Annotated in this window: 53 protein-coding genes and 5 pseudogenes (1 of these 58 running past the window's edge); 36 read left to right on the top strand and 22 right to left on the bottom strand. The window is 53.5% G+C overall.

Annotated elements, in window-relative coordinates; genetic code table 11:
- Positions 1 to 336 precede the first annotated feature (336 nt).
- Positions 337 to 1,374, bottom strand: a complete 1,038-nt coding sequence (iap, locus tag CRI63_RS14810; protein WP_130214491.1) for an alkaline phosphatase isozyme conversion aminopeptidase — start codon at positions 1,372 to 1,374, stop codon at positions 337 to 339.
- Between the two features lie 250 nt (positions 1,375 to 1,624).
- Here iap and cysD point away from each other — a divergent pair, with 250 nt between their 5' ends.
- The 12 genes from cysD to rpoS all read left to right on the top strand — a co-directional run bounded on the left by cysD (position 1,625) and on the right by rpoS (position 11,398).
- Complete coding sequence (cysD, locus tag CRI63_RS14815) at positions 1,625 to 2,539, top strand: sulfate adenylyltransferase subunit CysD (protein WP_135519961.1); 915 nt, start codon at positions 1,625 to 1,627, stop codon at positions 2,537 to 2,539.
- Positions 2,536 to 3,963, top strand: a complete 1,428-nt coding sequence (gene cysN, locus CRI63_RS14820) for a sulfate adenylyltransferase subunit CysN (protein ID WP_135519963.1) — start codon at positions 2,536 to 2,538, stop codon at positions 3,961 to 3,963. The genes cysD and cysN overlap by 4 nt, the downstream gene beginning before the upstream one ends.
- Positions 3,963 to 4,568, top strand: coding sequence for an adenylyl-sulfate kinase (gene cysC / locus CRI63_RS14825; RefSeq protein ID WP_135519999.1), 606 nt, complete (start codon positions 3,963 to 3,965; stop codon positions 4,566 to 4,568). The genes cysN and cysC overlap by 1 nt, the downstream gene beginning before the upstream one ends.
- A 49-nt stretch (positions 4,569 to 4,617) precedes the next feature.
- The gene (locus CRI63_RS14830) at positions 4,618 to 4,941 is read left to right on the top strand and encodes a DUF3561 family protein (RefSeq protein WP_130221529.1); all 324 of its coding nucleotides are present in this window, start codon (positions 4,618 to 4,620) and stop codon (positions 4,939 to 4,941) included.
- Between the two features lie 193 nt (positions 4,942 to 5,134).
- Complete coding sequence (gene ftsB, locus CRI63_RS14835) at positions 5,135 to 5,446, top strand: cell division protein FtsB (RefSeq protein ID WP_000517476.1); 312 nt, start codon at positions 5,135 to 5,137, stop codon at positions 5,444 to 5,446.
- An 18-nt stretch (positions 5,447 to 5,464) separates the two neighbouring features.
- Positions 5,465 to 6,175: a 2-C-methyl-D-erythritol 4-phosphate cytidylyltransferase gene (gene ispD / locus CRI63_RS14840; RefSeq protein WP_135488867.1), complete on the top strand. Its 711-nt coding sequence runs from the start codon at positions 5,465 to 5,467 to the stop codon at positions 6,173 to 6,175.
- Positions 6,175 to 6,654, top strand: a complete 480-nt coding sequence (gene ispF / locus CRI63_RS14845) for a 2-C-methyl-D-erythritol 2,4-cyclodiphosphate synthase (RefSeq protein WP_001219242.1) — start codon at positions 6,175 to 6,177, stop codon at positions 6,652 to 6,654. The genes ispD and ispF overlap by 1 nt, the downstream gene beginning before the upstream one ends.
- Complete coding sequence (gene truD, locus CRI63_RS14850; RefSeq protein ID WP_135519965.1) at positions 6,651 to 7,700, top strand: tRNA pseudouridine(13) synthase TruD; 1,050 nt, start codon at positions 6,651 to 6,653, stop codon at positions 7,698 to 7,700. Before ispF ends, truD begins: the two co-directional genes overlap by 4 nt.
- The gene (gene surE, locus CRI63_RS14855; RefSeq protein ID WP_135519967.1) at positions 7,681 to 8,442 is read left to right on the top strand and encodes a 5'/3'-nucleotidase SurE; all 762 of its coding nucleotides are present in this window, start codon (positions 7,681 to 7,683) and stop codon (positions 8,440 to 8,442) included. Before truD ends, surE begins: the two co-directional genes overlap by 20 nt.
- On the top strand, positions 8,436 to 9,062 hold the full coding sequence (pcm, locus tag CRI63_RS14860) for a protein-L-isoaspartate O-methyltransferase (protein WP_000254703.1): 627 nt from the start codon (positions 8,436 to 8,438) through the stop codon (positions 9,060 to 9,062). Before surE ends, pcm begins: the two co-directional genes overlap by 7 nt.
- A 141-nt stretch (positions 9,063 to 9,203) precedes the next feature.
- Positions 9,204 to 10,343, top strand: a complete 1,140-nt coding sequence (nlpD, locus tag CRI63_RS14865) for a murein hydrolase activator NlpD (protein ID WP_130214482.1) — start codon at positions 9,204 to 9,206, stop codon at positions 10,341 to 10,343.
- 62 nt (positions 10,344 to 10,405) lie between these two features.
- Positions 10,406 to 11,398: an RNA polymerase sigma factor RpoS gene (gene rpoS / locus CRI63_RS14870; protein WP_000081550.1), complete on the top strand. Its 993-nt coding sequence runs from the start codon at positions 10,406 to 10,408 to the stop codon at positions 11,396 to 11,398.
- Positions 11,399 to 11,517: 119 nt separating this feature from the next.
- On the opposite strand, the gene CRI63_RS14875 is transcribed toward rpoS, so the two are convergent.
- A complete protein-coding gene (locus tag CRI63_RS14875; protein ID WP_135519969.1) occupies positions 11,518 to 11,925 on the bottom strand; it encodes a MarR family transcriptional regulator in 408 nt (135 codons plus the stop codon).
- 146 nt (positions 11,926 to 12,071) lie between these two features.
- Here CRI63_RS14875 and CRI63_RS14880 point away from each other — a divergent pair, with 146 nt between their 5' ends.
- The 3 genes and pseudogenes from CRI63_RS14880 to CRI63_RS14890 all read left to right on the top strand — a co-directional run bounded on the left by CRI63_RS14880 (position 12,072) and on the right by CRI63_RS14890 (position 14,340).
- Positions 12,072 to 12,665 carry a non-oxidative hydroxyarylic acid decarboxylases subunit B gene (locus tag CRI63_RS14880; RefSeq protein WP_135519971.1) on the top strand — a complete coding sequence of 198 codons (594 nt, stop codon included), beginning with the start codon at positions 12,072 to 12,074 and terminating at the stop codon, positions 12,663 to 12,665.
- Positions 12,665 to 14,093: pseudogene (locus CRI63_RS14885) on the top strand (non-oxidative hydroxyarylic acid decarboxylases subunit C). Before CRI63_RS14880 ends, CRI63_RS14885 begins: the two are co-directional and overlap by 1 nt.
- A gap of 10 nt (positions 14,094 to 14,103) precedes the next feature.
- On the top strand, positions 14,104 to 14,340 hold the full coding sequence (locus CRI63_RS14890; protein WP_000562980.1) for a non-oxidative hydroxyarylic acid decarboxylases subunit D: 237 nt from the start codon (positions 14,104 to 14,106) through the stop codon (positions 14,338 to 14,340).
- A gap of 39 nt (positions 14,341 to 14,379) precedes the next feature.
- Here CRI63_RS14890 and CRI63_RS14895 read toward each other — a convergent pair whose 3' ends face one another.
- From CRI63_RS14895 to ltnD, 5 genes and pseudogenes are all read right to left on the bottom strand, one after another.
- Positions 14,380 to 15,744, bottom strand: a complete 1,365-nt coding sequence (locus tag CRI63_RS14895) for a GntP family transporter (protein ID WP_130221535.1) — start codon at positions 15,742 to 15,744, stop codon at positions 14,380 to 14,382.
- 89 nt (positions 15,745 to 15,833) lie between these two features.
- Positions 15,834 to 16,610, bottom strand: a complete 777-nt coding sequence (locus CRI63_RS14900; protein WP_135519973.1) for an HPr family phosphocarrier protein — start codon at positions 16,608 to 16,610, stop codon at positions 15,834 to 15,836.
- 4 nt (positions 16,611 to 16,614) lie between these two features.
- Positions 16,615 to 17,254 (bottom strand): annotated as a pseudogene (locus tag CRI63_RS14905) (aldolase).
- Positions 17,251 to 18,513 (bottom strand): 3-oxo-tetronate kinase, encoded by a 1,263-nt coding sequence (gene otnK / locus CRI63_RS14910; protein WP_135519975.1) that lies wholly within the window; start codon positions 18,511 to 18,513, stop codon positions 17,251 to 17,253. The pseudogene CRI63_RS14905 and the gene otnK overlap by 4 nt, the downstream one beginning before the upstream one ends.
- On the bottom strand, positions 18,510 to 19,418 hold the full coding sequence (gene ltnD / locus CRI63_RS14915) for an L-threonate dehydrogenase (protein WP_130214469.1): 909 nt from the start codon (positions 19,416 to 19,418) through the stop codon (positions 18,510 to 18,512). Before ltnD ends, otnK begins: the two co-directional genes overlap by 4 nt.
- Before the next feature lie 195 nt (positions 19,419 to 19,613).
- Here ltnD and ygbI point away from each other — a divergent pair, with 195 nt between their 5' ends.
- On the top strand, positions 19,614 to 20,381 hold the full coding sequence (gene ygbI, locus CRI63_RS14920) for a DNA-binding transcriptional repressor YgbI (protein ID WP_130214467.1): 768 nt from the start codon (positions 19,614 to 19,616) through the stop codon (positions 20,379 to 20,381).
- 50 nt (positions 20,382 to 20,431) lie between these two features.
- Here the strand turns inward: ygbI and pphB are convergent, their stop codons facing one another.
- Together pphB and mutS are read right to left on the bottom strand one after the other, a co-directional pair.
- Positions 20,432 to 21,088 (bottom strand): protein-serine/threonine phosphatase, encoded by a 657-nt coding sequence (pphB, locus tag CRI63_RS14925; RefSeq protein WP_135519977.1) that lies wholly within the window; start codon positions 21,086 to 21,088, stop codon positions 20,432 to 20,434.
- Positions 21,089 to 21,193: 105 nt separating this feature from the next.
- The gene (gene mutS / locus CRI63_RS14930; RefSeq protein WP_135403789.1) at positions 21,194 to 23,755 is read right to left on the bottom strand and encodes a DNA mismatch repair protein MutS; all 2,562 of its coding nucleotides are present in this window, start codon (positions 23,753 to 23,755) and stop codon (positions 21,194 to 21,196) included.
- A gap of 286 nt (positions 23,756 to 24,041) precedes the next feature.
- On the opposite strand from mutS, the gene CRI63_RS14940 reads away from it, so the two are divergent.
- A complete protein-coding gene (locus CRI63_RS14940) occupies positions 24,042 to 24,386 on the top strand; it encodes a nitrous oxide-stimulated promoter family protein (protein ID WP_021560470.1) in 345 nt (114 codons plus the stop codon).
- A gap of 40 nt (positions 24,387 to 24,426) precedes the next feature.
- On the opposite strand, the gene CRI63_RS14945 is transcribed toward CRI63_RS14940, so the two are convergent.
- From CRI63_RS14945 to hypA, 7 genes are all read right to left on the bottom strand, one after another.
- The gene (locus tag CRI63_RS14945) at positions 24,427 to 24,855 is read right to left on the bottom strand and encodes a TOBE domain-containing protein (RefSeq protein WP_131162378.1); all 429 of its coding nucleotides are present in this window, start codon (positions 24,853 to 24,855) and stop codon (positions 24,427 to 24,429) included.
- Between the two features lie 44 nt (positions 24,856 to 24,899).
- On the bottom strand, positions 24,900 to 26,978 hold the full coding sequence (gene flhA / locus CRI63_RS14950; protein ID WP_135487379.1) for a formate hydrogenlyase transcriptional activator FlhA: 2,079 nt from the start codon (positions 26,976 to 26,978) through the stop codon (positions 24,900 to 24,902).
- 71 nt (positions 26,979 to 27,049) lie between these two features.
- Entirely contained in the window at positions 27,050 to 28,060 is a 1,011-nt protein-coding gene (gene hypE / locus CRI63_RS14955) for a hydrogenase maturation carbamoyl dehydratase HypE (protein WP_135519979.1), read from the bottom strand.
- Positions 28,057 to 29,178, bottom strand: coding sequence for a hydrogenase formation protein HypD (gene hypD / locus CRI63_RS14960; protein ID WP_130214459.1), 1,122 nt, complete (start codon positions 29,176 to 29,178; stop codon positions 28,057 to 28,059). Before hypD ends, hypE begins: the two co-directional genes overlap by 4 nt.
- Complete coding sequence (gene hypC / locus CRI63_RS14965) at positions 29,178 to 29,450, bottom strand: hydrogenase 3 maturation protein HypC (RefSeq protein ID WP_000334874.1); 273 nt, start codon at positions 29,448 to 29,450, stop codon at positions 29,178 to 29,180. Before hypC ends, hypD begins: the two co-directional genes overlap by 1 nt.
- Positions 29,441 to 30,313: a hydrogenase nickel incorporation protein HypB gene (gene hypB / locus CRI63_RS14970; RefSeq protein WP_064528082.1), complete on the bottom strand. Its 873-nt coding sequence runs from the start codon at positions 30,311 to 30,313 to the stop codon at positions 29,441 to 29,443. The genes hypC and hypB overlap by 10 nt, the downstream gene beginning before the upstream one ends.
- A gap of 3 nt (positions 30,314 to 30,316) precedes the next feature.
- A complete protein-coding gene (hypA, locus tag CRI63_RS14975; RefSeq protein ID WP_130207634.1) occupies positions 30,317 to 30,667 on the bottom strand; it encodes a hydrogenase maturation nickel metallochaperone HypA in 351 nt (116 codons plus the stop codon).
- Between the two features lie 213 nt (positions 30,668 to 30,880).
- On the opposite strand from hypA, the gene hycA reads away from it, so the two are divergent.
- The 11 genes and pseudogenes from hycA to CRI63_RS15030 all read left to right on the top strand — a co-directional run bounded on the left by hycA (position 30,881) and on the right by CRI63_RS15030 (position 40,032).
- Positions 30,881 to 31,342, top strand: coding sequence for a formate hydrogenlyase regulator HycA (hycA, locus tag CRI63_RS14980; RefSeq protein ID WP_130207632.1), 462 nt, complete (start codon positions 30,881 to 30,883; stop codon positions 31,340 to 31,342).
- A 124-nt stretch (positions 31,343 to 31,466) separates the two neighbouring features.
- The gene (gene hycB / locus CRI63_RS14985) at positions 31,467 to 32,078 is read left to right on the top strand and encodes a formate hydrogenlyase subunit HycB (RefSeq protein WP_001079186.1); all 612 of its coding nucleotides are present in this window, start codon (positions 31,467 to 31,469) and stop codon (positions 32,076 to 32,078) included.
- Positions 32,075 to 33,901 carry a formate hydrogenlyase subunit 3 gene (gene hycC, locus CRI63_RS14990; RefSeq protein WP_135519981.1) on the top strand — a complete coding sequence of 609 codons (1,827 nt, stop codon included), beginning with the start codon at positions 32,075 to 32,077 and terminating at the stop codon, positions 33,899 to 33,901. Before hycB ends, hycC begins: the two co-directional genes overlap by 4 nt.
- A 2-nt stretch (positions 33,902 to 33,903) precedes the next feature.
- Positions 33,904 to 34,827, top strand: coding sequence for a formate hydrogenlyase subunit HycD (gene hycD / locus CRI63_RS14995; protein ID WP_000115226.1), 924 nt, complete (start codon positions 33,904 to 33,906; stop codon positions 34,825 to 34,827).
- A gap of 17 nt (positions 34,828 to 34,844) precedes the next feature.
- Positions 34,845 to 36,554 carry a formate hydrogenlyase subunit HycE gene (gene hycE / locus CRI63_RS15000; RefSeq protein WP_001288122.1) on the top strand — a complete coding sequence of 570 codons (1,710 nt, stop codon included), beginning with the start codon at positions 34,845 to 34,847 and terminating at the stop codon, positions 36,552 to 36,554.
- Between the two features lie 9 nt (positions 36,555 to 36,563).
- Positions 36,564 to 37,106, top strand: a complete 543-nt coding sequence (gene hycF / locus CRI63_RS15005; RefSeq protein ID WP_000493785.1) for a formate hydrogenlyase subunit HycF — start codon at positions 36,564 to 36,566, stop codon at positions 37,104 to 37,106.
- A pseudogene (gene hycG / locus CRI63_RS15010) lies at positions 37,106 to 37,874 on the top strand (formate hydrogenlyase subunit HycG). The gene hycF and the pseudogene hycG overlap by 1 nt, the downstream one beginning before the upstream one ends.
- Complete coding sequence (gene hycH / locus CRI63_RS15015; RefSeq protein ID WP_001291921.1) at positions 37,871 to 38,281, top strand: formate hydrogenlyase assembly protein HycH; 411 nt, start codon at positions 37,871 to 37,873, stop codon at positions 38,279 to 38,281. Before hycG ends, hycH begins: the two are co-directional and overlap by 4 nt.
- Positions 38,274 to 38,744, top strand: coding sequence for a hydrogenase maturation peptidase HycI (gene hycI / locus CRI63_RS15020; RefSeq protein ID WP_000132961.1), 471 nt, complete (start codon positions 38,274 to 38,276; stop codon positions 38,742 to 38,744). Before hycH ends, hycI begins: the two co-directional genes overlap by 8 nt.
- 42 nt (positions 38,745 to 38,786) lie before the next feature.
- Positions 38,787 to 39,542 (top strand): hypothetical protein, encoded by a 756-nt coding sequence (locus tag CRI63_RS15025; protein ID WP_135520001.1) that lies wholly within the window; start codon positions 38,787 to 38,789, stop codon positions 39,540 to 39,542.
- A gap of 70 nt (positions 39,543 to 39,612) precedes the next feature.
- Positions 39,613 to 40,032: a helix-turn-helix domain-containing protein gene (locus tag CRI63_RS15030; protein ID WP_135520003.1), complete on the top strand. Its 420-nt coding sequence runs from the start codon at positions 39,613 to 39,615 to the stop codon at positions 40,030 to 40,032.
- A 113-nt stretch (positions 40,033 to 40,145) separates the two neighbouring features.
- Here the strand turns inward: CRI63_RS15030 and ascB are convergent, their stop codons facing one another.
- Positions 40,146 to 41,570 (bottom strand): 6-phospho-beta-glucosidase AscB, encoded by a 1,425-nt coding sequence (gene ascB, locus CRI63_RS15035; RefSeq protein ID WP_135519983.1) that lies wholly within the window; start codon positions 41,568 to 41,570, stop codon positions 40,146 to 40,148.
- 8 nt (positions 41,571 to 41,578) lie between these two features.
- Positions 41,579 to 43,036: a PTS cellobiose/arbutin/salicin transporter subunit IIBC gene (gene ascF / locus CRI63_RS15040; RefSeq protein WP_135519985.1), complete on the bottom strand. Its 1,458-nt coding sequence runs from the start codon at positions 43,034 to 43,036 to the stop codon at positions 41,579 to 41,581.
- Positions 43,037 to 43,295: 259 nt separating this feature from the next.
- Between ascF and ascG the strand changes: the two genes are divergently transcribed.
- The 3 genes and pseudogenes from ascG (at position 43,296) to hypF (ending at position 47,388) form a co-directional block, all read left to right on the top strand.
- Positions 43,296 to 44,306, top strand: a complete 1,011-nt coding sequence (gene ascG, locus CRI63_RS15045) for a DNA-binding transcriptional regulator AscG (RefSeq protein WP_167852315.1) — start codon at positions 43,296 to 43,298, stop codon at positions 44,304 to 44,306.
- 148 nt (positions 44,307 to 44,454) lie between these two features.
- A pseudogene (gene hydN, locus CRI63_RS15050) lies at positions 44,455 to 44,983 on the top strand (electron transport protein HydN).
- 152 nt (positions 44,984 to 45,135) lie between these two features.
- The gene (gene hypF / locus CRI63_RS15055; RefSeq protein WP_135519989.1) at positions 45,136 to 47,388 is read left to right on the top strand and encodes a carbamoyltransferase HypF; all 2,253 of its coding nucleotides are present in this window, start codon (positions 45,136 to 45,138) and stop codon (positions 47,386 to 47,388) included.
- Positions 47,389 to 47,614: 226 nt separating this feature from the next.
- On the opposite strand, the gene norW is transcribed toward hypF, so the two are convergent.
- On the bottom strand, positions 47,615 to 48,748 hold the full coding sequence (gene norW / locus CRI63_RS15060; RefSeq protein WP_135519991.1) for an NADH:flavorubredoxin reductase NorW: 1,134 nt from the start codon (positions 48,746 to 48,748) through the stop codon (positions 47,615 to 47,617).
- Positions 48,745 to 50,186, bottom strand: a pseudogene (gene norV, locus CRI63_RS15065) (anaerobic nitric oxide reductase flavorubredoxin). Before norV ends, norW begins: the two are co-directional and overlap by 4 nt.
- 186 nt (positions 50,187 to 50,372) lie before the next feature.
- On the opposite strand from norV, the gene norR reads away from it, so the two are divergent.
- Positions 50,373 to 51,887 (top strand): nitric oxide reductase transcriptional regulator NorR, encoded by a 1,515-nt coding sequence (gene norR, locus CRI63_RS15070; RefSeq protein WP_135519993.1) that lies wholly within the window; start codon positions 50,373 to 50,375, stop codon positions 51,885 to 51,887.
- Here norR and gutQ read toward each other — a convergent pair.
- Positions 51,884 to 52,849 (bottom strand): arabinose-5-phosphate isomerase GutQ, encoded by a 966-nt coding sequence (gene gutQ / locus CRI63_RS15075; protein ID WP_135519995.1) that lies wholly within the window; start codon positions 52,847 to 52,849, stop codon positions 51,884 to 51,886. The genes norR and gutQ overlap by 4 nt on opposite strands.
- Positions 52,850 to 53,102: 253 nt before the next feature.
- Between gutQ and mltB the strand changes: the two genes are divergently transcribed.
- Positions 53,103 to 54,182, top strand: coding sequence for a lytic murein transglycosylase B (gene mltB / locus CRI63_RS15080; protein WP_130214443.1), 1,080 nt, complete (start codon positions 53,103 to 53,105; stop codon positions 54,180 to 54,182).
- Positions 54,183 to 54,220: 38 nt separating this feature from the next.
- Here the strand turns inward: mltB and CRI63_RS15085 are convergent, their stop codons facing one another.
- Positions 54,221 to 54,460 (bottom strand): hypothetical protein, encoded by a 240-nt coding sequence (locus tag CRI63_RS15085; RefSeq protein WP_135520005.1) that lies wholly within the window; start codon positions 54,458 to 54,460, stop codon positions 54,221 to 54,223.
- 181 nt (positions 54,461 to 54,641) lie between these two features.
- Between CRI63_RS15085 and pncC the strand changes: the two genes are divergently transcribed.
- The 3 genes from pncC to recX form a co-directional block, all read left to right on the top strand.
- Positions 54,642 to 55,139, top strand: a complete 498-nt coding sequence (gene pncC / locus CRI63_RS15090) for a nicotinamide-nucleotide amidase (RefSeq protein ID WP_130214441.1) — start codon at positions 54,642 to 54,644, stop codon at positions 55,137 to 55,139.
- A gap of 79 nt (positions 55,140 to 55,218) precedes the next feature.
- The gene (gene recA / locus CRI63_RS15095) at positions 55,219 to 56,280 is read left to right on the top strand and encodes a recombinase RecA (RefSeq protein WP_000963153.1); all 1,062 of its coding nucleotides are present in this window, start codon (positions 55,219 to 55,221) and stop codon (positions 56,278 to 56,280) included.
- Between the two features lie 237 nt (positions 56,281 to 56,517).
- Positions 56,518 to 56,819: the 5' portion of a recombination regulator RecX gene (gene recX, locus CRI63_RS15100; protein WP_130221556.1), read on the top strand. 199 nt of this gene lie beyond the right edge of the window; only the first 302 of its 501 coding nucleotides appear in the window; the start codon lies at positions 56,518 to 56,520; its stop codon lies beyond the right edge, outside the window.

Raw genomic sequence — 56,819 nt, forward strand, 5'->3', positions numbered from 1 at the left:
GGATAAACAGACTCAGCGCCCGTAGCCGTACTGTTGTNCCCAGAGTTCCCCGCGCGAGCGGGGATAAACCGTGCTGGCTACGATGGCATACCAGGACTACTCCGTGTTCCCCGCGTCAGCGGGGATAAACCGCACGCCATATATTCAGAAACTGGTCCGGGAAGGTGTTCCCCGCGTCAGCGGGGATAAACCGCTTTAAACATCAGAAATATATCAGCGTCGTTCGTGTTCCCCGCGTCAGCGGGGATAAACCGCACTCCGCGCATAGTTTGCGCACCGCGCTGAAGAGTTCCCCCGCCCCTGCGGTAGAACTCCCAACCCCCATTTTCAACCCCATCAAGACGCCTTCGCCAGCTCCTTCACCAACGGTAACATTATCCGCATAACATCACGGCAGCGGCGTTCTATTCTTCCAGGAAGTGCCTTATCTATATGCTGTTGATTATCCAGTCTTACGTCATGCCAGCTATTTCCTGCAGGGAATGCGGCTGTTTTTGCTCGTTGCTGATAACCATCCTTATTCCCAAGATTCCAGTTTGTCGCTTCCACCGAAAGTACAGCAATGCCCGCTTTGTCGAATATTTCTGCGTCATTACAACACCCAGTGCCTTTCGGATAGTTTTTATTCAAACCTGGATTTGTGGTGGCGGCAATTCCATGACTGCGGGCAATTGCCAGCGCCCGGTCGCGCGTTAATTTCCTTACTGCTTCAGGTGTTTTTACGCCACTGTTGAAATACAGCTTATCGCCAACAATCAGATTATCGAGGTTAATCACCAATAAAGTATTTTTCTTTTCGGTATCACTCATGCGCTTGAGTAAATTCTCAGCGCCTAATTTCCCTTCCTCTTCACCACTGGTGGCAATAAAACGAATCCCATACTCAGTCGGAATATCTTTCAGGCGTTCAGCCAGCTCCAGCATGACACCTAAACCTGCGGCATTATCATCCATTCCTTGTAACGTCAGCCCGCCGAGATTGGCATCTGCATCTGCGTCGCTCTGCGGGGCATAGGTATCCAGATGCGCCATAATGATGATCTGCTGCGGCGCTTTGCCCTCATGAGCGGCAATCACCGTACTTCCCGTCACGTTGTGCCAGTTTTTACGGTTATCGCGTGCGGTATAAATATATCGGCTATTAAATGTTCGAATATCACTGCGGTAACCCATTTGCTGAAACTGTTGCCGAATATAATCGGCAGATAACATTTCTGCGGGTGTTCCGGTCATTCGTCCCGGAAAGAAAGTGGCAATATGTCGCGCCTGTGTATTGGCAAAATCACCAGGTTTAGGTGATGAGGCGTGAACGGGGAGAATAAAGCATACGCCGAGCGCCAGGGCAGCGGTACGGTGGCGCAATGCGGAAAACATAGTGAGTCCTTAAATACCATGCAAAATTTTTACCGCCATAGTATGAAACTGCCGCTGCGCTAAAACAATTTCAAATCTTCCTAAACGCCCGAAATCCGGTAGCTTAAGCACTTTTTGATATTTGCTTTGCCAAAGCGTTATTCCGTTAAGGAACTACTCATTCCAATTGGTAATTTCATTCGTTCTCCTGCGCTCCCTATAGTCGAAACATCTGATGGCAAGAAAATAGCGGTATTGCAAAGGAACGGTTATGGATCAAAAACGACTTACCCACCTGCGGCAACTGGAGGCGGAAAGCATCCACATCATTCGCGAGGTGGCGGCAGAATTCTCAAATCCGGTGATGCTCTACTCTATCGGTAAAGATTCCAGCGTCATGCTGCATCTGGCGCGCAAGGCGTTTTATCCAGGTACGCTGCCGTTCCCACTGCTGCATGTCGATACCGGCTGGAAATTCCGCGAGATGTATGAGTTCCGCGATCGTACGGCGAAAGCTTACGGCTGCGAGTTGCTGGTACATAAAAATCCGGAAGGCGTGGCGATGGGGATTAACCCGTTCGTGCACGGCAGCGCCAAACATACCGACATTATGAAAACCGAAGGTTTGAAACAGGCACTGAATAAATACGGTTTTGATGCCGCTTTCGGTGGCGCACGTCGCGATGAAGAGAAGTCCCGCGCCAAAGAACGAATCTACTCTTTCCGTGACCGATTTCATCGCTGGGATCCGAAAAACCAGCGTCCGGAGTTGTGGCACAACTATAACGGGCAGATCAACAAAGGCGAAAGCATCCGCGTCTTCCCGCTCTCTAACTGGACCGAGCAGGATATCTGGCAATACATCTGGCTGGAAAATATCGACATTGTTCCGCTGTATCTCGCTGCGGAACGTCCGGTTCTGGAACGCGACGGTATGTTGATGATGATTGATGACGACCGTATCGACCTGCAACCGGGTGAAGTGATTAAAAAACGGATGGTTCGCTTCCGCACGCTGGGCTGCTGGCCGCTGACCGGTGCGGTGGAGTCAAATGCACAAACGCTGCCGGAGATCATCGAAGAGATGCTGGTCTCCACCACCAGTGAGCGTCAGGGGCGCGTGATTGACCGCGACCAGGCAGGCTCTATGGAGCTGAAAAAAACGTCAGGGGTATTTTTAAGATGAACACCGCACTTGCACAACAAATCGCCAATGAAGGCGGCGTCGAAGCCTGGATGATTGCGCAACAACATAAAAGCCTGCTGCGTTTTCTGACCTGCGGCAGTGTCGATGACGGCAAAAGTACCCTGATTGGTCGCCTGCTGCACGATACCCGTCAGATCTACGAAGATCAGCTCTCATCGCTGCATAACGACAGCAAACGACACGGCACCCAGGGCGAAAAACTGGATTTGGCGTTGCTGGTGGATGGCCTGCAAGCGGAACGCGAACAGGGCATCACTATCGATGTGGCTTACCGTTATTTCTCTACCGAGAAGCGTAAATTTATTATCGCCGACACCCCCGGGCATGAGCAGTACACCCGCAATATGGCGACCGGCGCGTCAACGTGTGAGCTGGCGATCTTATTGATCGACGCCCGTAAAGGCGTGCTCGATCAAACCCGTCGTCACAGTTTTATCTCCACGCTGTTGGGGATCAAACATCTGGTCGTAGCGATCAACAAAATGGATCTGGTGGATTACAGTGAAGAGACATTCACCCGCATTCGTGAAGACTACCTGACTTTTGCCGAACAATTGCCGGGCAATCTGGATATTCGTTTTGTGCCGCTCTCTGCGCTGGAAGGCGACAATGTGGCTTCGCAAAGCGAAAGTATGCCGTGGTACAGCGGACCGACACTACTCGAAGTGCTGGAAACCGTGGAGATTCAGCGAGTGGTTGATGCCCAGCCGATGCGCTTCCCGGTTCAGTACGTTAACCGCCCGAATCTCGATTTTCGTGGCTACGCCGGAACGCTGGCTTCCGGCAGCGTGCAAGTCGGGCAACGTGTCAAAGTGCTGCCCTCTGGTGTGGAGTCAAGCATCGCGCGGATCGTCACTTTTGATGGCGATCGCGAAGAAGCTTTTGCTGGAGAAGCGATCACCCTGGTGCTGACGGACGAGATCGATATCAGCCGTGGCGATCTGCTGCTGACAGCAGATGAAGCGTTACCGGCAGTGCAGAGCGCGTCAGTTGATGTGGTATGGATGGCGGAGCAACCGCTTTCCCCTGGGCAGAGTTACGACATCAAAATCGCCGGTAAGAAGACGCGCGCCCGCGTTGATGGTATTCACTATCAGGTTGATATTAATAACCTTACCCAACGCGAAGTTGAAAACCTGCCACTGAATGGGATCGGCCTCGTGGATCTCACCTTTGACGAGCCGCTGGTGTTAGATCGTTATCAACAAAATCCGGTGACGGGTGGGCTGATTTTTATCGATCGCCTGAGCAACGTGACTGTTGGTGCCGGTATGGTGCATGAGCCGAAAAACGAGGCCGCCGTTGCGCCGTCGGAATTTAGCGCGTTCGAGCTGGAACTGAATGCGTTAGTACGCCGCCACTTCCCGCACTGGGGCGCGCGCGATTTACTGGGAGGTAAATGATGGCGCGGCATGACGAAAACGTCGTCTGGCATAGCCACCCGGTAACTCCGCAACAGCGTGAACAACACCACGGCCATCGTGGTGTTGTACTGTGGTTTACCGGCCTCTCCGGGTCCGGTAAATCAACCGTCGCGGGCGCGCTGGAAGAAACATTGCATAAACTCGGCGTCAGTACGTATTTGCTGGATGGTGACAACGTCCGCCACGGGCTATGTAGCGATCTCGGTTTTAGCGATGCCGATCGCAAAGAAAATATCCGTCGGGTAGGTGAAGTGGCGAATTTAATGGTTGAAGCCGGACTGGTGGTGCTAACTGCATTTATTTCCCCACACCGTGGCGAACGTCAGATGGTTCGTGAGCGTGTAGGGGAAGGGCGGTTTATCGAAGTATTTGTCGATACGCCACTGGCGATTTGTGAAGCCCGCGATCCAAAAGGCTTGTATAAGAAAGCGCGTGCCGGTGAACTGCGCAACTTTACGGGAATAGACTCCGTTTACGAAGCGCCTGAATCGGCAGAAATTCATCTCAATGGTGAACAATTAGTAACAAATTTGGTTCAGCAATTATTAGATCTACTGAGACAGAACGATATTATCAGATCCTGAGACACCATCGGGTTTTCATGCCCGGTTCGTCAAAGTAACAGGATCAGATATGCGTAATAGCCATAACATTACACTAACAAATAGTGCTAGCCTTACCGAGGACGAAGAAACCACATGGTCGCTACCTGGGGCCGTGGTCGGTTTTGTGTCCTGGCTGTGTGCACTGGCGATTCCGATGTTGATTTATGGCTCTAACACGCTGTTTTTCTTTATCTACACCTGGCCTTTCTTTCTGGCGCTAATGCCTGTTGCGGTGGTGGTAGGTATTGCGCTGCATTCCTTGATGGACGGGAAATTACGCTACAGTATTGTTTTCACTTTTATCACCGTTGGCATTATGTTTGGTGCACTGTTTATGTGGTTGTTGGGCTAATCTGTTCTTTCCTGTTCATTCTGTCCATAATTCAAACCGTAACCAATAATGAGATTATGTTCTGCGCGCCCTGGGTATACGTAACAGTGGACAAATGTGGTACATTTGCCCGCGTTGTCGCGGTATCCCCAACAGAGGATGTAGAGTCGTCTTCGGATGCATGGGATGAGGATGCCGTTTTTCAGGGGGCAGGATGGGTAAACTAACGCTGCTGTTGCTGGCTATTCTGGTCTGGCTACAGTATTCGCTGTGGTTCGGTAAGAACGGTATACATGACTATACCCGCGTCAATGATGATGTGGCGGCACAGCAAGCTACAAACGCGAAACTTAAAGCGCGAAACGATCAGCTTTTTGCCGAAATTGACGATCTCAATGGCGGCCAGGAGGCGCTCGAAGAGCGTGCGCGTAATGAACTCAGCATGACCAGGCCGGGCGAAACTTTTTATCGTCTGGTGCCTGACGCGTCGAAGCGCGCGCAGTCTGCGGGGCAAAACAATCGATAAATCAGCCCAGGAATTAACATGGCAACCACTCATTTGGATGTTTGCGCCGTGGTTCCGGCGGCCGGATTTGGCCGCCGAATGCAAACGGAATGTCCTAAGCAATATCTCTCAATCGGTAATCAAACCATTCTTGAACACTCGGTGCATGCGCTGCTGGCGCATCCCCGGGTGACGCGTGTCGTCATTGCAATAAGCCCTGGCGATAACCGCTTTGCTCAACTTCCTCTGGCGAATCATCCGCAAATCACCGTTGTTGATGGTGGTGAAGAGCGTGCTAATTCCGTGCTGGCAGGTCTGAAAGCCGCTGGCGATGTGCAGTGGGTACTGGTGCATGACGCCGCTCGCCCTTGTCTGCATCAGGATGACCTCGCGCGTCTGTTGGCGTTGAGCGAAACCAGCCGCACGGGAGGGATCCTCGCCGCGCCGGTGCGCGATACGATGAAACGCGCCGAGCCAGGCAAAAATGCCATCGCTCATACCGTTGATCGCAACGGCTTATGGCACGCGCTTACGCCGCAATTTTTCCCTCGTGAGCTGTTACATGACTGCCTGACACGCGCTTTAAATGAAGGCGCTACCATTACTGACGAAGCCTCAGCGCTGGAATACTGCGGTTTTCATCCGCAGCTTGTCGAAGGCCGAGCGGATAACATTAAAGTCACGCGCCCGGAAGATTTGGCGCTTGCCGAATTTTACCTCACCCGAACCATCCATCAGGAGAATACATAATGCGAATTGGACACGGTTTTGATGTTCACGCCTTTGGCGGCGAAGGCCCAATTATCATTGGTGGCGTGCGCATCCCTTATGAAAAAGGGCTGCTGGCACATTCTGATGGCGACGTGGCGCTGCACGCGCTGACCGATGCATTACTTGGTGCAGCGGCGCTGGGGGATATTGGCAAGCTATTCCCGGATACAGATCCCGCATTTAAAGGCGCTGACAGCCGCGAGCTGCTACGCGAAGCCTGGCGACGCATTCAGGCGAAGGGCTATACCCTCGGCAACGTCGATGTCACTATCATCGCTCAGGCACCGAAGATGCTGCCACATATTCCACAAATGCGCGTGTTTATTGCCGAAGATCTCGGCTGCCATATGGATGATGTTAACGTGAAAGCCACTACTACGGAAAAACTCGGATTTACCGGACGTGGGGAAGGGATTGCCTGTGAAGCGGTGGCGCTACTCATTAAGGCAACAAAATGATTGAATTTGATAATCTCACTTACCTCCACGGCAAACCGCAAGGAACCGGGCTGCTGAAAGCCAACCCGGAAGACTTTGTGGTGGTGGAAGATTTAGGCTTTGAGCCTGATGGTGAAGGTGAGCATATCCTGGTGCGAATCCTCAAAAACGGTTGCAATACCCGTTTTGTGGCCGACGCACTGGCGAAATTCCTGAAAATTCATGCCCGTGAAGTCAGCTTCGCTGGGCAAAAAGACAAACATGCCGTTACGGAACAATGGTTATGCGCTCGGGTACCGGGCAAAGAGATGCCTGATCTGAGCGCGTTTCAACTGGAAGGCTGCCAGGTACTGGAGTATGCGCGCCACAAACGTAAACTGCGTTTAGGGGCGCTGAAAGGCAATGCCTTTACCCTGGTGCTGCGAGAAGTGAGCAATCGTGATGACGTTGAACAGCGATTGATCGATATTTGCGTGAAAGGTGTACCGAATTACTTTGGCGCGCAACGTTTTGGTATTGGTGGTAGTAATTTGCAGGGCGCGTTGCGCTGGGCGCAAACCAATACTCCGGTGCGCGATCGCAATAAGCGTAGTTTTTGGTTGTCGGCAGCTCGTAGTGCGTTGTTTAATCAGATTGTTGCTGAGCGTCTCAAAAAAGCAGAAGTTAATCAGGTTGTTGACGGTGATGCGCTACAATTAGCCGGGCGCGGCAGCTGGTTTGTTGCAACCACCGAAGAACTGGCGGAATTACAGCGTCGCGTGAACGATAAAGAGCTGTTAATTACAGCTGCAATGCCGGGTTGCGGCGAATGGGGAACCCAGCGTGAGGCGCTGGCATTCGAACAAGCAGCTGTCGCCGAAGAAACTGAATTACAAGCCTTACTGCTGCGCGAAAAAGTTGAGGCGGCGCGCAGAGCGATGCTGTTATATCCGCAACAATTAAGCTGGAACTGGTGGGATGACGTCACCGTCGAAATCCGTTTCTGGCTTCCGGCAGGAAGCTTTGCAACCAGCGTTGTCAGGGAACTTATCAACACAACAGGTGATTATGCGCATATTGCTGAGTAATGATGACGGGGTACATGCGCCCGGTATACAAACGCTGGCGAAAGCTCTGCGTGAGTTTGCTGACGTTCAGGTGGTCGCCCCCGATCGTAATCGCAGCGGCGCTTCAAATTCCCTGACGCTGGAATCCTCCCTGCGCACGTTTACCTTTGAAAATGGTGATATCGCCGTGCAAATGGGAACCCCGACCGATTGTGTCTATCTTGGCGTGAATGCTCTGATGCGTCCGCGCCCGGATATTGTGGTTTCGGGTATTAACGCCGGGCCGAATCTGGGTGATGATGTTATTTATTCCGGCACGGTAGCCGCCGCGATGGAAGGCCGTCATTTAGGCTTTCCGGCGCTGGCCGTTTCACTTGACGGGCATAAATATTACGACACTGCTGCAGCAGTCACCTGCTCCATTTTGCGCGCACTGTGTAAAGAGCCGCTGCGTACCGGACGTATTCTCAATATCAACGTACCTGATTTACCGCTGGATCAGATTAAAGGTATCCGCGTGACTCGCTGCGGTACACGGCATCCGGCAGATCAAGTGATTCCGCAGCAGGATCCGCGCGGTAATACGCTGTACTGGATTGGCCCGCCGGGCGGTAAGTGTGATGCCGGTCCGGGGACCGATTTTGCTGCGGTAGATGAAGGCTACGTCTCCATCACGCCGCTGCATGTAGATTTAACCGCGCACAACGCGCAAGATGTGGTTTCAGACTGGTTAAACAGCGTGGGAGTTGGCACGCAATGGTAAGCAGACGCGTACAAGCACTTCTGGATCAATTACGTGCGCAAGGTATTCAGGATGAGCAGGTGCTTAATGCACTTGCTGCCGTGCCGCGTGAAAAATTCATCGATGAAGCGTTTGAACAAAAAGCCTGGGACAATATCGCGTTGCCGATAGGTCAGGGGCAGACAATTTCGCAGCCGTATATGGTGGCGCGAATGACTGAATTACTCGAACTGACGCCGCAGTCGCGAGTGCTGGAGATCGGCACTGGTTCAGGATATCAAACAGCAATTCTGGCACATCTTGTCCAGCATGTATGCTCGGTCGAGCGGATTAAAGGATTGCAGTGGCAGGCGCGCAGACGTCTGAAAAATCTTGATTTACACAATGTTTCAACCCGTCACGGCGATGGATGGCAAGGTTGGCAAGCACGTGCGCCGTTTGACGCTATCATTGTAACGGCTGCACCGCCCGAAATTCCGACAGCGTTAATGACGCAACTGGATGAAGGCGGCATTCTCGTCTTACCCGTAGGGGAAGAGCACCAGTATTTAAAGCGGGTGCGTCGTCGGGGAGGCGAATTTATTATCGACACCGTGGAGGCTGTGCGCTTTGTTCCCTTAGTAAAGGGGGAGCTGGCTTAGCGCGTGAGGAAAATACCTGGAATTTTCCTGGTTATTTTGCAGCAGGTCAGCGTATCGTGAACATCTTTTCCAGTGTTCAGTAGGGTGCCTTGCACGGTAATTATGTCACTGGTTATTAACCAATTTTTTCCTGGGGGATAAATGAGCGCGGGAAGCCCAAAATTCACCGTTCGCCGTATTGCGGCTTTGTCACTGGTTTCACTATGGTTGGCTGGCTGTTCTGACACTTCAAATCCACCGGCACCGGTCAGCTCTGTCAATGGCAATGCGCCTGCAAATACCAATTCTGGTATGTTGATTACGCCGCCACCGAAAATGGGGACGACGTCTACAACGCAGCAACCGCAAATTCAGCCGGTACAACAGCCACAAATTCAATCGGCTCAACAGCCGCAAATCCAACCGGTACAGCCTGTTGCCCAACAACCTGTGCAAATGGAAAACGGACGCATCGTCTATAACCGTCAGTACGGGAATATTCCGAAAGGCAGTTATAGCGGCAGTACTTACACCGTGAAAAAAGGCGACACACTTTTCTATATCGCCTGGATTACTGGCAACGATTTCCGTGACCTTGCCCAACGCAACAATATTCAGGCGCCTTACGCTCTGAACGTAGGTCAGACCTTACAGGTGGGGAATGCTTCCGGTACGCCAATCACTGGCGGAAATGCCATTACCCAGGCCGACGCAGCAGAGCAAGGAGTTGTGATCAAGCCTGCACAAAATTCCACCGTTGCTGTTGCGTCGCAACCGACAATTACGTATTCTGAATCTTCGGGTGAACAGAGTGCTAACAAAATGTTGCCGAACAACAAGCCAACTGCGACCACGGTCACAGCGCCTGTAACGGTACCAACAGCAAGCACAACCGAGCCAACTGTCAGCAGTACAACAACCAGTACGCCGATCTCCACCTGGCGCTGGCCGACTGAGGGCAAAGTGATTGAAACCTTTGGTGCTTCTGAGGGAGGCAACAAGGGGATTGACATCGCAGGTAGCAAAGGACAGGCAATTATCGCGACCGCAGATGGCCGCGTTGTTTATGCCGGTAATGCGCTGCGCGGCTACGGTAATCTGATTATCATCAAACATAATGATGATTACCTGAGTGCCTACGCCCATAACGACACAATGCTGGTCCGGGAACAACAAGAAGTTAAGGCGGGGCAAAAAATAGCGACCATGGGTAGCACCGGAACCAGTTCAACACGCTTGCATTTTGAAATTCGTTACAAGGGGAAATCCGTAAACCCGCTGCGTTATTTGCCGCAGCGATAAATCGGCGGAACCAGGCTTTTGCTTGAATGTTCCGTCAAGGGATCACGGGTAGGAGCCACCTTATGAGTCAGAATACGCTGAAAGTTCATGATTTAAATGAAGACGCGGAATTTGATGAGAATGGAGTTGAGGTTTTTGACGAAAAGGCCTTAGTTGAAGAGGAACCCAGTGATAACGATTTGGCCGAAGAGGAGCTGTTATCGCAGGGCGCAACACAGCGTGTGCTGGACGCGACTCAGCTTTATCTTGGTGAGATTGGTTATTCGCCACTGTTAACGGCCGAAGAAGAAGTTTATTTTGCGCGTCGCGCACTGCGTGGTGATGTCGCCTCTCGCCGCCGGATGATCGAGAGTAACTTGCGTCTGGTGGTAAAAATTGCCCGCCGTTATGGCAATCGTGGTCTGGCGCTGCTGGACCTTATCGAAGAGGGTAACCTGGGGCTGATCCGCGCGGTTGAGAAGTTTGACCCGGAACGTGGTTTCCGCTTCTCAACTTACGCAACCTGGTGGATTCGCCAGACGATCGAACGGGCCATTATGAACCAAACCCGTACTATTCGTTTGCCGATTCACATCGTAAAGGAGCTGAACGTTTACCTGCGAACCGCACGTGAGTTGTCCCATAAGCTGGACCACGAACCGAGCGCGGAAGAGATCGCAGAGCAACTGGATAAGCCAGTTGATGACGTCAGCCGTATGCTTCGTCTTAACGAGCGCATTACCTCGGTAGACACCCCATTGGGTGGTGATTCCGAAAAAGCGTTGCTGGATATCCTGGCCGATGAAAAAGAGAACGGTCCGGAAGACACCACGCAAGATGACGATATGAAACAAAGCATCGTCAAATGGCTGTTCGAACTGAACGCCAAGCAGCGTGAAGTGCTGGCTCGTCGATTCGGTTTGCTGGGGTACGAAGCGGCAACACTGGAAGATGTAGGTCGTGAAATTGGCCTCACCCGTGAACGTGTTCGCCAGATTCAGGTTGAAGGCCTGCGCCGTCTGCGTGAGATTTTGCAGACTCAGGGGCTGAATATCGAAGCGCTGTTCCGCGAATAAGCAAGCATCTGTCAGAAAGGCCAGTCTCATATGAGGCTGGCCTTTTTCTTTTGGTTGGTGAGTCGGTGTGTTTGCAGGCTGGATAAGACGCGATAGCGTCGCATCCGGCAATTTGCACCCTATGTGTTCATCATCTTGCGCACCAGCTGCATAAACAGCTCCTGCTCTTCTGCACTCAAACGCCCCAAAAATTCTTCATCCACGCCGTCACCAATCGGTATCGCCGCAGCAAGTACCTTTTCTCCTTCGGCAGTCAGCCAGACAAAGCGCCGTCGCTTATCGACGGTGTCATGCTCTCGTCTGACCAGGCCACGATTTTCCATTCTTGCCAGAATTTCCGCCAGCGTAGCCTTAGTGCTGACAGCTGCTTCTATCAGCGCAACCTGCTCTATACCGGGTTGTCCAGCAATAGCGCGCATCACCGCGTACTGCGGTTTAGTCAGGTCAGGTAACTCATGCTGCCAGCGAGACGTGTGCTGCTGAAAAAGCTGTCGTAACTGATGGAACGCTTTATTTCGTAACGCCATGTAAACTCCGGGCTAACTTTCTGCCGCTATCATAGCTGTTTTTCAGTGACGAAGGGGATGTTGTTACTTTTCCGCACTTGCCGCTACGTGAATAGAAGGGTATGTTAATAATAACGTTCGTGTACGAACAATTAAGGAAATAAAAAATGAGACTGATTGTCGGGATGACTGGGGCTACAGGTGCGCCTCTTGGTGTGGCATTACTGCAAGCACTAAAGAAGATGCCCGGTGTTGAAACACATCTCGTGATGTCGAAGTGGGCGAAAACTACCATTGAACTGGAAACGCCCTACAGCGTCCACGATGTCGCGGCCCTGGCAGACTATTGCCATAACCCGGCGGATCAGGCGGCGACTATCTCCTCAGGTTCCTTTCGTACCGATGGCATGATCGTTATTCCGTGCAGCATGAAGACGCTGGCTGGTATCCGTGCTGGCTATGCCGATGGGCTGGTGGGGCGCGCTGCTGATGTTGTTCTCAAAGAAGGGCGCAAGCTGGTGCTGGTGCCGCGTGAAATGCCGCTCAGTACTATCCACCTTGAAAATATGCTCGCGCTTTCCCGTATGGGCGTGGCGATGATACCGCCCATGCCTGCCTTCTATAACCATCCCGAAACGGTAGATGACATTGTCCACCACGTGGTTGCCCGCGTGATGGATCAGTTTGGCCTCGAACATCCTCAAGCCAGGCGCTGGCAAGGATTGCCGCAGTCCGGGAGTTTTTCTCAGGAGAATGAATAATGGCTTTTGATGATTTACGCAGCTTTTTACAGGCGCTCGACGACCAGGGACAATTGCTGAAAATCAGTGAAGAGGTTAACGCCGAGCCAGATCTGGCTGCTGCTGCCAATGCCACCGGGCGTATCGGCGACGGCGCACCCGCGCTGTGGTTTGATAATATTCGCGGCTTTACCGATGCGCGAGTGGCGATGAACACCATCGGTTCCTGGCAGAACCACGCGATTTCCCTCGGCCTGCCGCCGAACACGCCGGTTAAAAAACAGATTGATGAGTTTATCCGCCGCTGGGATAACTTCCCGATTGCCCCGGAGCGCCGCGCAAATCCAGCCTGGGCGCAGAACACTGTCGATGGCGAAGAGATTAACCTGTTCGATATTCTGCCGCTGTTTCGCCTGAACGATGGTGATGGCGGTTTCTATCTCGATAAAGCCTGCGTGGTTTCCCGCGATCCGCTCGACCCGGATAACTTCGGCAAGCAGAATGTCGGCATCTACCGTATGGAAGTGAAAGGCAAGCGTAAGCTCGGCCTGCAACCGGTGCCAATGCACGATATCGCCCTGCATCTGCATAAAGCGGAAGAGCGTGGCGAAGATTTGCCGATAGCCATCACCCTTGGTAACGATCCGATCATCACGCTGATGGGCGCTACACCGCTGAAATACGATCAGTCTGAGTACGAAATGGCGGGCGCATTGCGCGAAAGCCCATCACCCGATCGCTACCGCCCCGCTGACCGGTTTTGATGTGCCGTGGGGCTCGGAAGTAATCCTCGAAGGGGTTATCGAAAGCCGCAAACGCGAGATTGAAGGACCGTTCGGTGAGTTTACCGGCCACTACTCCGGCGGGCGCAACATGACCGTGGTGCGCATCGATAAAGTCTCTTACCGCACGAAACCGATTTTCGAATCGCTCTATCTCGGTATGCCGTGGACCGAAATCGACTACCTGATGGGGCCAGCCACCTGTGTGCCGCTGTATCAGCAACTGAAAGCTGAGTTCCCGGAAGTACAGGCGGTAAACGCCATGTACACCCACGGCCTGCTGGCGATTATCTCCACCAAAAAACGCTACGGCGGCTTTGCCCGCGCGGTGGGCCTGCGTGCGATGACCACGCCGCACGGTCTGGGCTATGTGAAGATGGTGATTATGGTCGATGAAGACGTTGATCCGTTCAACCTGCCGCAGGTGATGTGGGCGCTCTCCTCGAAAGTGAACCCGGCAGGGGATTTGGTGCAGTTGCCGAATATGTCCGTGCTGGAACTCGACCCAGGCTCAAGCCCGGCGGGGATCACCGACAAGCTGATTATCGACGCAACCACGCCTGTCGCCCCGGACAACCGTGGTCACTATAGCCAGCCGGTGGTGGATTTACCGGAGACCAAAGCCTGGGCTGAAAAACTGACCGCTATGCTGGCCGCACGTAAATAAGGAGAACAAGATGATTTGTCCACGTTGTGCCGATGAACAGATTGAAGTGATGGCGAAATCGCCGGTGAAAGATGTCTGGACGGTCTACCAGTGCCAGCATTGCCTTTATACCTGGCGCGATACCGAACCGCTACGCCGCACCAGCCGCGAACATTATCCGGAGGCGTTTCGTATGACGCAGAAAGATATTGATGACGCGCCAATGGTGCCGAGCATTCCGCCACTGCTGGCGGCAGATAAGCGCTAAATAAAAAGGTCCGATGCCCATCGGACCTTTTTATTAAGGTCAAATTACCGCCCATACGCACCAGGTAATTAAGAATCCGGTAAAACCGAGAATGGTCGTTAACACTGTCCAGGTTTTCAGACCGTCTGCTACCGACAAGCCAAGATATTTGGTCACAATCCAGAACCCTGAGTCATTAATATGTGACGCGCCAAGCCCACCAAAGCAGGCCGCCAGTGTCACCAGTACGCACTGAATCGGATTCAATCCCATCACCGCTTCCGAGAGTAATCCACCGGTTGTCAGGATTGCTACGGTGGCTGAACCCTGCGATGCGCGCAGCGCCAGAGAAATAATAAATGCCGCAGGCAACAGAGGCAGGTCAATCATTTGTAACATATTGGCAAGGGCTTTACCGACGCCAGACTCCACCAGCACTTTGCCAAATACCCCACCGGCACCAGTAACCAGAATCACTACCGCCGCAGTGGGAAGGGCTGAGCCCATAATGTCGCTGGTGTGTTGTAAGCTCCAGCCGCGACGTAAGGCCAGTAACCAGAATGCCAGCACCAGCGCAATCATCAGAGCCACCATCGGTGAGCCGAGCAGTTGCAGCGTACCAAGCAGGGGATGCGAGGCTGGCATTAGCGTTGCGGAAACCGTACCCGCCATAATAATCGCGATAGGAATAACAATTAATGAGGTGACCAGCGCGACGCCCGGCGGATTTATTTTATCGCTTAATTTTGTCTCGCCTTCCTCACTGGCTGGTGCCAGCTGCATCTGTTCCAGTACTTCCACCGACATCGCATATTGGCGCTTATTGATTATTTTCGCTGCAAAATAGCCGACAATGCCTACAGGAATAGAAATTGCGATACCGATTATGGTCAGCCAGCCGATGTCTGCGTGGAGTAGCCCGGCAGCGGCAACGGGGCCTGGATGCGGCGGTACTGCCACGTGAACAGTAAGCATTATCCCGGCGACCGGCAGGCCAAATTTAAGCGGCGATATTTTGGCAACCTTGGCAAAACCGTAAATGATTGGCGCAAGAATAATAAAGCCGACATCAAAGAAAACAGGAATACCGAGGAAGAACGCTGCCAGAGTCAGTGCGGCAATAGTCCGTTTGTCTCCTAACTTGCGGCTGAAATAATTAGCCAGCGACTCTGCACCGCCAGAGTGTTCAATCATGCGACCCAGCATGGCACCAAGGCCGATAATGATGGTGACGGAGCCAAGCACACCGCCCATCCCGGCGATCATCACTTTACCCACTTCGCCCGCCGGGATACCCGCCGCAAGTGCGACTAACAGGCTGACGAGAAGCAGAGCAACGAATGGTTGTACCTTTGCCTTGATGACCAGCAGCAACAGCATGATTACGCCAGCTAACGCAATGCATAACAATGTAATTGTGGACATGGAAAACCCTGTCTGAAAGTTATAGTTAACCTACCCCATCCGTAGATGGGGGGGATGTATGGGTACGTTGTAATTATGGATTGAGCGAATTAGCGCCAGGCGTCAAACCAGCCAAGCCCTTCTTCGGTGAGGCCACGAGGTTTGTATTCACAACCGATCCAGCCCTGATATCCCACCTCATCGAACTGGCGGAACAGCCACGGATAGTTGATCTCACCATCGTCCGGTTCATGTCGATCGGGCAGTCCGGCAATTTGTACGTGGGCATATTTCCCGGCGTAATCACGGATTAAATGCGTCAGGTCGCCATCCACTTTTTGCGCATGGAAAGTATCTAGTTGAATAAACACGTTATCTCGCGCAACCTCTTCAACAATAGCCAGTGCCTGATACTGGCTGGAGAAGAGATAATGAGGTTTAACGCCGGGGCTGAGTGCTTCAACCAAAACTCGCTTGCCGTGCGGCGCAAAGCGGTCGGCAGCGTAGCGGAGATTATCGATAAAAACAGCCCGATACCGTTCAGCGTCTTCGCCTGCGGGCACGACGCCTGCCATCACATGGACTTGTTCACAATTGAGCGCCAATGCATATTCCAGTGCCAGGTCGATGTCTGCGCGTGCTTCGTGCTCACGTCCGGGAAGGGCGGATAATCCCCATTCCCCCGCATTAACATCTCCGGGAGCGGTATTGAACAGCGCCAGCGTCAGATGATTTTGCGCCAGTTGCTGCCGGATTTGCTGGGTGGAGTAGTCATAGGGAAACAGAAATTCCACAGCATCAAACCCGGCTTTTCGCGCTGCGGCGAAGCGTTCAATAAAAGGCACTTCGGTGAACATCATGGATAAATTAGCTGCAAAACGAGGCATTGCATTAACTCCTTAATTCCGCAATTTCACCTGCGGTCAGATAGCGGATCGGGCGGTCACCGAGAATAAAAATCAGCTTTGCCGTTTCCTCCAGTTCTTCCATATTGTTGGCGGCTTCTTGCAGGCTTTCACCGCAAACGACTGGGCCATGATTTGCCAGTAAAAAAGCCTGATTATCTGCTGCTAGTTCCGCCAGATCCTGCGCGATGCGTTTATCGCCCGGGCGGTAATAGGGCACCAGGCGGGACATTTCCCATCCGCATCACCACGTATGGTGTGAACGGACGAATAACGTTGCTGCTGTCCAGCCCTTGCAGGCAGGAAAGCGCCGTCGACCATGTGCTGTGCAAATGCACCACCGCTTTACAGCGCGGATTGTTGCGATACAGCGCCAGATGAAAGAGCACTTCTTTCGAGGGTTTGTCACCACTTAGCCATTCACCATCAGCGGTAACTTTGGAAAGTCGCTGCGGATCGAGATTGCCCAGGCAAGAGCCTGTCGGCGTCGCCAGTAAATTCCCGTCAGGTAAAAGCAGAGACAGATTGCCAGCCGAACCGGTGGCATAGCCGCGCTGAAAGAATGAACTGGCAATCCGCGTCATCTCCTCTCGCAAAGACTGCTCTGCTTTTGCGAAATCGCTCATGGTAAAAACTCTCTTTGGGCTCGTGAAAAAAAGACCTCATCGCCGAAGTTGCCGGATTTAAGGGCGAGTGAGACAGGCTTATCCAGTGCGTTTACCCACGGCACGCCGGGGGAAATGGTTGGGCCAATATGAAACCCTTTTATGCCCAGGCTCTGTGTGACTACGCCGGAGGTCTCACCGCCTGCGACAATAAAACGTGTCACGCCTTCCGCTGCTAACCGCGTCGCTAGTTGAGAAAACAGCGCCTCCACTGCCTGACTGGCTTTTTGTGCACCGTATTGCTGTTGAATTGCTGCCAGTGCGTCAGTGCTGGCGGTGGCAAAAACCAGAGGAGCAAGTTCACTTTCCTGGCTCAGAACCCATTCCGCCAGTTCGTGTGCATAAGCGGCCAGAGTTTCAGTTGAGAGGCAGCGTGCCACATCAACTTCACGGGCTGGTGCAATTTGACGGTAATGTGCCACCTGGCGGTTGGTCATTTGAGAGCATGACCCGGAGAGCACTACGCCGCGCCCAGCGAGCGGATGCCCCGCTTCGCGCGCCTGGCTACCGTTTTCTTGCGCCCACTGCCGGGCAAGGCCAATCGCCAGGCCAGAACCGCCCGTTACCAGTGCGGCATCGCGTAAGGCTTCTCCCTGTATTTCCAGATGGTGTTCGGTCAGCGCATCAAGCACCGCGTAGCGATAGCCCTCTTGCTGTAAGCGAGCCAGTTCCTGACGCACGGCTTCCACACCTTGTTCGAAAACATGCGCCGAAACGACGCCGCAGCGCCCTGTGGATTGCGCTTCAACCAGACGGGGAAGGTAGCTGTCGGTCATGGGATTTACCGGATGATGGCGCATCCCGGATTCGGCCAGTAGTTGATTCATAACGAACAAATAACCCTGATAAACCGTGCGTCCGTTGACCGGCAGAGCCGGAGAGAAGACCGTAAACGGCGTGTCGAGAGCATCCATTAATGCATCGGTAACCGGGCCGATATTACCTTTCGCCGTACTGTCGAAAGTGGAGCAGTATTTGAAATAAATCTGGCGGCAACCGTGTAGTTGCAACCAGCGAAGAGCCGCCAGCGATTGCTGTGTGGCTTCAGCCACCGGGCAGGAGCGCGTTTTCAGACTGATTACCAGCGCGTCGATTGCCTCCGGCATTTCACCTGTTGGAACACCGTTGATTTGTACCGTTGGTAGACCGTTTTCCACCAGAAAACTGGCGATATCCGTTGCGCCGGTAAAATCATCGGCGATAACGCCAATTTTGATCATGATTTCGCTCCCGGTAGGGTGATGCCAGAGAAAATCTTGATGACTGCGCTATCGTCTTCTTTCCCGTAACCCGCGTTGCTGGCGCTGGTGAACATATTCAATGCTGTTGAGGCCAATGGCAGCGGGAAGTGCAGGGCTTTGGCGGTATCGGCAACCAGACCAAGATCCTTAACAAAAATATCGACGGCTGAATGCGGGGTGTAATCGCCATCCACCACATGACGCATCCGGTTTTCGAACATCCAGGAATTTCCGGCGGCATTGGTCACGACGTCATACATTACATCCAGTGGGATTCCCGCACGGGCAGCAAGCGCCATCGCTTCGGCTCCGGCCGCAATATGCACGCCCGCTAACAGCTGGTGGATAATTTTTACGGTCGAACCTAGTCCCGGTTCTGCGCCAATGCGATAAACTTTTCCGGCAACGGCTTCCAGCACGGGAGCCAGGCGTTCAAAGGCAACATCGCTACCGGAGGCCATGACGGTCATTTCACCGTTAGCAGCTTTTACCGCACCACCAGAAACCGGCGCATCCAGCATTTCCAGATTGAACCCAGCTAAAGCGGTAGCAATTTCTTGCGCATCAGCACTGGCGATAGTGGAAGAAACCATTACTGCCGTACCGGGTTTCAGATGTTGTGCAACACCTTTTTCACCAAACAGCACCTGTTTAACCTGGGCCGCATTGACCACCAGCACCAGAAGAGCGTCCAGTTTTTCGGCAAACGTCGCGGCGTTATCAGAAACCCCGCAAGCACCAGCCTCTTTCAACGTAGCGCAGGCATTGCTGTTCAGGTCTGCGCCCCAGGTAGAAAGACCTGCGCGGACACATGACAGCGCCGCTCCCATTCCCATTGATCCCAAACCAACGATTCCGACATGAAACTCAGATCCCGTCTTCATCTGCTCTCCTTGTTAATTTAAGTGATATTTTGTTTGATGTTGTGAATATAAGCGCCAGGAGATAACGATATGGTGAGCTGATTCACAAAAATTAACAATGCGTGTTATTTTATGTGAACTAAGCGATAGTTGCGCTGCGCATGTTTCGCAGGCAAATAGCGTAGAATGTCCGCAGGACAAAGGAAGGAGCAAAAGTTGATACCCGTAGAGCGTCGCCAAATCATCCTTGAGATGGTAGCTGAAAAAGGCATTGTCAGTATTGCTGAACTGACGGACAGAATGAATGTGTCACATATGACCATTCGTCGGGATTTACAAAAACTGGAGCAGCAGGGCGCCGTTGTGCTGGTGTCCGGAGGCGTTCAGTCTCCGGGACGCGTGGCGCATGAACCTTCTCATCAGGTAAAAACTGCGCTGGCAATGACGCAAAAAGCGGCGATTGGCAAGCTGGCGGCAAGTCTTGTTCAGCCGGGAAGTTGTATCTATCTGGATGCGGGAACGACCACGTTAGCGATAGCACAGCATCTGATTCACATGGAGCCACTCACAGTGGTTACTAACGACTTCGTTATTGCGGACTACTTGCTCGACAACAGTAATTGCACAATTATTCACACTGGCGGTGCAGTGTGTCGGGAAAACCGTTCCTGTGTCGGGGAAGCCGCTGCGACCATGCTGCGCAGCCTGATGATTGATCAGGCTTTTATTTCTGCATCGTCATGGAGTGTGCGGGGGATCTCTACGCCAGCAGAAGATAAAGTCACGGTGAAACGGGCGATTGCCAGTGCCAGCCGCCAGCGAGTTTTGGTCTGTGATGCGACGAAATATGGTCAGGTGGCGACATGGCTGGCGTTACCATTAAGCGAGTTTGATCAGATCATTACTGACGACGGTCTGCCGGAGAGTGCCAGTCGCGCGCTGGCGAAGCAGGATCTCTCTTTGCTGGTAGCGAAAAATGAATAATGGCCTGCAATAACACCGGGTTACTCATGCTTCACAGAAGAAGCATGAGACTACTTTATTTTATAAAATGACAGGTGTCCGCTTTTCGGCGATCCGGTATCAATGTAAATCTGGTTAGCGAACGTCTGAATGTTATCAAACATCATATGTCCAAATATAAAATAGTCAGCGCCGTTTATTTTTTGTAACTCGCCATTAAGCGATTTCTGCACACGATCAACAGGCCAGAGTAATTCGCTTTCCGCTATTTCTTTGCCAAAGAGATATTCATTCCCCGGATAATCTGCATGTGCGATGACATATTTTATTATGTCGTTAGTGATTTCAATAATATGCGGGAGCTGATGGAATTTCAGTAACAGATTTATTGCCTCTTGTTGTTCCGTATCATTTAAATCGAAAAACCAGTCACCGCCGCTGGCTAACCACATATTACCATCACCAGTAGCGAACGCATCAAGCGCCATCGCTTCGTGGTTGCCTTTTACGGTGTTAAACCAGGGCTGGTTTAACAGGCGCAGCACATTAAGACTCTCCGGCCCACGATCAATATTATCGCCTGTGGAAATAAGCAAGTCAGTTTCGGGACAAAAAGAGAGTTGATGTAAACGGGATTGTAACAATTGATAATCCCCATGAATATCACCAACGGCCCATATATGGCGATAGTGATGGGCATTGATTTTTTGATAGCGTGTAGATGGCATGGTTTTACCCTGTAAAATAAGCTTTCCTATTATACAGGGTATTTTTATTTGATTCGTCAGTTGTCGTTAATATTCCCGATAGCAAAAGACTATCGGGAATTATTTTTACACCAGACTCTTCAACCGATAAATCCACTCTAACGCCTGACGCGGGGTGAGTGAATCCGGGTCGAGGTTTTCCAGAGCTTCGACCGCAGGCGAAGTTTCTTCTGGTACTGATAGCAAAGACATCTGCGTACCATCCACCTGCGTCGCGGCGGCGTTCGGCGAAATGCTTTCCAGCTCACGCAGTTTTTGCCGTGCGCGCTTAATAACTTCTTTTGGCACGCCCGCCAGAGCAGCAACCGCCAGACCGTAGCTTTTGCTCGCCGCGCCATCCTGCACGCTGTGCATGAAGGCGATGGTGTCGCCGTGCTCCAGCGCATCGAGATGTACGTTGGCTACGCCTTCCATTTTCTCCGGTAGCTGGGTCAGCTCGAAATAGTGGGTGGCAAACAGCGTCAATGCCTTAATCTTATTCGCCAGATTTTCCGCGCACGCCCATGCCAGTGACAGACCATCGTAAGTGGACGTCCCGCGCCCGATCTCATCCATCAACACCAGACTGTACTCGGTGGCGTTATGCAGAATATTAGCGGTTTCGGTCATCTCCACCATAAAGGTTGAACGCCCGGATGCCAGATCGTCTGCCGCGCCCACACGGGTAAAGATACGGTCAATCGGGCCAATCTCGACTTTTTGTGCCGGTACATAGCTGCCGATATAGGCCATCAGCGCAATCAGTGCGGTCTGGCGCATATAGGTACTTTTACCGCCCATGTTCGGACCGGTAATAATCAACATCCGACGCTGTGGCGACAGGTTCAGCGGGTTAGCGATAAACGGCTCATTCAGTACCTGTTCAACCACCGGATGGCGGCCTTCGGTAATGCGAATGCCAGGTTTATCAATAAAGGTCGGGCAGGTGTAGTTCAGGGTATAGGCCCGTTCCGCCAGGTTCACCAGCACGTCGAGTTCCGCCAGCGCGCTCGCGCTCTGTTGCAGCGCTTCCAGATGCGGCAACAGAAGGTCGAACAACTCTTCATAAAGCTGTTTTTCCAGTGCCAGTGCTTTGCCTTTTGAAGTGAGGACTTTGTCTTCGTACTCTTTCAGCTCTGGAATAATGTAACGTTCAGCGTTTTTCAGCGTCTGGCGACGCATGTAGTTGATTGGTGCCAGATGGCTTTGTCCACGGCTGATCTGAATGTAATAACCATGAACCGCGTTAAAGCCAACTTTTAGCGTGTCCAGGCCGGTACGTTCACGCTCGCGGACTTCCAGACGCTCCAGATAATCGGTCGCGCCGTCAGCCAGCGCCCGCCACTCATCCAGCTCTTCGTTATAGCCCGGTGCGATAACACCACCGTCGCGTACCAGCACTGGCGGTGTGTCGATGATTGCCCGCTCCAGCAGCTCGCGCAGCTCGGCAAACTCGCCCATCTTCTCACGCAGCGCCTGTACCGGTGCACTATCGACAGTTTCTAACTGCGCGCGCAGTTCCGGCAGTTGTTGGAAAGCGTGACGCATACGGGCGAGATCGCGCGGGCGAGCAGTTCGTAAAGCCAGACGCGCCAGAATACGCTCCAGATCGCCCACCTGCCGCAGTACCGGCTGTAACTCAGCGGTGAAATCCTGCAATGCGCCAATAGTTTGCTGGCGCTCAAGCAACACGCGGGTGTCGCGCACTGGCATATGCAGCCAGCGTTTCAGCATACGGCTGCCCATCGGCGTGACGGTGCAATCGAGCACTGAAGCCAGCGTATTCTCCGCACCGCCCGCCAGATTCTGGGTGATTTCCAAGTTACGACGCGTCGCGGCATCCATAATGATGCTGTCCTGCTCACGTTCCATGGTGATAGAACGAATATGTGGCAGGGTCGTGCGTTGGGTATCTTTCGCATACTGCAACAGGCAACCGGCAGCACAAAGCCCGCGTGGCGCGTTCTCGACGCCGAAACCAATCAGATCACGAGTGCCAAATTGCAGGTTCAACTGCTGGCGCGCGGTGTCGATTTCAAACTCCCACAGCGGGCGACGACGCAGGCCGCGACGACCTTCAATCAGCGACATCTCGGCGAAATCTTCTGCATACAGCAGTTCCGCCGGATTGGTGCGTTGCAGCTCTGCCGCCATCGTTTCGCGGTCAGCCGGTTCGCTCAGACGAAAACGACCGGAACTGATATCCAGCGTCGCGTAGCCGAAACCTTTGCTGTCCTGCCAGATAGCCGCCAGCAGGTTATCCTGACGCTCCTGCAACAGGGCTTCATCGCTGATGGTGCCTGGCGTAACGATACGGACAACTTTGCGCTCAACCGGACCTTTGCTGGTCGCCGGGTCGCCAATCTGTTCGCATATAGCGACGGACTCGCCCTGATTCACCAGTTTGGCGAGATAGTTTTCCACTGCATGGTAGGGAATACCCGCCATCGGGATCGGCTCGCCCGCAGACGCGCCGCGTTTGGTCAGCGAAATATCCAGCAGCTGCGACGCCCGTTTTGCGTCGTCATAAAACAGCTCGTAAAAGTCACCCATCCGGTAGAACAGCAGGATCTCCGGATGCTGGGCTTTCAGCTTGAGATACTGCTGCATCATTGGTGTATGGGCATCGAAATTTTCTATTACACTCATGGAATTAGAGCCGGTTCCCTGATGTTAAATGTAGTGTGATGGTTTTTATTTTCGTTGTAATCACATAAGGCGCACATGATACCGGAGTTAATCATTTCAGGGGAAGACGCGAAAGGTCAGTTCTTGATGCCGGTTCCGCGAAAAATGCTGCTTTGCAGCTTTTGCGTGATGACGATGAAACAAGATCGCAAAATTACATCGGTTGAAGAAACCTCCTCCTTCAGAGCCATAGTCCCCTTTAAAATTAAGTTGTAATATAAATGCATCTTAAGAGTATGGAGGCAGCATGTCCGGCAAGCGTATCTCTCGTGAAAAACTGACGATTAAAAAAATGATCGATCTTTATCAAGCGAAATGCCCGCAGGCGTCAGCGGAGCCGGAGCATTACGAGGCGTTGTTTGCTTACGCGCAAAAACGGCTGGATAAATGTGTGTTTGGCGAAGAGAAACCCGCCTGTAAGCAGTGTCCGGTGCACTGTTACCAGCCTGCGAAGCGTGAAGAGATGAAGCAGATTATGCGGTGGGCGGGGCCGAGAATGCTGTGGCGTCATCCGATCTTAACCGTGCGTCATCTGATTGATGATAAACGTCCAGTGCCAGAACTGCCGGAAAAATATCGCCGGAAGAAATAAATTTGCCGGAGGAATTTATTCTCTCCGGCAAGTACGGCGCTTACGCTTTGGTCGCAATCAGGATTGCTGATGCCTTGATCAATGCAATAACGCGCGATCCTGTGGTGAGTTTCATTTCATCCTGGCTTTCATTGGTTACCACTGCCACAACTTCAAAACCCGCATCTGTTTTGATATGGACAGTGGCATTCACTGCGCCTTCGGTGATTTTCGACACGCTGCCAGCAAACTGGTTGCGAGCAGAGAATTTCAGTCCACAGTCTTCCGTTGCCAGCGTTACCCACGGGGCTTTAATCAGGGCAATCGCTTCTTTCCCTTTTGCCAGCCCCAGGGCTTGCTGGCTACTGTGGGTAACAACCGCTACCAGCTTTGCGCCACCTGCCAGCGTCAGTTCTACTTCATCATTCACCGCGCCCATTGCGACTGCGCTAACTGTTCCGGTTAATTGATTTCTTGCTGAAACTGCCATACTGCCTCCTTTCATTGAATGTTGATCGAGTATAACCACATCTGTTAAACCAATGCCGCTTTATCTATCCCCAGCCGCTTCATCCGTGACAGCAGAGTGGTGCGTTTTAACCCCAGACGTTGTGCAGCGCCTTTTGGCCCGGCAACCACGCCATTAGTCTCTTTTAATACGCGGACAATCAGTTGATATTCATCTTCGCCTTCCTGGGCGACGACCGTCGCGGCCGGTGGTGTTTCAGGTTCTGACAGAGGGATATCGGGTAAAGAGAGTTGTAGAACGTTACCGCGAGTCAGCAACACCGCGCGCTCAATGACGTTTTCCAGTTCGCGCACGTTACCTGGCCATTCCATATTGCTCAATGCGCGCAGAGTCTCGGCAGGAATGCTGTCAATATTACGACCCAGGCGGCGGGCAATTTTAAATGTAAAGGCTTTAGCCAGCAGCGGAATATCTTCCGGGCGCTCGCGCAGCGGCGGCAGATGAATCGGGAAGACGTTCAGGCGGTAGTAGAGATCGCTACGGAACTCGCGGTCGGCGACCATTTTTTTCAGATCGCGGTTAGTCGCGGCGATTAAACGCACGTCCGTCTGAATGATTTTGTTGCTGCCGAGGCGTTCGAATTCCTGTTCCTGCAATACGCGCAGCAACTTCGGCTGTAACTCCAGCGGCATATCGCCCACTTCATCGAGGAACAGCGAGCTTTTATCCGCCAGTTCAAAACGACCAATGCGCTGAGCGCTGGCACCAGTAAAGGCACCACGCTCATGACCAAACAGGTCACTTTCCAGTAATCCGGCAGGCATGGCGGCGCAGTTCATCTTCACCATTCGCCGACCATTGCGGTTGCTGAGATTGTGGATCGCGCGGGCAATCAGTTCCTTACCCGTCCCCGTTTCACCGAGAATGAGTACGGTACTGTCGCTTTGCGCTACCATCTCAACCTGCTTGAGCACGCTATACATGGCTTCGCTGCGACCAATAATCTCGCCAAATTCGCTATCCACATTATTGAGCTGTTCGGTCAGAGCAAGGTTTTCATCAACCAGGCGCTCCTTCAGACGGTGGATTTCCTGATAGGCGAGGGCGTTATCCACGGCAATCGCCACACGTTCAGCAATCTGGCGCAGCAAACTCAGGTTAGTGGTGGTAAAGGTTTTCTCTTCGCACTGCGCCAGTTTCAGCACGCCCAGCATGGTGTTGCCAGACATCAACGGTAGCAGGCACAGCGTCTGGATCTGGTTGCCCCAGGTGTCGAACAACATGCGTTCGTAGGGGGCTAAATCGTCTCGCTCGTGGAGATTAAGCAGCAGCATCTCTTTGCTTTTAAATACGCGCTCGGTGAGGGTTCCGGCCTCATCAACTTCACTTTGTTCGTGAGTGGGATGCTGTTTATCGAGATAGTGAGTGGAGTAAACGTTGAGTTTGTTTTTGCGGTGGCTGCGTAAAACGATGCTGATATCGTCGATATCGAAGTAGTAGTGGATTTCTTTCGCCACTTCGCTGACCAGCTCGTCCATGTCCAGGCGAGAAAGTACCGCGTTGGTGATGGCAACCAGGATGCGGAAGTTATCCCGTTCCCGGCATAGCAGTTCGTAGTCGACATTGTTGATGACGCGGCTCTGAATTTGCTCGCTGACAACAGAAACAATCTGCGTAAATGTTTGCAGTCGATTGAACTCTTTTTCGCTCCACGGGCGATCGTCATAACGAATAAATTCACAGGCGCCAAAAATATGTCCTTCCGCGGCCTGCGGCATCAGGCAATAGTGACCAAATTTGGGGTATAGCCCACTCGTAGCCAGTTGCGGCCAGGTGTCACAAAATTCTTCGTAGCTGCAGTGCAGTGTGTCAGGGCGCGATAAAATGCTGCGCACCGGACCATGTGCCAGAATGGTTTCGTCTTCGTATTTAATGGGATTGTCTTTGTCACGCGACGCGTAATAAGTCGCACGTTGAGTCTGCGCTTGCCACAACACAATAGCTGCGTTGTCGGCGAGCGCAGAACGCTTTACCAGTTGCGAAAGAGCCTCACACAGCGAGGCCAGATCGGGCTGCTGCAATAGTGTCCGAGTGATGTCGAACAACCCTTGTTGCCCGAGATCACTCATCGGTGTATACGACATGTTGTTCTTCCAGGAAAGCACCGCTAAGCGGTGCAAAAGGTAAATGACAAATTCCAGGGGCTAGATTTTTATTAGCATATACGAGGTAGCGGTTCGGCGTGTGGTAGATCGAGAGTTCGTTTCACGCCATAAAGCCCAGCGAGACGAACACCTTTACGCTCAACCACTTCGCCAATTAATGCCGCATCTTGTCCCAGTGGGTGGGAACGCAGCGCCGCCAGCACTTGCTCTGCCGCGTTACGCTCTACAGCAATCACCAGCTTACCTTCGTTGGCAAAGTTAAGGGCATCCAGGCCCAGCAATTCGCAAACGCCACGCACGGCAGGTTTAACCGGCAGCGCTGCTTCTGAAAGTTCAATACCGCAACCGCAGGCTGCCGCGAACTCATGAACTACCGCGTTCACTCCACCACGGGTAGCATCGCGCAGCGCTTTCACGCCGGGAATGTCGCGCAGCGTCTGAATCAGTGGCGTCAGTACCGCGCAGTCGCTAACCAGTTCGCCGTCCAGCCCCAGCTGCTCGCGCAGGTTAAGGATAGTTGCTCCGTGGTCGCCGAGCGTACCGCTAACCAGCAGAACATCGCCTGCGGTGAGAGTTTGTGCTCCCCAGTGAATATTCGCCGGGATCGCACCCATGCCTGCGGTGTTGATAAACAGTTTATCTGCCGCCCCACGCTGTACCACTTTAGTGTCGCCAGTGACGATGGCGATTCCTGCCGCGCGGGCGGTTTCTGCCATGCTGGTCACTACCGCTTTCAGCGTCTCCATCGGCAATCCTTCTTCGAGGATAAATCCACAGGAGAGATAACGTGGCATAGCGCCGCTGACCGCAACGTCATTGGCCGTGCCGCAAATCGCCAGCTTGCCGATATTACCGCCAGGGAAGAACAGCGGGTCGATGACGTAGCTGTCAGTGGAGAAGGCCAGACGATCGCCTTCTGCCATTAATTGCGCCAGGTCAAGACGAGCCTGATCTTCCTGTTCTGCCAGCCACGGATTAGCAAACGCCTCCATAAACAGGCTGTTGATTAATTGCTGCATCGCCTGGCCGCCGCTGCCGTGGGCGAGTTGGATATTATTCACACTTCACTCTCCTGCTGACGATACTGATACCATGCGGCACATGCTCCTTCGGAGGAAACCATAAGTGCGCCGAATGCGGTTTGAGGATTACAGGTGTTACCAAACAGCGGGCATTGATGCGGCTTACATTTGCCGGTCAATACTTCACCACAACGTGCGCGCGGGTCATCACAAACCTGCTGCGGTGCCGGGCGGAAATGTGCTTCGGCATCGAATCGTTGATAATCCGGCGTCAGGTGCACACCAGAAGATTCAATCACGCCTAAGCCGCGCCATTCGCTGTCGCCATTGACGCAGAAGACGTCAGCAATCGCCTGTTGTGCCAGCAAATTACCCGCATCTGGCACCACTCGCCGGTACTGATTCTCTACCTTGCTGTGGGCCGCTATTTTCTGCTCTACCAGCATCACCACGCCTTGCAGTAGATCAAGTGGTTCGAAACCAGCGACCACCAGCGGGCGATGAAAATCGCTGGCGATAAAATTATAGGCGTCGGTGCCAATTACCATACTGACGTGGCCCGGCGCGAGGAACGCGTCGATGCCATTGTCCGGCTGTTCCAGCAAACTGCGCAGCGTGGGGATCAGCGTAATGTGCTGGCAGAAGAAGTAAAAATTCTGCACATTGCGGGCTTTTGCCTGTTGCAGCGTGATTGCGGTGGTCGGCATGGTGGTTTCAAACCCTAAGCCGAAAAACACCACTTTACGAGTTGGGTTCTCCTGCGCCAGTTTCAACGCATCCATTGGCGAGTAGACGATGCGCACATCAGCACCGCGTGCTTTTGCCTGCAACAACGACCCCTGTTTCCCCGGTACGCGCATGGCGTCGCCAAAAGTACAGAAGATGACTTCCGGATGGCTGGCAATCTCCACGCAGGTGTCGATTCTGCCCATCGGCAGAACGCACACCGGACAACCAGGTCCGTGGATAAACTCAACGTTTTCCGGCAGTAACTGGTCGAGGCCGAATTTAAAGATGGCGTGGGTATGACCGCCGCACACTTCCATAATCCGCAGAGGGCGTTCGGCGGTGTATGAAAGATGTGAAGCACGTTCGCGCAGATGCTCAATTAACTGCATCACCTGTTCCGGCGCGCGATATTCATCAACAAAACGCATTATTTTTCCTCGCCATACAACAGCGCGCCGACATCCGGCTCAACGTCAAACATATTTTGTAAGGCGTCGAGAGTGTCACGCGCTTCGGCTTCATTAATTACGCTCATGGCAAAGCCAACGTGAACCAGTACCCACTGGCCCACGCGCGGCTGACCGTTTTCATCGCAGCTGCCGACTAGCGTTAAATCGACATCGCGCTGAATGCCGCAGACGTCGACTTTCGCCAGGTTGCCGTCAATGGTGCGAATCTGGCCAGGAACGCCTATGCACATCGCTGTGCCTCCAGCCAGTTCAGCCACTGGTCCATCCCTTCGCCGCTGGTAGCGGAAATAAGGATGATTTCAATTTCTGGATTGACTTCGCGGGCGCAGGCGATGCACTTCTCAACGTCGAAATTGAGATACGGCAGCAAGTCAACTTTGTTGAGCAGCATCAGTGAGGCGGCGGCAAACATATGCGGATATTTCAGCGGTTTGTCTTCACCTTCGGTAACGGAAAGCACCGCCACTTTGTGTTTTTCACCGAGATCGAAGCTGGCCGGGCATACCAGGTTGCCAACGTTTTCGATAAACAGAATACCGTTATCGTCCAGTGGCAGGCGCGGCGCGGCGTCGGCAATCATCTGAGCGTCAAGATGGCAGCCTTTACCGGTGTTCACCTGAATCGCTGGCGTGCCGGTAGCGCGAATGCGGGCGGCATCGTTCACGGTTTGCTGGTCGCCTTCAATCACCGCACACGGAACGCTATCTTTCAGGCGCATTAAGGTTTCCGTCAGCAGCGTGGTTTTACCGGAACCAGGGCTGGAAACCAGGTTGAGCACCAACTGATTGCGGGCAGCAAAGCGCGCGCGGTTGCGTTCAGCCAGACGGTTGTTTTTGTCCAGCACGTCAATTTCGACTTCCAGCATCCGACGCTGGCTCATACCTGGCGCATGAGTGCCCGCTTCGCCGTGACCATAATGCAGATCGCCTTCTTCGGTCTGGCTGGGGGTAAATTCAGGCGCTTTAATGCCGGTGATTTTCATCTTCGGCCGTGCCGCCGGAGCAAATGGCGCGCTACGAAACGCGGAATGAGGGTTATGTTCATCACCCTCGATATACAGGTTGCCTTCACCGCAACCGCATGTTGTACACATCGCTCACTCCTGGTCTATTTCTATCCGCCGAATCTGTAAACCGTCGTCTGCCACAATGCGCAGCATGTCGCCATGACACTGTGGACAGCGGCGGACGCGCTGGGTCAGTAGCGTCACATACTGCTGGCATGTTTCACACCAGCACTCGGCCTCTTGTTCTTCGAGGTGCAGTTTACAACCTTCTGCCACGCTGCCGCGGCAAACCAGATCAAAACAAAAGGCAAGAGAGCTGGTTTCGACACAAGAAAATGCGCCAATTTTGAGCCAGACCGCAGTTACGCGTTTTGCGCCGTGCTGTATGGCCTGCTGTTCGATCAATTCCAGTGCCCGCTGGCAGAGGGTTATTTCGTGCATATCGCCTCCCATTAACTGTTGCCCGTGACAAGCAATAATTATGCCAGTGTTGATTATCCCTGATGTGAACAATGTCGATGATGTCGAAATGACACGTCGTCATGGCGTCGAAAGTCGGTTGTCTTATGAAAAATATATAAATAACAATGAGATAAAAAATTGGCACAAAAAAATGCTTAAGGCAGGCATCTCTGTTAAACGGGTAACCTGACAATGACTATTTGGGAAATAAGCGAGAAAGCCGATTACATCGCACAGCGGCATCGTCGCCTACAGGACCAGTGGCATATCTACTGCAATTCGCTGGTTCAGGGGATCACGTTATCAAAAGCGCGTCTGCACCACGCCATGAGTTGCGCGCCAGATAAAGAACTCTGTTTCGTACTTTTTGAACATTTTCGCATCTACGTCACCCTGGCGGATGGTTTTAACAGCCACACCATCGAGTACTACGTCGAAACGAAAGACGGCGAAGACAAGCAGCTGATTGCACAGGCTCAGTTAAGCATTGACGGCATGATTGATGGCAAGGTCAACATCCGCAATCGCGAACAGGTTCTGGAACACTATCTCGAAAAAATCGCTGGTGTTTACGACAACTTATACACCGCCATTGAGAACAATACGCCGGTGAATTTAAGCCAACTGGTAAAGGGACAAAGCTCAGCAGCATGAGCTGAGGCTTTGTCCGGTTTGCAGGCATCATGCCTGTTTGGGGATGGGCGTGTCGATGAGTGTCGAAAATGACATTTCATCGGCATGTTTTCGTCAAAAATGACAATCACCTGAGGAATGCCCGGTGAATCGTTTTGTAATTGCTGACTCCACGCTCTGTATCGGCTGCCACACCTGTGAGGCCGCCTGTTCAGAGACGCATCGCCAGCACGGCCTTCAGTCTATGCCGCGCCTGAGAGTGATGCTTAATGAAAAAGAATCTGCGCCGCAGCTCTGTCACCACTGTGAAGATGCACCCTGTGCGGTGGTCTGCCCGGTTAATGCTATCACTCGTGTTGATGGGGCCGTGCAGCTGAATGAAAGCCTGTGCGTAAGCTGCAAACTGTGCGGCATCGCCTGTCCGTTCGGCGCAATCGAATTTTCCGGTAGCCGTCCGCTGGATATTCCTGCAAATGCCAATACCCCGAAAGCGCCACCGGCACCGCCTGCTCCGGCGCGTGTCAGCACATTGCTTGACTGGGTGCCGGGTATTCGCGCGATCGCTGTCAAATGTGACCTTTGTAGCTTTGATGAACAAGGTCCGGCCTGCGTGCGGATGTGCCCGACTAAAGCCCTGCATCTGGTGGATAACACCGATATCGCCCGCGTCAGCAAACGTAAGCGTGAGCTGACCTTTAACACGGACTTTGGCGATCTCACCTTGTTTCAGCAGGCTCAAAGTGGAGAGGCTAAATGAGCGCAATTTCCCTGATCAATAGCGGCGTGGCGTGGTTTGCCGCCGCCGCTGTTCTGGCATTTCTCTTTTCTTTTCATAAGGCACTAAGCGGCTGGATTGCCGGAATTGGTGGCGCAGTCGGTAGCCTGTACACGGCAGCAGCGGGCTTCACTGTGCTGACTGGCGCGGTCGGCGTGAGCGGTGCGCTGTCGCTGGTAAGCTACGATGTGCAAATCTCTCCGCTTAATGCGATTTGGCTGATTACGCTCGGCCTGTGCGGCCTGTTTGTCAGCCTCTACAACATTGACTGGCATCGCCACGCACAGGTGAAGTGCAACGGCTTGCAGATCAATATGTTGATGGCTGCCGCCGTCTGCGCCGTCATCGCCAGCAACATCGGCATGTTCGTGGTAATGGCCGAAATCATGGCACTGTGCGCGGTGTTCCTCACCAGCAACAGCAAAGAGGGCAAACTGTGGTTTGCGCTGGGACGTCTTGGCACTCTGCTGCTGGCGATTGCTTGCTGGCTACTGTGGCAGCGTTACGGCACGCTGGATCTGCGCCTGCTGGATATGCACGTGCAACAGCTGCCGCTCGGTTCCGATATCTGGCTGCTCGGTGTGATTGGCTTTGGCCTGCTCGCCGGGATTATCCCGCTGCACGGCTGGGTGCCACAGGCACATGCTAACGCCTCTGCGCCAGCTGCTGCGCTGTTTTCTACGGTAGTCATGAAAATTGGCCTGCTGGGCATTTTAACCCTGTCGCTGCTGGGCGGTAACGCGCCGCTGTGGTGGGGGATCGCGCTGCTGGTGCTCGGCATGATCACCGCGTTCGTCGGCGGTCTGTATGCGCTGATGGAGCACAACATCCAGCGCCTGCTGGCTTACCACACCCTGGAAAATATCGGCATCATCCTGCTGGGGCTGGGCGCTGGCGTAACGGGTATCGCACTCGAACAACCGGCGCTGATTGCTCTTGGCCTGGTCGGTGGGCTGTACCATCTGCTTAACCATAGCCTGTTCAAAAGCGTACTGTTCCTCGGGGCGGGGAGCGTCTGGTTCCGTACCGGTCATCGCGATATCGAAAAACTCGGTGGTATTGGCAAGAAAATGCCGGTTATCTCCATCGCTATGTTAGTCGGGCTGATGGCAATGGCTGCGCTGCCGCCGCTGAACGGTTTTGCCGGGGAATGGGTTATCTATCAATCCTTCTTCAAACTGAGCAATAGTGGCGCGTTTGTTGCCCGTCTGCTGGGGCCGCTGCTCGCTGTGGGGCTGGCAATTACCGGTGCGCTGGCGGTGATGTGTGTGGCGAAAGTCTATGGCGTCACGTTCCTCGGTGCGCCGCGTACCAAAGAAGCCGAAAACGCCACCTGTGCGCCGCTCCTGATGAGCGTAAGCGTAGTGGCTCTGGCGATTTGCTGCGTAATTGGCGGTGTTGCTGCGCCGTGGCTGCTGCCGATGCTCTCCGCTGCGGTGCCTCTGCCGCTGGAGCCTGCTAACACCACCGTTTCTCAACCGATGATCACGTTGCTGCTGATTGCCTGCCCGCTGCTGCCATTCATCATTATGGCGATTTGCAAAGGCGACCGTTTGCCGTCACGTTCCCGTGGCGCTGCCTGGGTGTGCGGCTACGACCACGAAAAATCAATGGTGATTACCGCTCACGGTTTTGCCATGCCGGTTAAACAGGCGTTTGCGCCAGTGCTGAAACTGCGCAAATGGCTGAATCCGGTGTCGCTGGTGCCGGGCTGGCAGTGCGAGGGGAGTGCGTTGCTGTTCCGCCGGATGGCGCTGGTTGAACTGGCGGTGCTGGTGGTGATTATTGTTTCACGAGGAGCCTGAGAATGAGTGTTTTATATCCGTTAATTCAGGCGCTGGTGTTATTTGCCGTTGCGCCGCTGCTCTCCGGTATAACCCGCGTGGCGCGCGCCCGCTTGCATAACCGTCGCGGGCCGGGCGTGTTGCAGGAGTATCGCGACATTATCAAACTGCTGGGGCGTCAGAGCGTTGGCCCGGATGCCTCCGGCTGGGTGTTCCGCCTGACGCCGTATGTGATGGTGGGCGTCATGCTGACTATCGCTACTGCGCTGCCGGTGGTGACCGTTGGTTCTCCGCTGCCGCAACTGGGTGATTTGATCACCTTACTGTATCTCTTTGCCATCGCGCGTTTCTTCTTTGCCATTTCCGGTCTGGATACCGGTAGCCCGTTTACCGCTATCGGCGCGAGTCGTGAAGCGATGCTTGGCGTGCTGGTCGAACCGATGCTGCTGCTTGGTCTGTGGGTTGCCGCACAGGTTGCCGGTTCCACCAACATCAGCAACATCACCGACACCGTTTATCACTGGCCGCTGAGCCAAAGCATTCCGCTGGTGCTGGCGCTTTGTGCCTGTGCGTTCGCCACTTTTATCGAAATGGGCAAACTGCCGTTCGACCTGGCGGAAGCCGAGCAGGAGTTGCAGGAAGGTCCGCTCTCTGAGTATAGCGGCAGCGGCTTTGGCGTCATGAAATGGGGTATCAGCCTGAAACAGCTGGTGGTGTTGCAGATGTTCGTCGGGGTGTTTATTCCGTGGGGACAAATGGAAACCTTCACCGTCGGTGGGCTGCTGCTGGCGCTGGTGATTGCCATCGTCAAACTGGTGGTCGGCGTCCTGGTTATCGCGCTATTCGAAAACAGCATGGCCCGTCTGCGTCTTGATATTACTCCGCGCATTACCTGGGCTGGGTTTGGCTTTGCATTTTTAGCGTTCGTCTCCTTGCTGGCGGCGTGATTAAAGAGAGTTTGAGCATGTCTGAAGAAAAATTAGGTCAACATTATCTCGCCGCGCTGAATGAGGCTTTTCCGGGCGTCGTGCTGGACCACGCCTGGCAGACCAAAGATCAGCTGACTGTCACCGTAAAGGTGAACTACCTGCCGGAAGTGGTGGAGTTTCTTTACTACAAACAGGGTGGCTGGCTGTCGGTGCTGTTTGGTAACGACGAACGCAAACTGAATGGTCATTACGCCGTTTACTACGTGCTGTCGATGGAGAAGGGCACTAAGTGTTGGATTACGGTTCGCGTCGAAGTTGACGCCAACAAACCGGAGTATCCGTCCGTGACGCCGCGTGTTCCGGCGGCAGTGTGGGGCGAGCGTGAAGTGCGCGATATGTACGGTTTGATTCCGGTTGGTTTGCCGGATGAACGTCGTCTGGTGCTGCCGGATGACTGGCCGGATGAACTTTATCCGCTGCGTAAAGACAGCATGGATTATCGTCAGCGTCCGGCGCCGACCACCGATGCTGAAACCTACGAGTTCATCAACGAACTGGGCGACAAGAAAAACAACGTCGTGCCGATTGGTCCGCTGCACGTCACTTCTGACGAACCGGGTCACTTCCGTCTGTTCGTCGATGGCGAAAACATTATCGACGCCGACTACCGCCTGTTCTACGTCCATCGCGGCATGGAAAAACTGGCGGAAACCCGCATGGGTTACAACGAAGTGACCTTCCTCTCTGACCGTGTGTGCGGGATCTGCGGCTTCGCCCACAGCACCGCCTACACCACGTCGGTGGAAAACGCGATGGGTATTCAGGTGCCAGAACGCGCGCAGATGATCCGCGCCATTCTGCTGGAGGTGGAACGCCTGCACTCGCATCTGCTCAACCTCGGCCTCGCCTGCCACTTTACCGGCTTTGACTCCGGCTTTATGCAGTTCTTCCGCGTGCGTGAAACCTCCATGAAAATGGCAGAGATCCTTACCGGTGCGCGTAAAACCTACGGCCTGAACCTGATCGGCGGGATTCGTCGCGATCTGCTGAAAGACGACATGATCCAGACCCGCCAGCTGGCGCAACAAATGCGTCGTGAAGTGCAGGAGCTGGTGGATGTGCTGCTGAGCACACCGAACATGGAACAGCGCACCGTTGGCATTGGTCGTCTGGACCCGGAAATCGCCCGAGACTTCAGTAACGTCGGCCCGATGGTCCGCGCCAGCGGTCACGCCCGTGATACCCGTGCCGATCATCCGTTTGTTGGTTATGGCCTGCTGCCAATGGAAGTGCACAGCGAGCAGGGCTGCGATGTTATTTCCCGTCTGAAAGTGCGTATCAACGAAGTCTATACCGCGCTGAACATGATCGACTACGGTCTGGATAACCTACCGGGCGGCCCGCTGATGGTGGAAGGCTTTACCTACATTCCGCACCGTTTCGCGCTGGGCTTTGCCGAAGCGCCGCGCGGCGACGATATCCACTGGAGCATGACCGGCGACAACCAGAAGCTGTACCGCTGGCGCTGCCGTGCCGCGACCTACGCGAACTGGCCGACCCTGCGCTACATGCTGCGCGGCAACACCGTTTCCGATGCGCCGCTGATTATCGGTAGCCTCGACCCTTGCTATTCCTGTACCGACCGCATGACCGTGGTCGATGTGCGTAAGAAGAAGAGCAAAGTGGTGCCGTACAAAGAACTCGAGCGCTACAGCATTGAGCGTAAAAACTCGCCGCTGAAATAAGGAATCGCCATGTTTACCTTTATCAAAAAAGTTATCAAAACCGGCACGGCGACCTCGTCTTATCCGCTGGAGCCGATTGCGGTTGATAAAAACTTCCGTGGTAAGCCAGAGCAGAACCCGCAGCAGTGCATCGGCTGCGCGGCCTGCGTCAATGCCTGCCCGTCAAACGCCTTAACGGTTGAAACTGACCTCGCCACAGGAGAGCTTGCGTGGGAGTTTAATCTCGGGCGCTGCATCTTCTGTGGACGCTGCGAAGAAGTCTGCCCGACGGCGGCAATCAAACTGTCGCAAGAGTACGAACTGGCGGTGTGGAAGAAAGAAGATTTCCTGCAACAGTCCCGCTTTGCGCTGTGCAACTGCCGCGTCTGCAATCGTCCTTTCGCTGTCCAGAAAGAGATCGACTACGCCATTGCGCTGCTTAAGCACAACGGCGACAGCCGCGCGGAAAACCACCGCGAAAGCTTTGAGACTTGCCCGGAATGTAAGCGCCAGAAATGCCTGGTGCCGTCCGACCGTATTGAACTGACTCGCCATATGAAAGAGGCCATCTGATGAGCAATTTATTAGGCCCCCGTGACGCCAACGGCATTCCGGTCCCGATGACGGTGGATGAGTCCATCGCCAGTATGAAGGCGTCGTTACTGAAAAAAATCAAACGTTCTGCCTATGTTTACCGCGTGGACTGTGGCGGCTGCAACGGCTGTGAAATCGAAATTTTCGCCACTTTGTCGCCGCTGTTCGATGCAGAACGCTTCGGCATTAAAGTCGTTCCTTCACCGCGTCATGCGGATATTTTACTGTTTACCGGGCGCGGTCACCCGTGCAATGCGATCCCCTGCGCTACGTGCGTGGCAGTCCGCGCCGGACCCGAAAATCTGTATCTCCTACGGTGCGTGCGGTAACAGCGGCGGCATTTTCCACGATCTTTACTGCGTGTGGGGCGGTACGGATAAAATCGTCCCGGTGGATGTTTATATCCCTGGCTGCCCGCCAACACCAGCCGCCACGCTGTACGGCTTTGCAATGGCACTCGGCCTGCTGGAGCAGAAAATTCACGCCCGTGGGCCGGGTGAGCAGGATGAACAACCGGCGGAGATCCTGCATGGCGATATGGTGCAGCCGCTGCGTGTGAAAGTGGATCGAGAAGCACGCCGCCTGGCGGGTTATCGTTACGGTCGTCAGATTGCCGATGACTTCCTGACGCAATTAGGGCAGGGCGAAGAACAGGTTGCACGCTGGCTGGAAGCGGAAAACGATCCGCGTCTGAACGAGATTGTCAGCCATCTGAATCATGTTGTTGAAGAGGCGCGTATCCGATGAGTGAAAAGGTGGTGTTCAGTCAACTGAGCCGTAAATTTATTGATGAGAACGATGCCACGCCCGCCGAGGCGCAGCAGGTGGTCTATTACAGCCTGGCGATTGGTCACCACCTTGGGGTTATCGATTGCCTGGAAGCGGCGCTCACCTGCCCATGGGATGAATATCTGGCATGGATTGCCACACTGGAGGCGGGCAGCGAAGCCCGCCGCAAAATGGAAGGTGTGCCGAAATATGGTGAGATCGTCATCGACATTAACCATGTGCCGATGCTGGCCAATGCATTCGATAAAGCCCGGGCAGCGCAAACTTCGCAGCAGCAGGAATGGAGTACAATGCTGTTAAGTATGCTGCATGATATTCATCAGGAAAACGCCATCTATTTGATGGTGAGGAGACTGCGTGACTGACGTTTTACTCTGTGTTGGCAATAGCATGATGGGCGATGATGGCGCAGGCCCGCTGCTGGCGGAAAAGTGCGCCGCCGCGCCGAAAGGTAACTGGGTAGTGATTGACGGCGGTAGCGCACCGGAAAACGACATCGTCGCCATCCGTGAACTGCGCCCTACGCGGTTACTGATTGTCGACGCCACGGATATGGGGTTAAACCCCGGCGAGATCCGCATCATCGACCCGGATGACATCGCCGAGATGTTTATGATGACTACCCATAATATGCCGTTGAACTACCTTATCGATCAGTTGAAAGAAGACATTGGCGAAGTGATTTTCCTCGGCATCCAGCCGGATATCGTCGGCTTTTACTACCCGATGACCCAGCCGATTAAAGATGCGGTAGAAACCGTTTATCAACGACTGGAAGGCTGGGAAGGGAACGGCGGATTCGCGCAGTTAGCGGTGGAAGAAGAGTAGTTTTTCAGTAAGGAATTCAGGGGATTGAACATCAGAACAGGGATGTGCGCTTTTTTATTGAGCTTGGTGCTGCCTGCACAGGCCACCAGCTTTACCGAATATCTGCCGATGAGTGACGGCGAATATGCGCAAAAGCGGGTGCTGAAACCTCTCCTGACCATGCCTTATGATGCCGAGAAAACCTGGCATTTTATAAAAGTGGGCGTTGCTGGCGTGACGCTTGAAAAGATGCCAAACGATGATAGTGAATGGCAATTGAACGGTAAAGATCGCGCCGGTAAATCCTGGTCTGTGCCTGTGGGGGTGCTGCAAAATATGGCGGGTAATGCGCAACTTTACCGTGCCGATCTTGATCGTAACGGCATTCAGGATCTGGTTATCTGGCGGGGTATTTCAGGAAATGGTCTGGCACCTAACGCGTTTTTGATTCTGATGACCTTTAATCAGAAAGGTCGCCCGTGTGTTTTTCAGTCCGATGGTTTTTATACCGCAAGTGAAACTGGCATTGATGATTTGCTGGATTTACAAAGGAATGGTCACACGCAATTGCTGGATATGCAGTTTAATTCTGGTTACTGGATAACCAGTCTGTATCAGGTAAAAGACGCCAAATGGCAGCGTGTTCACGGCTGGTTTGGCAAGTTAAGCTATCCCGCGCTCACGCGCTTTACTTATACCCCCAACCGTAAACTCCTCCTCAAACCCATCGCCGGACGCGACCCGCAAACGGAAGATCTGGCGCTGACGCAGCGTTGCTTGATAAAGGGGGATGTGCTTGATGGGGTGAACCAGAACTGACTTTTTGCAGAGTGGCTATGAGGGGGATTACGTGCAGACAGACTTCACGTTACTACAGAGAGAACAAAGAATGACTGCTAATGCTGCACGCGCTGTTAAAGCAACAAGAGAACTGGTCAATGCAGTCCCCTTTCTGGGAAGCAGTGACTCAGAAGATGATTATCGTGAAGCACTGGAACTGGTCGAATTTTTGATTGAAGAAGATGACACCAATCCACTTATCGACTTTCTGGCGAGCCGCATTGCAGAGTATGAAAACAACCACGAAAAGTTTGCAGAGTTCGACAAAGCCGTTGCTGCAATGCCGGTTGGCGTGGCGTTACTTCGCACGTTGATTGATCAACATAATCTGACCTATGCGGATTTGAAGAACGAAATCGGCTCTAAATCCCTGGTCAGTCAGATTTTGTCTGGACAACGATCCCTGACGATATCCCACATTAAGGCACTTTCAGCCCGATTTGGCGTTAAGCCGGAATGGTTTCTTTGATTTTGACTGATGCCAGCCCCCAGATTGCCCGATGCGCTGCGCTTATCGGGCCTACATGGTTCGTGCGACACGTAGGCCGGATAAGGTGTTCACGCCGCATCCGGCACTGTTACTCACTCTAAATCTTCACCGTTACTGGCAATCACTTTTTTATACCACCAGAACGATTTCTTACGCGTGCGCGCCAGCGTACCGTTGCCTGCGTCGTCACGGTCTACGTAGACAAAACCGTAGCGCTTGCTCATTTCACCCGTTGAGGCGGAAACCAAATCAATACAGCCCCAGGTGGTGTAGCCCATCAGCGGAATGCCGTCTGCAATCGCTTTGCCCATTGCGCGGATATGTTCGCGTAAATAGCTGATGCGATAGTCATCGTTAATCTCACCATTGGCAGCAAATTCATCTTTTGCGCCCAGGCCGTTTTCCACCAGAAACAGCGGTTTCTGATAACGGTCGTACATCATATTCATGGTGATACGCAGACCGAGTGGATCAATACCCCACCCCCAGTCGCTCACTTGCAGATACGGGTTACGTAGCGATTTCACCACGTTCGCCGCACTGCTGTTATTGGCGTTCATCTCCGCCGAGGCGCAGCGCGAGGCGTAATAGCTGAAAGAGACAAAATCGACGGTATTTTTCAGGATTTCATCATCGCCAGGTGCTTTGTCGATGGTTACCCCTTTTTCGCGGAATACGCGGGCAGAGTAAGCCGGATACGCGCCCCGCGCCTGCACATCGATAAAAAACAGGTTTTCCCGGTCTTTCTCCAGCGCCGCCCAGACATCTTCCGGCTTGCAACTGTAAGGGTAGAAGTTACCGCCCGCCAGCATACAGCCCACCTGATTTTGCGGGTTAACCTCATGGGCGATTTTGGTGGCTAATGCACTGGCAATCAGTTGGTGATGCGCGGCCTGATATTTCACCTGATCCTGATTTTCCCCTTCTTCAAACACCAGACCCGCGCCGGAAAACGGGCTATGCAACATAATGTTGATTTCATTAAAGGTGAGCCAGTATTTCACCAGACCATCAAATGCTTCAAAGCAGGTCCGGGCGTAGCGGCTGAAAAACGCCACCAGCTTGCGGTTACGCCAGGAGCCATATTCGGTGACCAGATGCATCGGCACATCGAAGTGGCACAACGTGACCAGCGGTTCGATACCGTACTTTTTACACTCTTCAAAGACAGAACGATAAAAAGCAATGCCCTGCGGGTTGGGCGTGATTTCATCGCCCTGCGGGAAGAGGCGGCTCCAGGCAATTGAGGTACGGAACACTTTGAATCCCATCTCTGCCATCAGGGCGATATCTTCTTTATAACGATGATAAAAATCCGTCGCCTCATGGCTGGGATAAAACTCGTCATCGCGCAACTGAAAACGTTTTTCCAGCCCCAGTTTCACCGCCATTCGATGCTCGCCGTGTGGGATCATATCGACCGTGGTCAGCCCTTTGCCGCCTTCACGGTACGCGCCTTCAGACTGGTTGGCGGCAAGCGCGCCGCCCCATAAAAAACCTTGCGGAAATACTGACATTTTCATCCTCAATTAAGACTTACTTCTTTGGCGACGGTCGGTTGTGCGCTCTGATGCTTTCGCGCCTCGGCAGCCGCTTCCTCAACAGGAATATCCTCAAAGCCGAGCAACAGTGTGAGGATAAACGACAGCACCACCGCCAGCGCCATGACGGCAAACACCCAGACGATGCTCATTGGATTCGCCGGATCGAAGAACTGCACGCTGGTAAATAGCCCCGGCGCTGCCATTGAGTGGCTGGCAAGCCCCGCCATACCGGCAACCGCGCCGCAAATAAGACCGCTGATAAGACTGGCGATAAGCGGACGTTTCAGGCGAAGAGCCACGCCGTATAACGCCGGTTCGGAAATCCCCGCCATAATGGCTGATGCCGCCGCTGCCAGCGCCGTCTGGCGCAGTTCCGGGTTTTTCGTTTTCCACGCCACCGCCAGTGATGAACCGCCCAGCGACAGGTTAGCGCCGATCTCTGACGGCATGACCATCCCTTCTTTGCCGGTTTCGGCAATGGTCTGAATGATGGTTGGCGTAAAGACGCGGTGCATCCCGGTCATTACCAGCAGAGGCCACAGTGCGCCCATAATGGCGACTGAAAGCCAGCCCAGATAACCATGAATGGTGTAAACCAGCGCCGAAATGGCGCTACCGATCCAGATACCAATCGGGCCAATTAGCAGGATTGCCAGCGGTGCGGCAATCAACACAATCAGCATCGGCTTGAGGAAGTTTTTGGTCACCGCCGGTGTAATGCTGTCCACCCAGCGTTCGATATATGACAGGCACCAGGTCATCACCAGCGCCGGGATCACCGTGTAGGTGTATTTCACCGCGGTGACCGGGATCAGGGCAAATTCGACATGTTCCCCCTGGGCCGCTTTCGCCATCAGTTCAATAAAACTCGGATGTACCAGCACACCCGCGATGGCAATCGCCAGCGACATATTGGTTTTAAATTTGATGGCGGCAGATGCCGCGACCATCAGCGGCAGGAAGAAGAAAGCACCGTCACCAATCACATTCAGAATGGTTAAGGTCGGCGATCCTTTTGTCAGCACGCCGCTCATCTCGAGGATCATCGCCAGCAGTTTGACCATCGATCCGCCGATAATCGCCGGGATCAGCGGTGACATGGTGCCGATCAGCGCATCGAGGATCCCCGCACCAATGCGACGCAGCGTGAGTTTGGGTTTACCCACGGGCAGGGCGGGTTGCATATCTCCCGGCAGCAGGCTGACGACTTCCTGAAAGGCTTGTGAAACGGTATTGCCGATAATCACCTGACACTGGTTGTCACTACGTACCACGCCGAGCACGCCGGGGATGGTTTTTAACGTCGGGCTGTCGATAAGCGCATCATCTTTGATAACAAAGCGCAAACGCGTCATACAGTGCGTGACCGCCGAGATGTTATCAACGCCGCCCAGTGCCGCTATCACCGAGCGTGCCAGCGCCGCATAATTTTTGGCCATCGGATTTTATCCTGTTATCAGTAGGGTAGATGTAGTTGTTATCAGTCGACGTGACGGAAAAATGCCGATGCTGAAACGGAATTAAGAAACCGGTTTCACAAAATCATGAATAGTTGTCAAAAAATAAGCAAGAGAGTGAATTGTTCATTTTTTATATTTGTGAAACCGGTCACCTGAATATTTTTCCCGCTGATTGCGCAAGGACAATCGGCAAACGGTGCAGTACACTGCGTTGATTGCGTGTAAAGGGATGAAAATGATGACGACGATGCTGGAAGTGGCGAAGCGCGCCGGGGTTTCAAAAGCGACCGTTTCCCGCGTGCTTTCTGGTAATGGCTACGTCAGCCAGGAAACTAAAGATCGCGTGTTTCAGGCGGTAGAAGAGAGCGGTTACCGTCCAAACTTGCTGGCGCGCAATCTGTCGGCGAAGAGTACTCAGACGCTGGGGCTGGTAGTGACCAACACGCTTTACCATGGCATTTATTTTAGTGAATTACTGTTTCATGCCGCGCGAATGGCGGAAGAGAAAGGGCGACAGTTGCTATTGGCAGATGGCAAACATAGCGCCGAAGAAGAGCGCCAGGCGATTCAGTATCTGCTGGATTTGCGCTGCGACGCCATTATGATTTACCCGCGTTTTTTAAGCGTGGATGAGATTGATGACATTATTGACGCGCACAGTCAGCCGATAATGGTGCTTAATCGCCGCCTGCGCAAAAACAGCAGCCATAGCGTCTGGTGCGATCATAAACAGACCAGCTTTAACGCCGTGGCAGAGTTGATAAACGCCGGACATCAGGAGATTGCTTTCCTTACCGGCTCGATGGATTCTCCCACCAGCATTGAACGTCTTGCCGGGTATAAAGACGCGCTGTCGCAGCATGGTATTGCGCTCAATGAAAAACTTATCGCTAACGGTAAATGGACGCCCGCCAGCGGGGCCGAAGGGGTAGAAACGTTGCTCGAACGTGGGGCTAAATTTAGCGCGTTAGTTGCCAGTAACGACGATATGGCGATAGGTGCGATGAAAGCGTTGCACGAGCGCGGCGTAGCGGTGCCAGAGCAGGTGTCAGTTATCGGATTTGATGATATCGCAATTGCCCCCTATATCGTTCCGGCGCTCTCCAGCGTAAAAATTCCGGTGACTGAGATGATTCAGGAAATTATTGGACGGCTGATTTTTATGCTCGATGGCGGGGATTTCTCACCGCCGAAAACCTTCAGCGGAAAATTGATCTGCCGCGACTCACTCATTGCCCTTTCGCGGTAAACATTGTCATCACATGTCATCGTCACTAGTGTCGATGACATCGTTTTTCCTGCATTACAGAAATTAATTTCCTTAAATAACAGTGAATTAAAAACTGGCATGATTTGTGAATGTATCGGCGCATTAACTGTCATTGCTGGAGAATTTGATGAACCGTTTCATCATTGCTGACGCGAGTAAATGTATTGGTTGCCGTACCTGTGAAGTGGCGTGCGTGGTTTCTCATCAGGAAAATCAGGACTGTGCATCGCTGACCCCGGAAACATTTTTACCGCGTATCCATGTCATTAAAGGTGTGAACATTTCCACGGCGACAGTCTGCCGTCAGTGTGAAGATGCACCGTGCGCTAACGTCTGCCCGAATGGTGCTATCAGCCGTGATAAAGGGTTTGTTCATGTCATGCAGGAACGTTGCATTGGTTGCAAAACCTGCGTTGTGGCTTGCCCGTATGGCGCGATGGAAGTGGTGGTACGTCCGGTGATTCGCAACAGCGGCGCGGGGCTGAATGTACGGGCTGACAAAGCTGAAGCCAATAAATGCGACCTGTGCAACCATCGTGAAGACGGCCCGGCGTGTATGGCGGCTTGCCCGACTCATGCGCTGATTTGTGTCGATCGTAATAAACTTGAACAACTGAGCGCAGAAAAAACGTCGCCGTACGGCGCTGATGTTCTAAAAATCTTACAGAACTGTTCTGGCATCAAAGGAATTCCCGGAAATATTCGTAGAATACGGAGCGGGCGGTATCGCCGACCTGTGACTGCCGGATGCGACGCTGTCGTGTCCGGCTGGACGGGTTACGCAATTCATGATGGCGGGAATAACTCAATGGCAAAAAACACATCTTGCGGTGTCCAACTGCGTATTCGTGGCAAAGTGCAGGGCGTCGGTTTTCGTCCGTTTGTCTGGCAGCTGGCACAGCAATTAAATCTTCACGGCGATGTCTGTAATGACGGCGATGGCGTAGAAGTCCGGTTGCTGGAAGACCCGGAAACGTTTCTTGTTCAATTGCATCAGCACTGCCCACCGCTGGCGCGTATTGATAGCGTCGAGCGTGAGCCGTTTATCTGGCCACAGCCGCCCACCGAGTTCACCATCCGCCATAGCACAGGCGGCACCATGAATACGCAAATTGTCCCGGATGCCGCCACTTGCCCTGCTTGCCTTGCCGAAATGAATACCCCAGGCGAACGGCGTTATCGTTATCCGTTTATCAACTGTACTCACTGTGGCCCGCGTTTCACCATTATTCGCGCGATGCCTTACGACCGCCCGTTTACCGTGATGGCGGCGTTTCCGCTATGTCCGGCCTGTGATAAAGAGTACCGCGACCCGCTCGATCGTCGCTTCCACGCCCAGCCGGTGGCCTGCCCGGAGTGTGGCCCACATCTTGAATGGGTAAGTCATGGTGAACATGCAGAACAAGAGGCGGCATTACAGGCAGCTATCGCACAGTTAAAAATGGGCAACATTGTCGCCATCAAAGGGATTGGCGGATTTCATCTTGCCTGCGATGCACGTAACAGTAACGCGGTGGCGACACTGCGGGCGCGCAAACATCGCCCGGCGAAACCGCTGGCGGTCATGTTGCCAGTGGCAGAAGGTTTACCAGACGCTGCGCGCCAGTTGCTTACCACGCCCGCCGCGCCGATTGTGCTGGTGGATAAAAAATACGTACCTGAGCTTTGTGATGATATCGCCCCTGGCCTTAATGAAGTGGGCGTAATGCTCCCGGCTAATCCGCTGCAACATTTGCTGTTACAGGAACTGCAATGCCCGCTGGTGATGACCTCCGGCAACCTGAGCGGTAAACCACCGGCTATCAGCAACGAACAGGCGTTGTTGGATTTGCAGGGCATTGCCGACGGATTCTTGATACATAACCGCGACATCGTGCAGCGGATGGATGATTCAGTGGTGCGCGAAAGCGGCGAAATGCTGCGCCGTTCGCGGGGGTATGTGCCGGATGCGCTGGCTTTGCCTCCGGGCTTTAAAAATGTTCCGCCTGTGCTGTGTCTCGGCGCGGATCTGAAAAATACCTTCTGCCTGGTGCGCGGTGAACAAGCGGTGTTGAGTCAGCATCTGGGCGATTTAAGTGACGATGGCATCCAGATGCAGTGGCGCGAAGCGTTACGCCTGATGCAAAACATCTACGATTTTACCCCGCAATACGTTGTGCATGATGCGCATCCGGGCTATGTCTCCAGCCAGTGGGCGCGTGAAATGAATCTGCCGACGCAAACGGTGCTGCATCATCATGCCCACGCAGCGGCGTGTCTGGCAGAACACCACTGGCCTCTGGATGGCGGTGATGTCATTGCGTTGACGCTCGACGGTATCGGTATGGGGGAGAACGGCGCTTTGTGGGGCGGCGAATGCCTGCGGGTGAACTATCGCGAATGTGAGCACCTGGGCGGCTTGCCTGCGGTGGCGCTTCCGGGGGGCGATTTGGCTGCAAAGCAGCCGTGGCGTAACCTGCTGGCGCAGTGCCTGCGCTTTGTGCCGGAGTGGCAGAATTACCCTGAAACGGCAAGTGTGCAACAGCAAAACTGGAGCGTGCTGGCGCGGGCCATTGAGCGTGGAATTAACGCGCCGCAGGCATCATCGTGTGGACGTTTGTTCGATGCCGTAGCGGCGGCGCTGGGCTGTGCGCCAGCCACGTTAAGTTATGAAGGTGAAGCGGCTTGTGCTCTGGAGGCACTCGCAGCTTCGTGCCACAGAGTGACGCATCCGGTGACGATGCCGCTGGTGGACAATCAACTGGATCTCGCCACCTTCTGGCAGCAGTGGCTGAACTGGCAGGCTCCGGTTAATCAACGTGCGTGGGCGTTTCATGATGCGCTGGCGCAGGGTTTTGCCGCGTTGATGCGTGAGCAGGCCACGATGCGTGGTATCACTACGCTGGTATTTAGCGGCGGGGTTATTCATAACCGTTTGCTGCGTGCACGTCTGGCGCATTATCTCGCAGATTTCACGTTGCTCTTTCCGCAGAGTTTACCGGCGGGTGATGGCGGCTTGTCTCTGGGGCAGGGGGTTATTGCTGCGGCTCGTTGGTTAGCGGGTGAAGTCCAGAACGGATAAAGCGTGTTGCATTTGGACACCATTGCCGGATGCGGCGTAAACGCCTTATCCGGCCTACACGTGCGCTCCCCGTAGGTCGGATAAGATGCGCCGGCGTCGCATCCGACATTTTAGGCACAGTAGGCGGATGCGACATGAACGCATTATGTGACCAACACATGCGCTCCCCGTAGGTCGGATAAGATGCGCCAGCATCGCATCCGACATTTTAGGCACAGTAGCCCACCTACATCGGCAATGTTTTCAACAATCCAAATGCCTCTTTCATCCGATCCTCACTGACCACAAAGGCGCGAAGCTGGTCAGCATCGTCAACGCCGCGCGCCACCATTCCCTGGCGTTCAGTATTAATCTGCCAGCGTAAATCCTGACGCTGGGTTTCGCCTGCCAGATGCAGCGGTAATTCCGGCGTTTTGATTTTCACCAGCATCGCCGGTAGTTTCAGCGGCGTGTTATTGCCGAGAAGATTTTTTGCCAGCACCATCGCGCTAAGTTGAATCGGCTGGAGGAACGGCAATACCTGACCGTTAATTTCCGCGCAATCGCCCAGAGCGTAAATATCGGCATTACTGGTTTGCAGATAACTATCGACGCAAACGCCGCGATTAATCGTCAGCCCGGCGCGTCGTGCCAGGGCTGTTTCCGGGCGCAGTCCGGTGGCGGCAATTACCGCATCCACTTCGATGCTACGCTGGCGGTCCAGCGTTGCCAGAATGCCAGAATCCGTTTTTTCCAGCCCCTGCAACTGAGATTTCAACAGCAGATGAACGCCCATCTCCGTCAACCGATGCTGCAAGCGGCTGCTTACTTCCGGTGGCATTAACGACGCCAGAATACTGGCAGCGTTGTCGATTAGCGTGACCGCTTTGCCTGCCCGACAAAAATCCATCGCCAGTTCACTACCAATCAAACCACCGCCAACAATCAACACGCGTCGGGCATCCCGCAGTTGTGTTTCACAGGCGCGATACTCTTGCTGACTATTTAACGTCAGCATTAACTCACGCCCAGGCACTGGCGGGACAAAGGCACTGGCACCGGTTGCCAGCACCAGCTTGTCGTATTGCCACTGATTATTCTGGCTTTTCACCACATGGGCCTCGGTATCGATATCCGTCACCCAGGTGTGCGGAAACAGGCGCAGATTAAACTGCTCGGCAAATTCACCTGCCGTCTGGCGGGTAAGGTCGTCGGCACGTTGCCCCTGGCTGATAACATGGCTGAGATCAGGTTTGTTGTACTCATCCATGCTGTCGGCGGCAATCAGAGTTAATGGAATACTGGCGTCCTGTTTGCGAATATTTTTCACCAGTTGGCGGGCGGCGAAGCCCGAACCAATGATCACAATGCCGTTGCTCATTTTGCCTCCGATGCCAGTTCGTCAAAGACGTCTTTGCCGAGAGAGCATTCCGGGCAGAGGAAGCTATCCGGAACTTCACTCCACGGCGTTCCTGGCGCAACGTCCTGCATTGGCTCGCCTTTTGCCGGATCGTAAATCCACTGACAGACGCTGCACTGCATCCGTGGGCCGAGGTCAGCCGTCGTGGTGGCAGAGGTTTCTTCTTTAACCACCGTATTCACCGTGCTCTGCGGCAGCGGCGCGAGCGCCCACTGACGGGCGATTTCGCGACCGTGTTCACGGCATAACTCCAGAGCGTCCTGGTCCGGTCGCCATTTGGCTTTCAGGCTAAGCGACATTTCGAAACCCGCATCCTGCAGGCGCGTGGAAAGACGATCCACCGCACCGCCGCTCCAGCCGTGAGAGCCGAAAGCACTGGCGCGTTTGTTACGGAAGCGTAAACCAGTCATCTCCTCCACCAGCCCGGCGATTTTCGGCATCATCACGTTATTCATCGTCGAAGTCCCAACCAGTACGCCTTTTGAGCGGAAGACATTGGTCAGGATTTCGTTTTTATCGCTTCGGGCGACGTTGAAAATTTTCACCGCTACGCGCGGGTCGGTTTCCGCAATCCCCTGGGCGATAGCGTCAGCCATCATGCGGGTATTATTCGACATGGTGTCGTAGAAAATGGTGATTCTGTCTTCCTGATAATCCGCCGCCCATTTCAGGTACAGCTCGACAATTTGCGTCGGGTTATCGCGCCATACCACGCCGTGAGAGGTCGCTATCATATCGACTGGTAAGTTAAAGCCCAGGATCTCGGTAATTTTCGGCGTTACCAGGCGGCTGAACGGCGTCAGGATATTGGCGTAGTAACGCTGACACTGCTCGAAAAGCTCCGTCTGATCCACTTCATCGTTGAACAGATGCTCGTCGCAGTAGTGCTGACCGAAAGCATCGTTACTGAACAGCACCGCGTCGCCTGTCAGGTAAGTCATCATGCTGTCCGGCCAGTGCAGCATTGGCGTTTCGACAAAAATGAGTTGTTTGCCGTTGCCGATATCCAGCGTGTCGCCAGTTTTCACCACATTAAAATTCCACTCCGGATGATGGTGATGACCATTTATCGAGTCGATAGCGTTGGCAGTACAGTAAATCGGCGTATCGGGAATTTGCGCCATCAGTTCGGTCAGCGCCCCGGCGTGGTCCTCTTCTGCATGGTTAATCACGATGTAATCGATATCCGCCAGATCGATTTCATTACGCAGGTTCTGCACAAATTCGCGGCTGAATTTATGGTCGACGGTGTCGATCAGCACTGTTTTTTTCTTCGCGGATGAGGTAGCTGTTGTAGCTGCTGCCGCGCAGCGTTTTTATATTCCGTGCCGTGAAAATCACGTACTTCCCAGTCACGTTGACCCACCCAATGAATGTTATTTTTCACCACAATAGACATAGCAACCTCAATTTATTCAGCGTGTTCTAAAAAGATGTCTTGTTAATTGCAGATTGCGTGCCAGTTTTTTATCTGATTGTTTTTAATGTATAAATTAATTTATGCTCATTAGTGAGTAGTCAAAATGACTATCAATAAAATGGTCAATATGACAATATCAATAGTCAAATTGACAGTGAGGCAAAGATGAGTTTTTCCGTTGATGTGCTGGCGAATATCGCCATCGAATTGCAGCGTGGGATTGGTCATCAGGATCGTTTTCAGCGCCTGATCACCACGCTGCGTCAGGTGCTGGAGTGCGATGCGTCTGCGTTGCTACGTTACGACTCGCGGCAGTTTATTCCGCTTGCCATCGACGGGCTGGCGAAGGATGTACTCGGTAGACGCTTTGCGCTGGAAGGGCATCCTCGGCTGGAAGCGATTGCCCGCGCTGGGGACGTGGTGCGCTTTCCCGCAGACAGCGAATTGCCCGATCCCTATGACGGTTTGATTCCCGGGCAGGAGAGTCTGAAGGTTCACGCCTGCGTTGGCCTGCCGTTGTTTGCCGGACAAAACTTGATCGGCGCACTGACGCTCGACGGGATGCAGCCCGATCAGTTCGATGTTTTCAGCGACGAAGAGTTACGGCTGATTGCCGCACTGGCGGCGGGAGCGTTAAGCAATGCGTTGCTGATTGAACAACTGGAAAGCCAGAATATGCTGCCAGGTGATGCCGCGCCGTTTGAAGCGGTGAAACAGACGCAGATGATCGGTCTGTCGCCAGGTATGACGCAATTGAAAAAAGAGATTGAGATTGTGGCGGCGTCCGATCTCAACGTCCTGATCAGCGGTGAGACGGGAACCGGTAAGGAGCTGGTGGCGAAAGCGATTCATGAAGCCTCGCCAAGGGCGGTGAATCCGCTGGTCTATCTCAACTGTGCCGCACTGCCGGAAAGTGTGGCGGAAAGTGAGTTGTTCGGGCATGTGAAAGGAGCGTTTACTGGCGCTATCAGTAACCGCAGCGGGAAGTTTGAAATGGCGGATAACGGCACGCTGTTTCTCGATGAGATCGGCGAGTTGTCGTTGGCATTGCAGGCCAAGCTGCTGCGGGTGTTGCAGTATGGCGATATTCAGCGCGTTGGTGATGACCGCAGTTTGCGGGTCGATGTGCGCGTGCTGGCGGCGACTAACCGCGATTTGCGCGAAGAGGTGCTGGCAGGGCGATTCCGCGCCGATTTGTTCCATCGCCTGAGCGTGTTTCCGCTTTCGGTGCCGCCGCTGCGTGAGCGGGGCGATGATGTCATTCTGCTGGCGGGGTATTTCTGCGAGCAGTGTCGTTTGCGGCTGGGGCTCTCCCGCGTGGTATTAAGTGCCGGGGCGCGAAAATTACTGCAACACTACAGTTTTCCGGGGAACGTGCGCGAACTGGAACATGCTATTCATCGGGCGGTAGTGCTGGCGAGAGCCACTCGCAGCGGCGATGAAGTGATTCTTGAGGCGCAACATTTTGCTTTTCCTGAGGAGGCATTGCCGCCGCCAGAAGTGATGACAACGCCCGTCGTTAAGCAAAATCTGCGTGAAGCGACAGAAGCGTTCCAGCGTGAAACCATTCGACAGGCACTGGTACAAAATCATAACAACTGGGCTGCCTGCGCGCGAATGCTGGAAACTGACGTCGCCAACCTGCATCGGCTGGCGAAACGTCTGGGATTGAAGGATTAAATAATCCCGGCCTGATAGAAATCCTGCAGGTTAATCGCGCCGGTGAGTTTGCCGTTTTCATCCACCACCGGTGCGGCAGTGATTTTGCGCTTCATCAGAACTTCTTTGGCGTCGATGGCGCGACTTTGTGCCTGTAATGTGGTGCCGCCTGTCGTCATCGCTTCATTCACTGGCGTGGTGAGTGCGCCGCCGCCTACCAGCCAGCGACGTAAATCGCCGTCGGTAAAGACGCCTTGTACCTGTTGTTGAGCGTCACATACCGCCACCAGCCCCAGACCGGTGCGGCTGAGTTCCAGCATCGCATCCATCACGCTGGCGGTTAACGTCACCTGTGGGATAGCGTCATCACGGCGCATCAGATGATGCACTTTATTCAGCAAGCGAGCGCCCAGTGCGCCAGCAGGGTGGGAGCGGGCAAAATCTTCTTCATTAAATCCGCGCGCCTGCATGACCGCCATCGCCAGCGCATCACCCATCATCAGGGTATTCACAGTGCTGGAGGTCGGCGCAAGGTGCATCGGGCAGGCTTCGCGTTCTACGGAGATATCCAGCACCGCTTTCGCCGCCAGGCCCAGCGGTGACGTCGGTTTGCCGGTCATCGCCAGCAGCGCGATAGATTTATCGTCCAGACGCGGAATAATGAGATCCAGTTCCTTCGCGCCACCGGAGTAAGAGATAAACAGCATCACATCGCGGCTTTCGATCATCCCCAGATCGCCGTGCAGTGCTTCTGCCGGATGGACAAAAAAAGCCGGTGTGCCGGTACTGGCGAGTGTTGCGGCGATTTTCTTACCAATGTGGCCCGATTTGCCAATTCCCGAAACCACCACTTTGCCTTCGCAGTGCAGGATGATATTGGCGGCGCGAACAAAATCATCGCCCAGACGTTCCGGTAAACGGCTTGCTTCCTGCAACTCCAGCATTAACGTCTGACGTCCCGCGTTCAGTAGTGCTTCACTCATTGCTCTCTCCGGTTAAGGTCCATTTATTTATTCCAGCCAGGGATTGATGGCCGGAATGAGCGCTCATTATCCAGCGCTATGGGAAGGGAAACAACATATGTGAATTTAGTTACAACATACTTTAAGAAAAAATATGAACTGAAAGAAGAGACTAAAGAGAAATTGAGTGCCGAAAACAGACTACCGCTTCCTTGTGCTGGGCGGGATGCTTTACCATACTTGCCCCTGGTTGAATTTGTTAAATGGACCCCTCATGTTCAAGCATCGTTATGTAACATTGCTTCCCCTTTTTGTGTTACTTGCCGCCTGTAGCAGCAAGCCAAAACCGACTGAGACAACCACCGGAACGCCGTCCGGCGGCTTCCTGCTTGAGCCGCAGCACAATGTGATGCAGATGGGCGGAGATTTCGCCAATAACCCCAATGCGCAGCAGTTCATCGACAAAATGGTGAACAAACACGGTTTCGATCGTCAGCAGTTGCAGGAAATTCTCTCTCAGGCGAAACGTCTGGATTCGGTACTGCGGCTGATGGATAACCAGGCACCAACCACATCGGTGAAACCGCCATCAGGTCCGAACGGCGCATGGCTGCGTTATCGCAAAAAATTTATTACGCCGGACAACGTGCAGAACGGTGTGGTTTTCTGGAATCAGTATGAAGATGCGTTGAATCGCGCGTGGCAGGTGTATGGTGTACCGCCGGAAATTATCGTCGGGATTATCGGCGTTGAAACCCGCTGGGGGCGCGTGATGGGGAAAACCCGCATCCTCGATGCGCTGGCAACGCTGTCATTTAACTACCCACGCCGCGCGGAGTATTTCTCTGGCGAGCTGGAAACCTTCCTGCTGATGGCGCGCGACGAGCAGGACGATCCGCTCAATCTGAAAGGTTCCTTTGCCGGGGCGATGGGCTACGGACAGTTTATGCCGTCGTCTTACAAACAATATGCGGTAGATTTCAGCGGCGACGGGCATATCAACCTGTGGGATCCGGTTGATGCGATCGGTAGCGTGGCGAACTATTTCAAAGCGCACGGCTGGGTGAAAGGCGATCAGGTTGCGGTGATGGCAAACGGCCAGGCCCCAGGCTTGCCAAATGGTTTCAAAACCAAGTACAGCATTTCTCAGCTTGCTGCGGCAGGTTTAACGCCACAGCAGTCGCTGGGCAACCATCAACAGGCCAGCCTGCTGCGTCTGGATGTTGGAACAGGTTATCAGTACTGGTACGGTCTGCCGAACTTCTACACCATTACCCGTTATAACCACAGCACACATTACGCAATGGCGGTCTGGCAGTTAGGACAAGCCGTGGCGCTGGCGCGCGTACAGTAACTATCTGCAAGAGGGAGGTTAAACTTCCCTCTGCTTTCTTACTGTTTATTCGAATGACGTAATTGCCTGATTTTTTTTGACAGCGATTTCGCATATCCCAGGCAGACAACGCCTAACGCAGCCTGACCGAAGTCGAAAGGTTCAAGATAGCCAGAAGATAAAATCTTACATATCACTGAAACCAGTGCGCTGATACCACCAATGATGACCCACATACGCATTTGCGTGGTCTGTTTAAGCACGTTTTGAGGGGTGTTATCCGTTTTCTTTGTTGTCATTATTTTTCTCTCCCTGTGAATACCTGGCAATATGAACGCTGCATGGTAGCGTTTTTCTTTACCGGTTGGCCGCAACAGTCTTATTTCGGAATGCGACTCGTAAAATGAATCGCTGATCCCCATCTTCTGCGGGAAAGTGCTATCTTGTCCGGCATAAATTTTTTGACTGACAGAGGTTGTGATGACTGACAGTGAACTGATGCAGTTAAGCGAGCAGGTAGGGCTGGCGCTGAAATCCCGTGGCGCAACCGTAACAACCGCTGAATCCTGTACTGGCGGTTGGGTAGCGAAAGTGATTACCGATATTGCCGGCAGTTCCGCCTGGTTTGAACGCGGATTTGTCACCTACAGTAACGAAGCCAAAGCGCAGATGATCGGCGTACGCGAAGAGACGCTGGCGCAGCATGGCGCGGTGAGTGAACCTGTCGTGGTGGAAATGGCGATAGGCGCACTGAAAGCGGCTCGTGCTGATTATGCGGTTGCTATCAGTGGCATCGCCGGACCGGATGGCGGCAGCGAAGAGAAGCCTGTCGGCACCGTCTGGTTTGCTTTTGCCACAGCCCGCGGCGAAGGCATTACCCGCCGGGAATGCTTTAGCGGCGACCGCGATGCCGTGCGTCGTAAGGCGACGGCTTATGCCTTAAATACGCTGCGGCAACAATTTCTACAAAACACTTGATACTGTATGACTATACAGTATAATTGCTTCAACAGAACATATTGACTATCCGGTATTACCCGGCATGACAGGAGTAAAAATGGCTATCGACGAAAACAAACAGAAAGCGTTGGCGGCAGCACTGGGCCAGATTGAGAAACAATTTGGTAAAGGCTCCATCATGCGCCTGGGTGAAGACCGTTCCATGGATGTGGAAACCATCTCTACTGGTTCGCTTTCACTGGATATCGCGCTTGGGGCAGGTGGTCTGCCGATGGGCCGTATCGTCGAAATCTACGGGCCGGAATCTTCCGGTAAAACCACGCTGACGCTGCAGGTGATTGCCGCTGCCCAGCGCGAAGGTAAAACCTGTGCGTTTATCGATGCTGAACACGCGCTGGACCCAGTCTATGCACGTAAACTGGGTGTCGATATCGACAACCTGCTGTGCTCCCAGCCGGACACCGGCGAGCAGGCACTGGAAATCTGTGACGCTCTGGCGCGTTCTGGCGCAGTAGACGTTATCGTCGTTGACTCCGTGGCGGCACTGACACCGAAAGCGGAAATCGAAGGTGAAATCGGCGACTCTCACATGGGCCTTGCAGCACGTATGATGAGCCAGGCGATGCGTAAGCTGGCGGGTAACCTGAAGCAGTCCAACACGCTGCTGATCTTCATCAACCAGATCCGTATGAAAATTGGTGTGATGTTCGGTAACCCGGAAACCACTACCGGTGGTAACGCGCTGAAATTCTACGCCTCTGTTCGTCTCGACATCCGTCGTATCGGCGCGGTGAAAGAGGGCGAAAACGTAGTGGGTAGCGAAACCCGCGTGAAAGTGGTGAAGAACAAAATTGCAGCGCCGTTTAAACAGGCTGAATTCCAGATCCTCTACGGTGAAGGTATCAACTTCTACGGCGAGTTGGTTGACCTGGGCGTGAAAGAGAAGCTGATCGAGAAAGCTGGCGCGTGGTACAGCTATAAAGGTGAGAAGATCGGCCAGGGTAAAGCGAATGCGACTGCCTGGCTGAAAGATAACCCAGAAACTGCGAAAGAGATCGAGAAGAAAGTACGTGAGTTGCTGCTGAGCAACCCGAACTCAACGCCGGATTTCTCTGTAGATGACAGCGAAGGCGTAGCAGAAACTAACGAAGATTTTTAATCGTCTTGTTTGATACTCAAGGGGCGCATCTGCGACTCTGAGACGGATGACAAACGCAAAATTGCCTGATGTGCTACGCTTATCAGACCTACATGTTCTCTGCAATGTATTGAAGTTGCACGGTTTGTAGGACGGATAAGGCGCTCACGCCGCATCCGGCATGAACAACGCCACTTTGTCAGCAAAACCTGGGTCGCATCTGCGGCCCTTTTGCTTTTTAAGTTTTAAGGATATGCCATGACAGACTCAACATCCCGTCGCCCGGCATATGCTCGTCTGTTGGATCGAGCGGTACGCATTCTGGCGGTGCGTGATCACAGTGAGCAAGAACTGCGACGTAAACTCGCGGCACCGATTATGGGCAAAAATGGCCCGGAAGAGATTGATGCCACGGCAGAAGATTACGAGCGCGTTATTGCCTGGTGCCATGAACATGGCTATCTCGATGACAGCCGATTTGTGGCGCGCTTTATCGCCAGCCGTAGCCGCAAAGGTTATGGGCCTGCGCGTATTCGTCAGGAACTGAATCAGAAAGGTAT

Source organism: Escherichia sp. E2661 (assembly GCF_004745185.1).
Classification (GTDB): Bacteria; Pseudomonadota; Gammaproteobacteria; order Enterobacterales; family Enterobacteriaceae; genus Escherichia.

What these genes read in the sequence shown, in the direction of transcription:
- iap (WP_130214491.1), bottom strand. Translation starts at nt 1,374, where the DNA reads ATGTTTTCCGCATTGCGCCACCGTACCGCTGCCCTGGCGCTCGGCGTA.
- cysD (WP_135519961.1), top strand. Translation starts at nt 1,625, where the DNA reads ATGGATCAAAAACGACTTACCCACCTGCGGCAACTGGAGGCGGAAAGC.
- cysN (WP_135519963.1), top strand. Translation starts at nt 2,536, where the DNA reads ATGAACACCGCACTTGCACAACAAATCGCCAATGAAGGCGGCGTCGAA.
- cysC (WP_135519999.1), top strand. Translation starts at nt 3,963, where the DNA reads ATGGCGCGGCATGACGAAAACGTCGTCTGGCATAGCCACCCGGTAACT.
- CRI63_RS14830 (WP_130221529.1), top strand. Translation starts at nt 4,618, where the DNA reads ATGCGTAATAGCCATAACATTACACTAACAAATAGTGCTAGCCTTACC.
- ftsB (WP_000517476.1), top strand. Translation starts at nt 5,135, where the DNA reads ATGGGTAAACTAACGCTGCTGTTGCTGGCTATTCTGGTCTGGCTACAG.
- ispD (WP_135488867.1), top strand. Translation starts at nt 5,465, where the DNA reads ATGGCAACCACTCATTTGGATGTTTGCGCCGTGGTTCCGGCGGCCGGA.
- ispF (WP_001219242.1), top strand. Translation starts at nt 6,175, where the DNA reads ATGCGAATTGGACACGGTTTTGATGTTCACGCCTTTGGCGGCGAAGGC.
- truD (WP_135519965.1), top strand. Translation starts at nt 6,651, where the DNA reads ATGATTGAATTTGATAATCTCACTTACCTCCACGGCAAACCGCAAGGA.
- surE (WP_135519967.1), top strand. Translation starts at nt 7,681, where the DNA reads ATGCGCATATTGCTGAGTAATGATGACGGGGTACATGCGCCCGGTATA.
- pcm (WP_000254703.1), top strand. Translation starts at nt 8,436, where the DNA reads ATGGTAAGCAGACGCGTACAAGCACTTCTGGATCAATTACGTGCGCAA.
- nlpD (WP_130214482.1), top strand. Translation starts at nt 9,204, where the DNA reads ATGAGCGCGGGAAGCCCAAAATTCACCGTTCGCCGTATTGCGGCTTTG.
- rpoS (WP_000081550.1), top strand. Translation starts at nt 10,406, where the DNA reads ATGAGTCAGAATACGCTGAAAGTTCATGATTTAAATGAAGACGCGGAA.
- CRI63_RS14875 (WP_135519969.1), bottom strand. Translation starts at nt 11,925, where the DNA reads ATGGCGTTACGAAATAAAGCGTTCCATCAGTTACGACAGCTTTTTCAG.
- CRI63_RS14880 (WP_135519971.1), top strand. Translation starts at nt 12,072, where the DNA reads ATGAGACTGATTGTCGGGATGACTGGGGCTACAGGTGCGCCTCTTGGT.
- CRI63_RS14890 (WP_000562980.1), top strand. Translation starts at nt 14,104, where the DNA reads ATGATTTGTCCACGTTGTGCCGATGAACAGATTGAAGTGATGGCGAAA.
- CRI63_RS14895 (WP_130221535.1), bottom strand. Translation starts at nt 15,744, where the DNA reads ATGTCCACAATTACATTGTTATGCATTGCGTTAGCTGGCGTAATCATG.
- CRI63_RS14900 (WP_135519973.1), bottom strand. Translation starts at nt 16,610, where the DNA reads ATGCCTCGTTTTGCAGCTAATTTATCCATGATGTTCACCGAAGTGCCT.
- otnK (WP_135519975.1), bottom strand. Translation starts at nt 18,513, where the DNA reads ATGATCAAAATTGGCGTTATCGCCGATGATTTTACCGGCGCAACGGAT.
- ltnD (WP_130214469.1), bottom strand. Translation starts at nt 19,418, where the DNA reads ATGAAGACGGGATCTGAGTTTCATGTCGGAATCGTTGGTTTGGGATCA.
- pphB (WP_135519977.1), bottom strand. Translation starts at nt 21,088, where the DNA reads ATGCCATCTACACGCTATCAAAAAATCAATGCCCATCACTATCGCCAT.
- mutS (WP_135403789.1), bottom strand. Translation starts at nt 23,755, where the DNA reads ATGAGTGTAATAGAAAATTTCGATGCCCATACACCAATGATGCAGCAG.
- CRI63_RS14940 (WP_021560470.1), top strand. Translation starts at nt 24,042, where the DNA reads ATGTCCGGCAAGCGTATCTCTCGTGAAAAACTGACGATTAAAAAAATG.
- CRI63_RS14945 (WP_131162378.1), bottom strand. Translation starts at nt 24,855, where the DNA reads ATGGCAGTTTCAGCAAGAAATCAATTAACCGGAACAGTTAGCGCAGTC.
- flhA (WP_135487379.1), bottom strand. Translation starts at nt 26,978, where the DNA reads ATGTCGTATACACCGATGAGTGATCTCGGGCAACAAGGGTTGTTCGAC.
- hypD (WP_130214459.1), bottom strand. Translation starts at nt 29,178, where the DNA reads ATGCGTTTTGTTGATGAATATCGCGCGCCGGAACAGGTGATGCAGTTA.
- hypC (WP_000334874.1), bottom strand. Translation starts at nt 29,450, where the DNA reads ATGTGCATAGGCGTTCCTGGCCAGATTCGCACCATTGACGGCAACCTG.
- hypB (WP_064528082.1), bottom strand. Translation starts at nt 30,313, where the DNA reads ATGTGTACAACATGCGGTTGCGGTGAAGGCAACCTGTATATCGAGGGT.
- hypA (WP_130207634.1), bottom strand. Translation starts at nt 30,667, where the DNA reads ATGCACGAAATAACCCTCTGCCAGCGGGCACTGGAATTGATCGAACAG.
- hycA (WP_130207632.1), top strand. Translation starts at nt 30,881, where the DNA reads ATGACTATTTGGGAAATAAGCGAGAAAGCCGATTACATCGCACAGCGG.
- hycC (WP_135519981.1), top strand. Translation starts at nt 32,075, where the DNA reads ATGAGCGCAATTTCCCTGATCAATAGCGGCGTGGCGTGGTTTGCCGCC.
- hycD (WP_000115226.1), top strand. Translation starts at nt 33,904, where the DNA reads ATGAGTGTTTTATATCCGTTAATTCAGGCGCTGGTGTTATTTGCCGTT.
- hycE (WP_001288122.1), top strand. Translation starts at nt 34,845, where the DNA reads ATGTCTGAAGAAAAATTAGGTCAACATTATCTCGCCGCGCTGAATGAG.
- hycF (WP_000493785.1), top strand. Translation starts at nt 36,564, where the DNA reads ATGTTTACCTTTATCAAAAAAGTTATCAAAACCGGCACGGCGACCTCG.
- hycH (WP_001291921.1), top strand. Translation starts at nt 37,871, where the DNA reads ATGAGTGAAAAGGTGGTGTTCAGTCAACTGAGCCGTAAATTTATTGAT.
- CRI63_RS15025 (WP_135520001.1), top strand. Translation starts at nt 38,787, where the DNA reads ATGTGCGCTTTTTTATTGAGCTTGGTGCTGCCTGCACAGGCCACCAGC.
- CRI63_RS15030 (WP_135520003.1), top strand. Translation starts at nt 39,613, where the DNA reads ATGACTGCTAATGCTGCACGCGCTGTTAAAGCAACAAGAGAACTGGTC.
- ascB (WP_135519983.1), bottom strand. Translation starts at nt 41,570, where the DNA reads ATGTCAGTATTTCCGCAAGGTTTTTTATGGGGCGGCGCGCTTGCCGCC.
- ascF (WP_135519985.1), bottom strand. Translation starts at nt 43,036, where the DNA reads ATGGCCAAAAATTATGCGGCGCTGGCACGCTCGGTGATAGCGGCACTG.
- ascG (WP_167852315.1), top strand. Translation starts at nt 43,296, where the DNA reads ATGACGACGATGCTGGAAGTGGCGAAGCGCGCCGGGGTTTCAAAAGCG.
- hypF (WP_135519989.1), top strand. Translation starts at nt 45,136, where the DNA reads ATGGCAAAAAACACATCTTGCGGTGTCCAACTGCGTATTCGTGGCAAA.
- norW (WP_135519991.1), bottom strand. Translation starts at nt 48,748, where the DNA reads ATGAGCAACGGCATTGTGATCATTGGTTCGGGCTTCGCCGCCCGCCAA.
- norR (WP_135519993.1), top strand. Translation starts at nt 50,373, where the DNA reads ATGAGTTTTTCCGTTGATGTGCTGGCGAATATCGCCATCGAATTGCAG.
- gutQ (WP_135519995.1), bottom strand. Translation starts at nt 52,849, where the DNA reads ATGAGTGAAGCACTACTGAACGCGGGACGTCAGACGTTAATGCTGGAG.
- mltB (WP_130214443.1), top strand. Translation starts at nt 53,103, where the DNA reads ATGTTCAAGCATCGTTATGTAACATTGCTTCCCCTTTTTGTGTTACTT.
- CRI63_RS15085 (WP_135520005.1), bottom strand. Translation starts at nt 54,460, where the DNA reads ATGACAACAAAGAAAACGGATAACACCCCTCAAAACGTGCTTAAACAG.
- pncC (WP_130214441.1), top strand. Translation starts at nt 54,642, where the DNA reads ATGACTGACAGTGAACTGATGCAGTTAAGCGAGCAGGTAGGGCTGGCG.
- recA (WP_000963153.1), top strand. Translation starts at nt 55,219, where the DNA reads ATGGCTATCGACGAAAACAAACAGAAAGCGTTGGCGGCAGCACTGGGC.